At 43.9% G+C, this 48,329-nt stretch carries 38 protein-coding genes and 2 pseudogenes; 14 read left to right on the top strand and 26 right to left on the bottom strand.

Annotated elements, in window-relative coordinates; all coding sequences use genetic code 11:
- Positions 1–235 (top strand): annotated as a pseudogene (locus L5M37_RS21805) (IS4 family transposase); the annotation flags it as partial.
- Positions 236–254: 19 nt separating this feature from the next.
- On the opposite strand, the pseudogene L5M37_RS21800 reads toward L5M37_RS21805, so the two are convergent.
- From L5M37_RS21800 to murJ, 11 genes and pseudogenes are all read right to left on the bottom strand, one after another.
- Positions 255–470 (bottom strand): annotated as a pseudogene (locus L5M37_RS21800) (type IV pilin protein); the annotation flags it as partial.
- Positions 471–481: 11 nt separating this feature from the next.
- A complete protein-coding gene (locus tag L5M37_RS21795; RefSeq protein ID WP_263201827.1) occupies positions 482–3,988 on the bottom strand; it encodes a pilus assembly protein in 3,507 nt (1,168 codons plus the stop codon).
- Between the two features lie 2 nt (positions 3,989–3,990).
- Complete coding sequence (locus L5M37_RS21790) at positions 3,991–4,452, bottom strand: PilX N-terminal domain-containing pilus assembly protein (protein WP_105249936.1); 462 nt, start codon at positions 4,450–4,452, stop codon at positions 3,991–3,993.
- A 12-nt stretch (positions 4,453–4,464) separates the two neighbouring features.
- A complete protein-coding gene (locus L5M37_RS21785) occupies positions 4,465–5,433 on the bottom strand; it encodes a PilW family protein (protein ID WP_028760918.1) in 969 nt (322 codons plus the stop codon).
- Between the two features lie 11 nt (positions 5,434–5,444).
- A complete protein-coding gene (gene pilV, locus L5M37_RS21780) occupies positions 5,445–6,032 on the bottom strand; it encodes a type IV pilus modification protein PilV (RefSeq protein WP_263201828.1) in 588 nt (195 codons plus the stop codon).
- 183 nt (positions 6,033–6,215) lie between these two features.
- Complete coding sequence (gene ispH, locus L5M37_RS21775) at positions 6,216–7,172, bottom strand: 4-hydroxy-3-methylbut-2-enyl diphosphate reductase (RefSeq protein WP_263201826.1); 957 nt, start codon at positions 7,170–7,172, stop codon at positions 6,216–6,218.
- A gap of 1 nt (position 7,173) precedes the next feature.
- A complete protein-coding gene (gene fkpB, locus L5M37_RS21770; RefSeq protein WP_263191548.1) occupies positions 7,174–7,596 on the bottom strand; it encodes an FKBP-type peptidyl-prolyl cis-trans isomerase in 423 nt (140 codons plus the stop codon).
- The gene (gene lspA / locus L5M37_RS21765) at positions 7,593–8,108 is read right to left on the bottom strand and encodes a signal peptidase II (protein WP_173246249.1); all 516 of its coding nucleotides are present in this window, start codon (positions 8,106–8,108) and stop codon (positions 7,593–7,595) included. The genes fkpB and lspA overlap by 4 nt, the downstream gene beginning before the upstream one ends.
- A gap of 9 nt (positions 8,109–8,117) precedes the next feature.
- Positions 8,118–10,940, bottom strand: a complete 2,823-nt coding sequence (gene ileS / locus L5M37_RS21760) for an isoleucine--tRNA ligase (protein ID WP_263201825.1) — start codon at positions 10,938–10,940, stop codon at positions 8,118–8,120.
- A 32-nt stretch (positions 10,941–10,972) separates the two neighbouring features.
- Positions 10,973–11,908 (bottom strand): bifunctional riboflavin kinase/FAD synthetase, encoded by a 936-nt coding sequence (gene ribF / locus L5M37_RS21755; RefSeq protein ID WP_105249940.1) that lies wholly within the window; start codon positions 11,906–11,908, stop codon positions 10,973–10,975.
- Positions 11,909–11,973: 65 nt separating this feature from the next.
- Entirely contained in the window at positions 11,974–13,533 is a 1,560-nt protein-coding gene (murJ, locus tag L5M37_RS21750; RefSeq protein WP_263201824.1) for a murein biosynthesis integral membrane protein MurJ, read from the bottom strand.
- A gap of 252 nt (positions 13,534–13,785) precedes the next feature.
- Here murJ and rpsT point away from each other — a divergent pair, with 252 nt between their 5' ends.
- Positions 13,786–14,052 carry a 30S ribosomal protein S20 gene (gene rpsT, locus L5M37_RS21745; protein ID WP_011790375.1) on the top strand — a complete coding sequence of 89 codons (267 nt, stop codon included), beginning with the start codon at positions 13,786–13,788 and terminating at the stop codon, positions 14,050–14,052.
- Between the two features lie 63 nt (positions 14,053–14,115).
- Here the strand turns inward: rpsT and L5M37_RS21740 are convergent, their stop codons facing one another.
- Positions 14,116–14,412 carry an ArsR/SmtB family transcription factor gene (locus L5M37_RS21740; protein ID WP_006084975.1) on the bottom strand — a complete coding sequence of 99 codons (297 nt, stop codon included), beginning with the start codon at positions 14,410–14,412 and terminating at the stop codon, positions 14,116–14,118.
- Positions 14,413–14,548: 136 nt separating this feature from the next.
- Here L5M37_RS21740 and L5M37_RS21735 point away from each other — a divergent pair, with 136 nt between their 5' ends.
- On the top strand, positions 14,549–15,952 hold the full coding sequence (locus tag L5M37_RS21735) for a M28 family metallopeptidase (protein ID WP_263185995.1): 1,404 nt from the start codon (positions 14,549–14,551) through the stop codon (positions 15,950–15,952).
- A gap of 65 nt (positions 15,953–16,017) precedes the next feature.
- Here the strand turns inward: L5M37_RS21735 and yaaA are convergent, their stop codons facing one another.
- Positions 16,018–16,791 (bottom strand): peroxide stress protein YaaA, encoded by a 774-nt coding sequence (gene yaaA / locus L5M37_RS21730; protein WP_263201823.1) that lies wholly within the window; start codon positions 16,789–16,791, stop codon positions 16,018–16,020.
- 129 nt (positions 16,792–16,920) lie between these two features.
- The gene (locus tag L5M37_RS21725) at positions 16,921–18,363 is read right to left on the bottom strand and encodes an alanine/glycine:cation symporter family protein (protein WP_263201822.1); all 1,443 of its coding nucleotides are present in this window, start codon (positions 18,361–18,363) and stop codon (positions 16,921–16,923) included.
- Positions 18,364–18,791: 428 nt separating this feature from the next.
- Here L5M37_RS21725 and L5M37_RS21720 point away from each other — a divergent pair, with 428 nt between their 5' ends.
- The 5 genes from L5M37_RS21720 (at position 18,792) to L5M37_RS21700 (ending at position 25,772) form a co-directional block, all read left to right on the top strand.
- Complete coding sequence (locus tag L5M37_RS21720; protein ID WP_105249944.1) at positions 18,792–21,158, top strand: phosphoketolase family protein; 2,367 nt, start codon at positions 18,792–18,794, stop codon at positions 21,156–21,158.
- A gap of 238 nt (positions 21,159–21,396) precedes the next feature.
- Positions 21,397–22,506 carry an OmpA family protein gene (locus L5M37_RS21715; protein ID WP_028760930.1) on the top strand — a complete coding sequence of 370 codons (1,110 nt, stop codon included), beginning with the start codon at positions 21,397–21,399 and terminating at the stop codon, positions 22,504–22,506.
- 250 nt (positions 22,507–22,756) lie between these two features.
- The gene (gene tal / locus L5M37_RS21710; RefSeq protein ID WP_028760931.1) at positions 22,757–23,713 is read left to right on the top strand and encodes a transaldolase; all 957 of its coding nucleotides are present in this window, start codon (positions 22,757–22,759) and stop codon (positions 23,711–23,713) included.
- A 19-nt stretch (positions 23,714–23,732) separates the two neighbouring features.
- Positions 23,733–25,370 carry a glucose-6-phosphate isomerase gene (pgi, locus tag L5M37_RS21705; RefSeq protein WP_263191551.1) on the top strand — a complete coding sequence of 546 codons (1,638 nt, stop codon included), beginning with the start codon at positions 23,733–23,735 and terminating at the stop codon, positions 25,368–25,370.
- Positions 25,371–25,586: 216 nt separating this feature from the next.
- Entirely contained in the window at positions 25,587–25,772 is a 186-nt protein-coding gene (locus L5M37_RS21700; RefSeq protein ID WP_006080618.1) for a DUF3545 family protein, read from the top strand.
- 314 nt (positions 25,773–26,086) lie between these two features.
- Here L5M37_RS21700 and L5M37_RS21695 read toward each other — a convergent pair whose 3' ends face one another.
- From L5M37_RS21695 to L5M37_RS21680, 4 genes are all read right to left on the bottom strand, one after another.
- Positions 26,087–26,623, bottom strand: a complete 537-nt coding sequence (locus L5M37_RS21695; RefSeq protein WP_263201821.1) for a hemerythrin domain-containing protein — start codon at positions 26,621–26,623, stop codon at positions 26,087–26,089.
- Positions 26,624–26,858: 235 nt separating this feature from the next.
- Positions 26,859–27,593 (bottom strand): hypothetical protein, encoded by a 735-nt coding sequence (locus tag L5M37_RS21690; RefSeq protein ID WP_263201820.1) that lies wholly within the window; start codon positions 27,591–27,593, stop codon positions 26,859–26,861.
- Positions 27,586–28,191 carry a sigma-70 family RNA polymerase sigma factor gene (locus tag L5M37_RS21685; RefSeq protein ID WP_105249949.1) on the bottom strand — a complete coding sequence of 202 codons (606 nt, stop codon included), beginning with the start codon at positions 28,189–28,191 and terminating at the stop codon, positions 27,586–27,588. The genes L5M37_RS21690 and L5M37_RS21685 overlap by 8 nt, the downstream gene beginning before the upstream one ends.
- Positions 28,192–28,236: 45 nt before the next feature.
- Positions 28,237–30,102: a vWA domain-containing protein gene (locus L5M37_RS21680; RefSeq protein ID WP_263201819.1), complete on the bottom strand. Its 1,866-nt coding sequence runs from the start codon at positions 30,100–30,102 to the stop codon at positions 28,237–28,239.
- Positions 30,103–30,334: 232 nt separating this feature from the next.
- Between L5M37_RS21680 and dauA the strand changes: the two genes are divergently transcribed.
- From dauA to L5M37_RS21660, 4 genes are all read left to right on the top strand, one after another.
- The gene (dauA, locus tag L5M37_RS21675) at positions 30,335–32,098 is read left to right on the top strand and encodes a C4-dicarboxylic acid transporter DauA (protein WP_173496303.1); all 1,764 of its coding nucleotides are present in this window, start codon (positions 30,335–30,337) and stop codon (positions 32,096–32,098) included.
- A gap of 268 nt (positions 32,099–32,366) precedes the next feature.
- Entirely contained in the window at positions 32,367–32,858 is a 492-nt protein-coding gene (gene purE / locus L5M37_RS21670) for a 5-(carboxyamino)imidazole ribonucleotide mutase (RefSeq protein WP_168823554.1), read from the top strand.
- On the top strand, positions 32,858–33,961 hold the full coding sequence (purK, locus tag L5M37_RS21665) for a 5-(carboxyamino)imidazole ribonucleotide synthase (RefSeq protein ID WP_168823556.1): 1,104 nt from the start codon (positions 32,858–32,860) through the stop codon (positions 33,959–33,961). Before purE ends, purK begins: the two co-directional genes overlap by 1 nt.
- 163 nt (positions 33,962–34,124) lie before the next feature.
- Positions 34,125–35,378 carry a sensor domain-containing diguanylate cyclase gene (locus L5M37_RS21660; RefSeq protein WP_106649726.1) on the top strand — a complete coding sequence of 418 codons (1,254 nt, stop codon included), beginning with the start codon at positions 34,125–34,127 and terminating at the stop codon, positions 35,376–35,378.
- Positions 35,379–35,571: 193 nt separating this feature from the next.
- On the opposite strand, the gene L5M37_RS21655 is transcribed toward L5M37_RS21660, so the two are convergent.
- The 5 genes from L5M37_RS21655 to L5M37_RS21635 form a co-directional block, all read right to left on the bottom strand.
- Positions 35,572–36,189 carry a hypothetical protein gene (locus L5M37_RS21655; RefSeq protein ID WP_317630102.1) on the bottom strand — a complete coding sequence of 206 codons (618 nt, stop codon included), beginning with the start codon at positions 36,187–36,189 and terminating at the stop codon, positions 35,572–35,574.
- 165 nt (positions 36,190–36,354) lie between these two features.
- Positions 36,355–36,819, bottom strand: coding sequence for a hypothetical protein (locus tag L5M37_RS21650; RefSeq protein ID WP_263185987.1), 465 nt, complete (start codon positions 36,817–36,819; stop codon positions 36,355–36,357).
- A complete protein-coding gene (gene gshA, locus L5M37_RS21645; protein WP_219252925.1) occupies positions 36,816–38,465 on the bottom strand; it encodes a glutamate--cysteine ligase in 1,650 nt (549 codons plus the stop codon). Before gshA ends, L5M37_RS21650 begins: the two co-directional genes overlap by 4 nt.
- A 185-nt stretch (positions 38,466–38,650) precedes the next feature.
- Entirely contained in the window at positions 38,651–41,503 is a 2,853-nt protein-coding gene (locus L5M37_RS21640; protein WP_263201817.1) for a M16 family metallopeptidase, read from the bottom strand.
- Between the two features lie 180 nt (positions 41,504–41,683).
- Positions 41,684–42,109, bottom strand: a complete 426-nt coding sequence (locus tag L5M37_RS21635) for a YqaA family protein (RefSeq protein WP_263174626.1) — start codon at positions 42,107–42,109, stop codon at positions 41,684–41,686.
- A gap of 292 nt (positions 42,110–42,401) precedes the next feature.
- Between L5M37_RS21635 and L5M37_RS21630 the strand changes: the two genes are divergently transcribed.
- Entirely contained in the window at positions 42,402–43,655 is a 1,254-nt protein-coding gene (locus tag L5M37_RS21630; protein WP_263201816.1) for a dicarboxylate/amino acid:cation symporter, read from the top strand.
- A 232-nt stretch (positions 43,656–43,887) separates the two neighbouring features.
- Positions 43,888–44,055 carry a hypothetical protein gene (locus L5M37_RS21625; RefSeq protein WP_168823570.1) on the top strand — a complete coding sequence of 56 codons (168 nt, stop codon included), beginning with the start codon at positions 43,888–43,890 and terminating at the stop codon, positions 44,053–44,055.
- Positions 44,056–44,219: 164 nt separating this feature from the next.
- Here L5M37_RS21625 and L5M37_RS21620 read toward each other — a convergent pair whose 3' ends face one another.
- Genes L5M37_RS21620 through L5M37_RS21610 form a run of 3 tightly spaced genes read right to left on the bottom strand, consistent with a single transcriptional unit; the run spans position 44,220 to position 47,466 of the window.
- Positions 44,220–45,353 (bottom strand): sodium ion-translocating decarboxylase subunit beta, encoded by a 1,134-nt coding sequence (locus tag L5M37_RS21620; RefSeq protein ID WP_263201815.1) that lies wholly within the window; start codon positions 45,351–45,353, stop codon positions 44,220–44,222.
- An 8-nt stretch (positions 45,354–45,361) separates the two neighbouring features.
- Entirely contained in the window at positions 45,362–47,188 is a 1,827-nt protein-coding gene (gene oadA, locus L5M37_RS21615; protein ID WP_263201814.1) for a sodium-extruding oxaloacetate decarboxylase subunit alpha, read from the bottom strand.
- A gap of 11 nt (positions 47,189–47,199) precedes the next feature.
- A complete protein-coding gene (locus L5M37_RS21610) occupies positions 47,200–47,466 on the bottom strand; it encodes an OadG family protein (RefSeq protein WP_263160917.1) in 267 nt (88 codons plus the stop codon).
- Between the last annotated feature and the right edge of the window lie 863 nt (positions 47,467–48,329).

The raw sequence follows: 48,329 nt of genomic DNA, 5'->3' as shown, positions 1-48,329 counted from the left end.
GTTGATGGTTCAATGCCTGTTGTGGCTAGTTGGTTTACACGCACAGCAACAGGGCTGGGATAAGCATTTTCAGGCCAATACCATTGGGCATCGAACGGTACTCTCAACGATTCGCTTGGGATTGGAGGTACTCAGGCGGCCTGATTATCAAATCACGGAGAAAGAATTGCTGGCGGCCTGGGTATTATTCGCCAATCAGTTGCTCAAATATGGCTATGCTATGGCTGATTTATGAGGGGATCCTTCAGAGCAAAGCCTAACTCTGTCATCTTAGTAGTATAAGCACGGTTATCAAGATAATATTGCTCTTGCAAATTAGCCACTTTCATTACCGCAGCAACACCTTCCGAGCGTCCACTCTTAGTGATATAGTCGATATAAGATGGATAAGCAATCGATGCCAAAATACCAATGATCACGACGGCGATCATCACCTCTATCAGGGTAAAACCTTTAAGTTGAACCTTCATAAATTAATAACTCATTCATTTATATGATAATAAATTTTATTAACACCTAACCCAGAAGCAACGTTGATTGTACCTGTATAATCCCCATTTTCATTTTTCTCACCTTTACCAACTCCAATAATATAGATATAGGGATCTTTACCGGATTCAGGTGCAGGAATAACAATCTGCGGTGTATCCGGTACACGTTCACCCAGTTCATAATATAATTGAGAAAAGGATCTCGTTCCTTTGTGCAAATCGAACGGATATAACTTGCCAGAACCAGACACCAAACACACGTTATCGGCAACCGAGTCAGCAGGGGGAGAATAAGAAGTGAAATAAACTTTGCCTTGGACAATCAAGGCAGCTGTTAAACTCTTTTCACCTAGACCACTAAAATCATAGAACCAGCCGAGTTTTTTACCGAAACTTATGTTGTCGGCTTCAGACGCAGGTGCAGTAGAAGTCACATCATAGAGATCATTGATTGTGATCGCCTCGGGAACATCACCGCCAGTAAAACTCTTAGTCACCACATTACGATCTTGCAATGTAAAAAACATATCATTGATATCAGTAGATGATGGGTGGGGTCGCGTTCCACTTCCAATCACCACAGCATCATAGGGAACATTTTGATAAGTTTTAGTCGTAGTAGTACCACTCTCTGTTGTCACCTTAACTTCGGATAAATTAGTAAACATCGTTTGTGCTACAACAGGTTCTGCATAAAAACGGCGATTATTACTATCAGTACCACCTAAAGAAGCAAATTTAAATGCACTCCAACTCGACTTACTTGCACTTGGAAGATCAATACGCCAGACATTTGCACCGACATCGGAGGCATAAATTCTATCTGTATACCCATCATTATTACTATCAAGTACGGCGACTGAGTTTGGAATGCTATCCTGAATACCCGAAAGTGCTGTTGCACCCGATGCAGAGCCACCAAATGAATGAATCAAAGTTCCCTTCTCTGCATCGACAATATAAACCGCACGACCTACCGGAGAAGATGAAGGAGTTGCATCAAAACTAACATCGTAGCCACCACCAAAAATGAGTACAGGCTTTTCATAACCAACGATTTTCGTCACTATAGGCTCAGACCATGTTTGTCCAAGATCAGAAAAACCATCCGTTGATGGATTAATAGTCCACATTAGAGAAGGGCTATCAGGGTTTGTCACATTGAGGGCATAATAAGACGAGCCACCTCGACGCATCCCCATATAGACCCATGCTTTAATCACTTTACCCTCAGCATCAGTTTCTGTGTAAGCAACTGGAGATGAATCCATTCCGTATACTGTGTGTACACCAGAAGGATCATTACTTCTCAGTTCTGTTAAATTAGGCAATAACTCATAAGGAATAAAGCCCCAAGTCTCTGATACAGATTCGCCCGCATCTTTAAACATATGCACAACACCTTGATTAGTGCCAAGCATGATACGAATATCAGTCGCGCTTTTTGTGCCGAAATTGAGTGCAAGTGGCTTAGAATGAAGAGGATCACCCATAACATCATTACGTTTATCTGTCGTACTACCATCTTTATTATCGTCGTCGACATCTATCCCATTAAGCCAATTTAACGTATTAGCAAGCTCATCTACGCTAGTTCTCATATAGCTAGCTAGCGCAGCATCATCGCCTGCTGCAGTTTGTGCATTAGCAAGTGTTAAAGGCGTTAAACTGGAGGACCCATTTAAGTTACTTACAATATTCCTAACTTCTTGCTTTCTGATTTGTGCCGCGACTCCGCCGACTTCAACTTTATTCCCATCCTTTTGCGCAACACAATCCGACCATATAGTACAGGCACCATCTTTAATATTGCCGTTATCTGCTATAGCTGCATTCCCTTTACTATCAACCAATGTTCCATCTGCGGTTACTTTTAATTTTTTTAAATTACCGCTCCAACGAGGTCCTTTGCCTGGGAGAAACATAGCGTAATAAGCGGCATCAAATGTCTGAGTCCTATCAAAATTATTACTAGCAATACTTGGAGATGTAAAACTTGAATCAATATTCAAAATATTTGATAACGCATCATTAAGTGCATTCTGTAGTTCAAGACTGTTTTGAGCAGCAAAATATAAACCACCACCTCTTTTAGCCGTCTCAGCAAGTAAAGGTGCGGCATCTTCTGCACCTTTACTAAAACCAATAGTATAAGTACGAACATTCTGCATTTGTTCAGTATTCGAACTGTCCAACTTGTTAATTAAGTCGTTATTAAACATATAACTAGCTAATGCGGGCAAATAGCTTGCTGTATCTAGATTTTTAGAAAATGAAGAGTAATCCCCTTCTTTACTTCCTGTGGCAGTTAAACTAATAACGTCATTATTCGCATTTTTATCAACTGTTGGAGAGCCATCAGTGACATAGATAACATAAGCAATATCCGTACATACTTTAAATGGACTTGCGTAGTTACCACTCTTCTCCACTAAGCTGTCATACGGTGGTTTATTTCCAACATAAGAGCCATAATCTGTATCACTATGACCATATTTAACGCCCTTACCGGCAAAATAACGGTAAGCTTCATACATAGTCTCACATAGTGGTGTATTTGTTTTTGCCAGCAAATTATCAATAGTAGTTAATAAACTCGCACGCGTACTATCCGTCATCTGAGTAATGCCAGATACAATTCGACCACCGTCTCGATTACCTTCATTTGGATAATTATAATTAAATACAGCAAGTCCAAAATCCACTGTTGGAGTTGAACTAATAATATTAGAAATCGCTTTCTTCGCAATTTCTAGTCTTGAAACTTTTACCGTTGGTAATTTTCCCGCTTTAGATAATCCGTACCATCTTAGGTAATTATCAGTGTACAAGGTAATAGGTTGTCCAACACCAAAGTCAGTATTATTGGCTGCGGCTAAAGCATTGCTCCAAGTTGTTCCTGGTAGTGAGGAAGTAAAATATGGATACGCTTTCTTTTTACTACCTGACCCCGTTGTTACCCCGTTAGCAGGAAATCCATTAGGATATGATGATGAATTACTCGGATTTATTTGAGAAATATCTTCCCAACAATCAATTACTTTTATTGCTGTACCGTTTGTTTCAGGTAGTTCTTTCCAAACACCAGTAGTACCACTTGATGTGAACTCTCTTATATACCCAGTAAAACGACCAAACTCTGCTAATGCAGCTTTGCTTTGACTACATCCATTTAAACTAGCTTTAAAATTACGCTTATCAGAGCTAGTATCAGGGGTGGGTAATCCTCCACCACCAACAGCATAATAAATAAGAGTATCACTATACCCAGAACCACTTACGGCTGGGTAGTCATAGTTAGGGTCATAATCTACAACCTGAGTAATTTCTTCAGTCGACATACTTCCTGAGTTATCAAATATAACGAGCACTTTAGGTCTTGCGCCCGTTCGAGTTGTTGATTCTTTTACATATAACTCAGTATCGTCACTAAAGGAGAAAGCCGACACAAAAGTCAGCGCAAGTAGTATAGAACAAGCCAGCTTTTTAATAATCATATCTAACTCCCAGTTAAAACTTCTTGCTCCACACCTGCGACAACAGTGAGTTGGCCCAGTTTATCTCTACCAAATTCTGCTGTACTACTAATCTCAACACGCCGACAGCTGATTAAATTACCACTATTTGGCCTTGTACTCCGCTGGCATCCAACATCTTTTGCACTAATGACAACATTACCTGCAGCATCAACTTCATAAGGAATTGGCGTTAACGTTTGGTTAGAACCAAATTCAACCACAGATGAAATCTCAGATAGTTTGGCTAAGCTAGCACCTTTATTGGCTTCGATTGCCGCCTCTAAGCCACCATCAGCAACAGACTTAGCCTCTATACGTTCTGATCCTGCTCCAGACATACGCATAGATTGGGTCGAATTAACAGCCAAAGCGACACCAATAATAGTCATAAGCAACAATATGATAAGTGCAAAAAATAATACAATTCCTTTTTGCTTTTTCATCTTACCAACCTTCTAATTTCTAATTAACACTGGATTTGCAAGCACCATAGTCGTCGAAACTATCTTGCGTCGATAATGATCATTCAAATTTTTAATTTCCTTATCGCCCAGAGTGTAAGTAGTTTCATTGGTGTAACTTTTATCTTCATCAATAGCGCGAACCAACAAGAAAACCCTTAAGGCAACAAGTCTTTGAAATAATTCGTTGTCCCACATTAATGTGGTTACATTTTCTGCTGGCATAAAACTATCGGCGGTATCGTCTCCATTACTATCAAAACCATAAAGAATACGCATATTCTCAATGCCTTCAACTAACTGCTCTTCGTTATTCATGCCATTATTCTTGGTTAATGTTTTTCGGCGTAGAACAGGTACAGAACCATCATTTTTAATAAAATAAATATGATGCTGATATTCCCAAAAACGAGCATTTTCGAGTACTGGATTGGGAGGATTACCGCCTTTAAACATCACAGCTTCACTCGAAGTTGCAGCCATATAAAAACGCTCGCCATTGGGATTAGTCACTGGTGGGCCAACTAATCTTTTAATTTGAATGACATCCGTATTCTGATTCACACCTGATAAGCAACTTAATGTATCCCCACTCTCGCCCTCTTCATATCCCCATAGACGCCTAAAGTGTGCAGGTTCAGCATTAGGTAAAGTACCGTTATTTACACCTGCACCAATACAATCATTTGCAACACCATCCCTCAAGGTCATATTGGTTCCAAGTACAAAATCAGTTCCCGTTATGTCCCCCATAAAACCTAACTGACTAATGTCTCTTTCCATGAGCGACAAAGCTATTCGTCCATTTTCTTGCAATTGGTTAAACTGGCTCGTTGTGATCACATTGGAAGAAGACATACTAAACATGCCAAAAAGCCCAAGAGTGAGAAATAAGCCAATGACCATAGAGACCATTAGCTCAACCAGCGACATCCCTTTCTCACAGTTTTTTAAATTATCCATACATAGTTAACCTAAATAATCATTGTCGAAAGAATAAAAAGCCGCCTACGCGTACCAATATCTTCTCCACATTCACTCCCAGAATAACTTGTACCCGCGCCCTCTCGGATCCCTCTCCACGCAATTGCGACCGTTACAGTTGAACCATCTACATTAATGCAAGCTGTTGGAGAGTCTAACCCACCAACATTCTGGCTATCCATAACTTCGGCAGCCCCCATAAAACTCTGTTCCCACTGGTAAAGATCCCAAGCTTCAGTCTCTTCAGGAGTACATATACTCACTGCGCCAACAGCAACGTCACAAACATTGCCTGGTTTATTAAGAGAGCCAGTATACTCACCAGCGTAATTACCCAGCTGCGCTCTATTCAGCTTCATTCGATTAATTATATCGTTTGCATAATAGGAGGCTTGAGTTTGCTGAAAGGATTCAAAGCTGCCACGCTTTGCAACAATATGCAGATTAAAAATACCAATTAAGCCAATGACTAAGATCACTAACGCAACAAGCACTTCAATTAATGAGAAGCCCCGTTGAAATTCCCTTTGTGTCAACCTTTCGATTTTAGCCATATTTTTGACAAGCTTTTCAGCTATTTACCTTTTAAAATCTTAGTATTACGATAAAAATTACCAACAGTTAATAATAGATGAGTAAAATGTAAGTAGCCAGTAACATTAGCACATAAGCATTGACATCATTATGCTTTGAATGAATTTAAGACAATAAAAAAGAGGCTTATAGCCTCTTTTTTATTGTCGATTAAACAGTACGCAGATTTAACGTAATTCGGCTGGCACAGCAAAAACAGTGTCTTCTTTACGCCCTTCAACTTCAGTCACAACACTAGGGGCAAGTTTAGCGATTGCTTGAACCACTTGTTGGACTAAGACCTCGGGGGCTGAAGCTCCAGCGGTGACGGCTACACGTGTAACATTATTAAACCAACTAGACTCAACATCATCTGCAGTATCCACAAGATAAGACTGGGTTCCTGTTTTCAATGCTAGCTCGCGTAAACGATTAGAGTTAGAGCTGTTCTTTGAGCCAACAACAATCAACAAATCAACGTCTGCAGATAAATTGCGTACCGCATCTTGACGATTCTGCGTTGCATAACAAATATCGTCTTTTCGCGGACCTTCAATAGAGGGAAACCTTTTTTGTAACGCAACAATAATGTCCAAAGTATCATCTACAGACAAAGTAGTTTGTGTCACGAAGCAAAGATTATTGGGATCACGCACTTCCAAAGCTTCAACATCTGCAGGCGATTCAATCAGATAAACGCCACCATTAGGATTATCGTATTGACCCATAGTACCCTCGACTTCAGGGTGCCCTTCATGGCCAATCAGGATGCACTCAATACCTTTGCGGCTGGCACGCGTCACCTGAAGATGTACTTTAGTCACTAAGGGACACGTCGCATCAAAGACTCTCAGTCCTCTCGCCTTTGCTTCTTGTCTCACCGCTTGAGATACACCATGGGCACTGAAGATAACAATATTGTTATCCGGCACTTGATCTAACTCTTCGACAAAAACCGCACCGCGATCCTTCAGATTCTGCACGACATAGCGGTTATGCACGACTTCATGGCGAACATAGATAGGCGGCGAAAATAATTCCAACGCCCGTTCAACAATACTGATAGCACGATCAACACCCGCACAAAAACCGCGCGGGTTAGCGAGCATAATATTTAAACTTGGGCTAGTAGGATCGAGTTTCATCTTAAAATACCTTTACTACGTCCAGTTCAAAAGTGATCTTGTGTCCTGCCAGAGGATGATTAAGATCGACTGTGATGGAATCACCCGCGACATCACGGACAATACCAGGGATCTCACTACCACCAGGGCCTGCAAAACTCACAATCACGCCAGCCTCTAAACTCATGTCAGCCGGAAAACGGCTTCGATCTAGATAGTGAATAGCATCAGGATTGGATTCGCCAAAGGCATCAATCGCTTCAAGCGTGAAACTGTGCTTATCACCTTCAGCAAGCGTCGCCAGCTGCGCCTCAAATGCAGGACTTAAAGTACCATCACCCACATTTAATCGAGCTGGTTTACCCGAGGCTTTAGTGCTATCGGCAGTTGAGCCATCAGCAAGCACAATGTTCATGTGGCATAATAATGAACGTGTCACAGTCACTTTTTAACCCCTTCAGCGCTATCAGCTTCAGACTTTCCGCTGACAAATGCATCCCAAATAATCAGCACTGCACCGACGCAAATGGCAGCGTCGGCAATATTGAATGCTGGATAATGGCTCTTATTCCAGAAGAAATCGATAAAATCAACCACGAAACCATGCATCAATCGATCGACTAAATTACCTAAAGCACCACCAATCACTAAGGTGTAAGCTAGATTCAGTTTCCACAAAGAAGACGATTGCTTACGCAACCACACAGTCAATAACGTACTGAATCCAATCGCAACAATCGTAAACAGCCAGCGCTGCCAACCTCCTGCTTCACTTAAAAAACTAAAAGCTGCACCATAGTTACGCACATAAGTGAAATTAAAGAAGGGCAATAATTTCACTGATTCATACAAATCAAAATTGGCTAAGACCCATTGCTTAGATAGCTGATCGGCTAAAAACACCAATACAGCTACCCAATACCAACGTAAGCCACTGTCTTTCCAAGTTAATGGCATACAGATCCTTTACGCAAACTGACGAACTTCGCCGTCACCTTCAATATTGGTTACGCAGCGAATACAAAGTGTTGGGTGAGCCTCAATAGTGCCAACCTCTTCTCTGTGGTGCCAACAACGCTCACACTTCTCGGCAGTGCTTGAAGCAACCACTAATTTCAGTGATGCCAACTCAGTCTCAACCGCTTCCAATGTCGCATCAGCTAAAGGCAATACTTTGGCTTCAGAGGTCAACAACACAAATCTTAGCTCATCGCTGATATGGGTTAATTGCTCAGTCAAGGTAGCATCCGCAAACAAGGTCACTTCAGCTTCTAATGAGCCACCGATACGTTTGTCGCGGCGAGCTTGTTCAATCACTTTGTTGACTTCATTACGCACGGTTAGCAACTGCTGCCAATAGTCATCGCTCAAATCAGTCGCTAAGGTGACTGATTTCAAGCCTTGATACCATTCTTGGGTAAAGACATAAGCATCACGCTCGCCAGGCAGTAATTGCCATACTTCATCAGCAGTGAAGCTTAGAATTGGCGCAATCCAACGCACCATGGCCTCAGAGATCAGATACAGCGCCGATTGACAACTACGGCGCGCATGGCCTTCTTGCTTAGCCGTATATTGGCGATCTTTAATGATGTCCAGATAGAAACTGCCTAACTCAACCGAGCAGAACTGCATCAGTTTTTGAGTCACTATATGGAAGTTATATTGATCATAGGCTTCGATGATTTCCTGTTGTAGCGCAGCGGCACGGCGAACAACCCAACGATCTAACGCCACCATATCTTCAACGGCCACTAAATCCTTAGCGGGCTCGAAACCGTTTAAGTTGGCTAATAAGAAACGCGCAGTGTTGCGAATACGACGATAGGCATCGGCACTGCGATTTAAGATTTCGTCTGAAACCGTCATCTCACCGCTGTAATCAGTTGCCGCAACCCATAAACGCAGAATATCGGCGCCTAATTTGTTGGTTACCGTTTGTGGTGCAATCACGTTACCAATAGATTTTGACATCTTACGGCCTTTACCATCGACGGTAAAACCGTGGGTAAGCACTTGCTTATACGGTGCTTTGCCATTCATTGCGGTTGAAATCATCAAAGATGACATAAACCAACCGCGATGTTGATCGCTACCTTCAAGATACAAGTCAACACCGTGTCCGTGGAATTCAGGACGCGCCGCTACCACTGACGAGAAGGTTGAACCTGAGTCATACCAAACGTCCAAAGTATCAGTGACTTTACGGTATTGTTCCGCTTCATCACCCAGCAATTCTGCGGCATCAAGGTCCCACCAAGCTTGAATACCCTGCTGTTCGATACGATTCGCCACGCGTTCCATTAACGACACGCTATCAGGGTGTAACTCTTCGGTTTCTCGGTTCACAAACAGCGTGATAGGCACACCCCAAGTACGTTGGCGTGAGATACACCAGTCAGGGCGGTTTTCAACCATTTTTTCGATACGACTTTGGCCCCAATCAGGGATCCATTGAGTCTGCTCGATTTCTTTCAATGCTTGCGTACGCAGGCCATGGTTATCCATAGAAATGAACCACTGCGGTGTCGCGCGGAATATAATTGGTGTTTTGTGGCGCCAGCAATGTGGGTAGCTGTGACGGTAAGCCACATGATTCAGTAAGGCGCTCTTTTCTCTCAGCAAAGCTACGACGTTATCGTTGGCTTTAAAGACATGTTGGCCAGCAAAAAACTCAGTGTCAGGCTTATACACGCCGTTGTCGCCAACAGGGTTTGCCACTTCTAAACCGTACTTTTGACCGACAACAAAGTCGTCTTGACCATGACCCGGTGCAGTATGAACGATACCGGTACCCGCATCAGTAGTGACGTGATCGCCTAAAATTGCAGGCACATCAAAATCCAAGAACGGGTGATTAAAGCGGACAAGCTCAAGCGCAGCGCCTTTGGTTGTACCAAGCACTGTATGGCTTTCGATGTTATAGCGAGTCAGGCAAGATTCAACCAAGACTTCAGCTAAAATAAGCGCTTGCGTCACACCGTCTTTTTCGAATTCGACTAAGCTGTAATCCAGTTCAGGACTCAAAGACAAGGCGCGGTTCGCTGGTAGCGTCCATGGCGTGGTCGTCCAAATTACCATAGAGACAGGATGTGAGTAATCGCTTACCCCAAACTTAACCGCAACAGCTTTGCTATCGGCAGCCACAAACGCCACATCGATAGCAGGTGATGTTTTGTCTTCGTATTCCACTTCAGCTTCAGCTAAGGCAGAACCGCAATCAGTACACCAATGCACTGGTTTGACGCCTTTATGCAAGTGACCACTCTCAATCACTTTCGATAAAGAACGAACGATATTAGCTTCCGTTGAAAAATCCATCGTTAAGTACGGATTTTGCCAATCACCCAGCACACCTAAACGGATAAAGTCTTCACGTTGACCGTTAACTTGCTCTGCAGCGTATTTACGGCATTCTTCACGGAATTCTGCCGCAGAGATTTTTTGACCTGGCTTACCCACTTTTTGCTCAACTTTCAGCTCAATAGGCAAACCATGACAATCCCAACCTGGTACATAAGGTGCGTCAAAACCAGACATGGTTTTTGACTTAACAATAATGTCCTTGAGGATTTTATTAACTGAGTGACCAATATGAATACTGCCATTCGCATACGGTGGGCCGTCATGCAAAATGAAGGGAGTACGGCCAATTCGGCTATCACGGATCTGTTGATACAAACCGTCTTTTGTCCAGCGCTCTAACATCTCTGGCTCGCGATTTGCCAAATTACCACGCATCGGAAACTCTGTTTCCGGCAAATTCAAAGTAAATTTATAGTCGCTCATTGATCCTATACCGTTAATTAAACTGATAAATTTTAGCCTGCATCATTACCAAATAAAGCTCTGGCTTCATTTGCATCATTTAAAATCTGTTTTTTTAGCGCATCCAATGAGTCAAAAGGTTGCTCATCTCGGAGTTTAGCCACCAACTCGACTTCAACATGTTTGCCGTAAATGTCACCTTCAAAATCAAAAAGATGCACCTCAAGCTGACACACTTGACCGTTCACTGTCGGGCGAAACCCAATATTGGCTACGCCCTCATAAATATCGCTGTTATCCCAATAACATTTAACCGCAAACACACCGCGTACCGGCACAACATTGCGCTTTAAGGCGATATTCGCGGTGGGAAAACCAATTGTGCGGCCAATTTTTTGCCCATGCGCTACACGACCACTCAAGGTAAAAGGGTGTCCTAATAGGCGTCTCGCCTGTTCAAGATTGCCCTTCGCCAATTGTTCACGCACAGCAGTCGAGCTCACTCTTTGCGAGCCCAGCATAAAACTTTGAGTGCTGACCACAGTAAAGCCATATTGGATACCCGCCTGCACTAGCATCTCAAAATTGCCTTTACGGCCTTGGCCAAAACAAAAATCATCACCGACGACGAGGTATTTGACACCCAGTTTGCGGACCAACAATTCTTCAATAAAATGCTCAGCAGGTTGATTAGCAAAAGTGCGATTAAAGTTAACACACACTAACCGCTCAACCCCGAGTTCATCGAGTAAAATGACTTTATCACGTAATAAACTTAAACGAGCCGGCGCGTTGTCACCGCTAAACAATTCTTGCGGCTGAGGTTCAAACGTCATTAATGTCGATGGCAGCGATAACTGCTTCGCCTTCTGCACTAAGTTCGCAATCACCTGCGCATGACCACGATGGACGCCGTCAAAATTACCTATAGTCAATACACACCCGTGGTGGGATGACAAAATGTTATGTATACCGCGGATTAATTCCATAACGTTAGACAACTGCCAAGCGCAAATCGGCTGATTATATAACAGCTAGCGATGAGAATCAGCAATCAAGCTCCCCGTTTAATTGACCAAGGACGAATTCCGAGCAAAAGCAGACACAATAAGTAACTGACTGCCCCAACTAAAATTAAGCCTATCAAGGCTTTCGCACGATCGAACAAATGCCAATCTAACCAAATTTGTTGTGAAGGCAAAAAGTAATACAAGACTACCACCATCAAGGCTGTAGAGACCACGGCTTTAGCAAAAAACACCATAGTCGGCCTAGAAACACGATAAACGCCAGCTAAATGCAAGCCTCGGTATAGTAATGTGGCGTTAAGCAATGCTGACATCGAAGTCGCAATCGCCAGTCCAACATACCCAAAAGGAATAGCAAACAGCAAGTTAAAGCCCATGTTTGTGATCATGGCAATAATGCCATAACGCACAGGTGTTTTAGTATCTTGACGAGAGTAATAGCCAGGAGCAAGCACCTTTATCAGCATAAAGCTAAGCAAACCACTGCCATAAGCCATCAAACTATAGGAAGCCATTTCAACATCATGCAATGAAAAAGCGCCGCGCATAAATAATACCATCAGCATGGGCTTTGCGAGCACGATCAACCCCATCATAGCCGGTAGACCTAGCAGTAGAATCGCTTTAATCCCCCAATCCATCGTCTTGCCAAAGCCCGCACCTTCGTCATTCACATGGTTTCGTGACAGCGCAGGTAAAATTACAGTAGCAATCGCGATCCCAAACAATCCTAAGGGAAATTCGAGTAAACGGTCAGCATAATAGAGCCAACTTATTGAACCCGTCATCAAAAAACTGGCGATAAATGTATCAAATAGCAGGTTAATCTGTGAGACAGACACGCCAAACAATGCTGGGATCATCAAAGTTCTGATTTTCACCACGCCCGGGTGATGCCAGCCCCAAGAAGGCTTGACGAGCGCATTTTCACGCAATAAAAAGGGAATTTGAAATAGGAACTGAATCAAACCACCACAAAAAACGCCCCAAGCCAAGGTAATCTCAGGCTGGGTCGATGTAGGCGCATAGAAAATAGCCGCCGCAATAATTGCCACATTGAGAAATACGGGTGTAAAAGCCGATACCGCAAAACGGCCTCGGGTATTTAAAATTGAGCCCGCTAATGCCGTAAATGTGATAAACCACAGATAAGGAAAAGTAATTTTAAGCACAACGGTAGCGAGTTCAAATTTAGCACCATCTGGCTCGTTGTTAAGCCAAGCGATGAACCAACCACCACCGAATAAAGCTGACAACACAGGTGAGGCAACCACCCCCAAAAGGGTCACTATTGTCACTAGTAAACCTAATGTGCCCGCAACTTTACTCAATAAATCACGAGTATCTTCTGCAGTATGTTTCTCTTGGTACTCAGTTAAAACAGGTACAAACGCCTGTGCAAAAGCCCCTTCAGCAAACAAACGGCGTAAAAAATTAGGAATTTTATTTGCAAAGAAAAACACATCAGCACTTGTCCCTGCGCCCATCAAATTAGCAACAACCACATCCCTAACTAGACCTAAAACTCGGGATATCAATGTCATAGCACTAACAATCAGGCCAGATTTTAATAATTTTCTACTCAAACGTCCCCCAGACCCATATCGAATTGATTAGGTGATACATCTCAAAAAATCGATTCAGGCTCTGTCACACTGCGGTAATAGCTGCTAGAATTGCGCCACATATTACACGAGTTGGGTCGAAGATAGCCAAGGCAGGTTGGATTAATTTATCTTTATGATGAATATTCAATCATAGTCATTGACAAAGTGACTAAATGCAGGCATATTCCTCGGCCTTTAAAAGTATCAAATCCAGTTTTTAGGAGTTGCACCTTGGCTAATAGCAAGTCTGCAAAGAAGCGCGCGCTTCAATCTGAAAAGCGTCGTCAGCATAACGCCAGCCGTCGCTCAATGTTACGTACATACGTTAAAAAAGTAATCGCTGCAATTAAAGCAGGCGATCACAAAACAGCAACAGAAGCTTTTGCTGTTGCACAACCAATCGTTGACCGTATGGCGACTAAAGGTCTTATTCACAAGAATAAAGCCGCTCGTCAAAAGGCACGTTTGAACGCTAAGATCAAAGCAATCGCTGCTTAATCTATAAAATAGCAAATGAAAAAAACCGGCAATTGCCGGTTTTTTTATATCTGAAAAACACTATTAATGACAATAAATGTTGTTCAATAAGTGAATCATCTCCCGTACTTCATCACTCTTGAGTGAATAAAATACCGTTTGCGCTTCTTTGCGTGTGGTTACTAAATTATCTTTGCGTAACCAAGCAAGGTGTTGTGATAGTGCCGATTGACTTAAGCCTAATTTTTTATTCATTTCGCCAACGCACATTTCTCCTTCATTCAATAAATAACAAAGAATAAATAAACGGCGTTCGTTCGCGAGTGCCTTTAATAGCACTACGGCATGATCGGCTCGCTCCTGCATTAATTCAATATTCATTACGCACTTTCTCTCCTAAAACTAACCCCTGCGCTAATATAGCGTCGCCTTACGGATATAGTCGGGACATAAAGCACACTTTTTGCTAGATTGTTTTTAAAAATGGGACATGCTTAATAAAAATAAAGGAAATCTAATGAAGCCCTATCAAACTACACTTCTCTCGAGTCTTTTAATCGGGAGTTTAAGTGCGTGCCAAACTCAAGTAGAAACTGCTCCTAGTGAAGTCATTCAATTACAACAGGCAGCATTATCTTCGCAATTAAGCTATGACTTAGTCGAATCACTCACGGTTGAAGTGGGTCCAAGACTTGCAGGTAGTCCAAAGGATATCCTCGCCGTTAACTGGGCGATAAATAAACTGACCAGCCTTGGTTTTGACCGTGTTTATAAAGAAGCCGTACAAGTGCCAATTTGGGAGCGCGGTGAAGCCAAAGCCAAAATCACCGTCCCTGTAGAACAGCCGTTGGTCATTACTGCGCTTGGTGGCAGTATTGCGACTCCTGCTGGAGGTATACAAGCTAAAATCGCGCGCTTTGATAGCCTAGAGGCATTACAACAAGCCAAGCCTGAAGAGGTGCAAGGTAAGATTGTTTTTATTGACCAAAAAACAGAACGCCACATCACAGGTGAAGGTTATGGTAAAAGCGTTGGTGGCCGCTCGAAAGGGGCAGTCGCTGCAGCGCAAAAAGGGGCTGTTGCTATCGTGATCCGCTCTATTGGCACAGATCATGACCGCATGGCCCATACTGGCATCATGCGCTACCAAGATGGCGTGCCTAAAATCCCCGCGGCTGCCATGTCAAATCCCGATGCTGATTTGGTTGGTGCATTGCTAAAACGCGATCCTAATGCCCTGCTCGAATTGCATATGTCGCCAAAAAACTTAGGTTTTAATACTTCTTACAATGTCATTGCCGAAGTAACGGGCAGTAGTAAGCCCAATGAAATAGTGCTCATTGGTGCTCATTTAGATTCCTGGGATGAAGGTACTGGCGCGATTGATGATGGCGCTGGTGTCGCCATTGTGACGGCTGCAGCCAAGCATATTCAAGATCTCGTGATAAAACCCGCTCGCACAGTTAGAGTCGTGCTATATGCCGCTGAAGAAGTTGGGCTCGTTGGCGGTAAAGCGTATGCAGAGGCTCATAAAGCGGAATTACCGCTGCACTACATAGCTGCAGAGTCTGATTTTGGGGCCGGTAGAATTTATCAAATCGACACTAAAGTGAATGAGAACATATTCACAGAAGTGCAGCAGGCGCTCAGCCCTATGTCATTCAATGGCGTTGCACTGGGCAATAACCAAGCTTCTGGCGGGCCAGACGTATCTATGCTCCCCGCCTTAGGTGTTCCAGTTGCATCTTTGAGGCAAGATGGCCACGATTATTTCGATTACCATCACACACCGAATGATACCTTAGATAAAATCGACCCTGCCGCATTGGCTCAAAACGTCGCCGCCTACGCACAATTTGCTTATATCATGGCAAATTCAACGGTGACATTAACGCCTTTAGTCACTCAATCTGAAAAATAGGCCATCAATGATATAGAGAACAGCATTAGCTGTTCTCTATCAATTAACATCTTATCGATATTTCACTATTGCTCTTCACGTAAAAATGTTGGATTTATTGTGGAACTCTGCTCTTCACTATAATAATAACCAGCAACATTAAATGCTTTTAATTCATCTAAAGTGTTAATTTGATGCGTAATGAGATATCTCGCCATCATGCCTCTAGCACGCTTAGCAAAAAAACTGATCACTTTATATTGACCATTTTTACAATCTTTAAATATGGGTGAAATTAATTGCCCTTGAAGTTTTTTAGGCTTTATTGCTTTGAAATATTCATTAGATGCAAGATTGACAATAATATCACTACTCGTTTCAGCAAGCGTTTCATTTACCGCTTGAGTTAACGTCTCTCCCCAAAACTCATATAGGTTTTTACCTTTAGGATTAGAAAGTGCCGTGCCCATTTCTAAACGATAAGGCATAATTAAATCCAGCGGTCTGAGCAAACCGTAAAGTCCAGATAAAATACGTAGTTGTGACTGAGTTCGAGCAATTTCATCTTCAGACAATGTATCAGCATCAAAGCCAGTATACACATCGCCTCTAAAAGCAAAAATGGCCTGTTTTGCATTATCTAAACTAAAATCTGGCCGCCACTCCCCAAAACGTGCTGCATTTAAACCCGCAATTTTATCGCTCACCTTCATTAAAGTGGCGATGTCTGTAGGGGTCAATTGCCGACACACTTGGATCAACTCCTGACTATAAGTTAAAAAATCAGGTTGTGAATACACCTGCGTCAGTGGCGGCTGTTCAAAATCTAAGGTCTTCGCCGGCGAAACCAATATCAACATCAAAAACTCCCAACAGAAACAAAAACACATGCCTATGATACTGAACGAGCATAAAAAAACCACGCTTTAACAGCGTGGTCTTTTCGATTACAACAATCAGTAATGCCTATTGTCGATACGCTAGGCTAACTAAAGCTTTTTAGCCGGCACAAGACTGGTATCTTGCCAAATATCATCATCAAGCTGATCCATCAACTCAGGAAATTTACTACGATCAAATTCTGGAGTCTTACCCGCGTTGATCTGTTCGCGATAATCATTGATAACGCGAATTGCCAGACCCGATAATAGTAATAGAGCAACAATGTTTACCGTCGCCATCAACCCCATCGAAACGTCAGCCAAGTTCCACACTAAACTTATCTTAGCGACGGCACCAAACATGACCATGCCAAGCACGCACAAACGGAATAAAGGCAGTGCTTTGGTACTATTTCCCATTAAGTACATCACATTTGTTTCAGCGTATGAGTAATTGGCTATGATGGATGTAAAGCAGAATAAGAAAATAGCCACCGCAATAAATGCGCCACCCCAGTCGCCAACATGTGCAGACATGGCATTAATGGTTAATCGAATCCCATCATCACTCGATCCAATATCCCCTGATAGCAGGATTATCGCAGCCGTTGCAGTACAGATAACGATAGTATCCGCAAACACACCCATCATCTGCACAAAACCTTGGGATGCTGGATGATTAGGGTTAGGCGATGCACTTGCCGCGACATTCGCCGCACTGCCCATACCCGCTTCGTTCGAGAAAAGTCCGCGAGCAATACCCGCTTGCATTGCCTGCGCGACAGTATAAGCCACGCCGCCAGCGGCAGCCTCTTGCCAACCAAAAGCATTTTTCACAATTAAGCTAATAATCGCAGGTAATTGTTCTAAGTTGAAAATAACGATAATGAAGGCTACAAGAATGTAGGCTAAGGCCATAATGGGGACAAGAAATTCAGATACTCGCGCGACTTTACGTAGACCACCGACAATCACAAATCCACTGGCAATCACTAGCCCAATCCCTACATAGGTTGGATTAAAACCAAATACTCGCTCCATTGCACCGGTAATAGTGTTAGCTTGTACTGCATTGAATACTAAACCAAAAGCAATGATCAAAAAGACAGCAAATAAAATGCCCATCCATTTCTGACCCAATCCTTTTTCCATGTAGTAGGAAGGACCACCGCGGAACTGGCCATTATGATCTCGGACTTTATAAACCTGCGCTAAGGTTGATTCAACCATAGCGGTCGCCATACCTAAAATAGCGATAAGCCACATCCAAAATACTGCACCTGGACCCGCTGCACCAATAGCAACAGCAACACCGGCCATATTACCAGCACCGACACGGGCTGCCATACTCGTACAAAAGACTTGAAATGAAGAAAGACCGCTATCGCAACCTTGCCGACTCATGGTCATAACTTTGATGGAATGTTTAAAGTGGGTTAACTGAATAAAGGCAAGTCTAATGGTGAAATAGAGACCAGCTCCTACTAGTCCATATACTAACAACTTACCCCAAAGTAGCGCATTCAAAAAATTAACTATGGTTTCTAACATATTATTTTACTTCTTCCCGTAGCAAATGCTCCTCTAATTGCAATTAAAGGTACAACATCTGTGGTGAATGAATCCTTCCAAGTTAAAGGTAAGAATTTCGGTAGATTTATTTTTTCAAATTATCCTTCCGTGAATTTACAACATCACGGCTACCGAATTCAACGCAGCAAAATAGCACAGTATTCGAAATTGCTCATGTGATCAAGCTCGCGTTTGCACAGTTAAACGTCATTGACATCACGTCTTACAACACTAGCTAAGCTACTGTTAAAGCTAGATTAACAAAAGATCTAAGTTGAGCTATTATTTTTAACAGCAAAAACAACTTTTAAAATTTGGATGTAGGGCACATTTTTGTAATAAAACTACAAATATAGTAACCCCATAGAAACTTCAATCATCTCTTGTTTGTTTTAGTGAGGCTTAACATGACACAAATACATGAAATCAATGCTCTGAAAAAGTATGTCAGAGCGACAAACTTTCTTGCGACCTCGCAAATTTACCTCAAACAAAACGTCTTACATAAACGTCCACTTGCCCATACTGATATCAAGCCACGTTTACTTGGCCATTGGGGTACCTGCCCAGGTATTAACTTTGTCTATGCCAACATTAACCGCTTGATAGTGAAGCATAACCGCTCTTTTATCTATTTAGTCGGTCCAGGCCATGGTTTTCCTGCTGTACAAGCAAACTTATTCATTGAAGGCTCTTTAAGTCATTTCTACCCAGAAACTATTCCCTACAATGAAACTGGCATCGAAGATATTTGTAAGAAGTTTTCTGCCGCTTATGGTTATCCTTCACATGCAAACCCTGAAGCACCTGGACAAATTCTTGAAGGTGGCGAATTAGGCTACTCACTATCAGTAGGCTGGGGGGCAGTATTAGATAATCCAGATCTGATCGCAACCGTCTTAATTGGTGACGGCGAAGCAGAAACGGGACCATTAGCCGCATCTTGGTATGCAAACCGCTTAGTTTCACCTGCGACCAGCGGTGCAGTATTGCCAATTGTGCATATTAACGGCTATAAGATTTCCGGTCCTACCCGCATGGGACGTATGAGCCATGAAGAACTGGATCTTGAATTCCGTGGTCTTGGCTATTTCCCCATCATAGTTGATAACGAATTAGAAGAAGATATCTATGTGCAGATGACAAATGCCATGGATACCGCTTATACCATGATCAATGACATTCAACGTCGAGCACGCAGTGGCGAAGATGTAGTTAAACCAAAATGGCCAGTCATTTTAATGCGCACAGCCAAAGGTTGGACTGGTGTCAGTGAATATAAAGGTAAGAAATTAGAAGGTAACTGCGAATCGCATCAAGTAATCGTCAATAAATGTGCTACTGATAAGGGCCATTTAGATGCACTGGATAATTGGCTTGCCAGTTACGACTTCCAAGAACTCTATCAAATGAATGAAAAAGGCGAACTGATTTTTGATGCCGACATTTGTTCATTAATCCCACCCAAGCAACTTGCCTGTGGCCGTCAACATTTAACCTATGGCGGAGAAGTTGTTAGAGCATTAACCAATCCAGATCTTGAAAAACTCAGCTATGGCCCAGAAGTACCGCGTGGTCAACGTGGCTATTCAATGTTAAAAATGGGCGAATGGATGCGTGATGCATTCAAGTTAAACCGCGACCAACGTAATCTACGTATCTTTAGCCCTGACGAAACCTATTCAAATCAACTACAAGCTGTATTTGAAGAAACCGATCGTGCATGGCAGTGGCCAATTGAGAGTTGGGATGAAGATATGTCCCGTGAAGGTCGAGTCATTGAACTGCTTTCTGAAAACTTACTTTTTGGCATGCTACATGGTTACACAGTAACAGGCCGCCACGGCATGCTACCCACCTACGAAGCATTCTCACAAGTTATCTCATCGATGGCCGATCAGTACTGTAAATATGTCTACGCCAGCCAAGGCGTACATTTCCGTAAGCCACTGCCAGCCTGTAATGTCGTATTATCTTCATTACTTGAGCGCCAAGATCATAATGGCTATTCACATCAAAACCCATCTTTCCTTGGGGCTATGCTGGAGAAACATCCAAAAATAATCTCGGCTTACTTACCCGCAGATGCCAACAGCACATTGGTTTATACAGAGCGAGCCTTCGCTGACCGTGACAAACTTAATATTCTGGTTGCAGGTAAAAAAGAATTACCACAATGGCTAAGCTTGGAAGAAGCGCGTAAACAAACAAAAGACGGCGTAATGGTGTGGGATTTTGCCTCAGATGAGAATCCCGATATTGTGCTGGCAGGTTGTGGTGATTATGTCACTCAAGAATGTATGGCTTCTCTAGTATTAATCAGAGAACTCCTTCCAAGAGTGAAAATCCGCTTCGTTAGTGTCACTGAATTAAGTAGTGATGGCTTAGGTAGCCGTAAATTTAAAGAAAAACCTTGGTTAATGGACGAAATATTTACTCAAGATAAAGGCGTGGTATTCAACTACCATGGTTACCCAAATACAATCAAAAAGTTAATTTTTGATTACAAAGGCAGCCGTCGCTTCAGAATTAAAGGCTACGAAGAAGAAGGTTCAACAACAACGCCATTTGATATGGGTGTTCGTAACGGTACATCACGCTATCACCTTGTAATTGATATGGCTTACAAGCTGTTCCAACAGGGTGTTATTGATGAAACTATGCACGTCTCTATTACCACTGATATGCTGCAAAGATTAGTTGACCACCGCAACTATATTAAAGCGAATGGTGTAGACCCAGTGGAAATCGAAAATTGGGTATGGACACGCTAATAGAAACATCTAATTAACATTAGATTGTAATTTAAAGGCATTCTTCGGAGTGCCTTTTTTGCATTAAAAATACCAGTTACAGAATGACAACCTTTAAAAGGTTGATCTTAATACTGGAAAAAGTTAACAAACCAAGTGATAATTAACCGCTGGCTAAAATATCAAAGGATCCCCACACTAAGTGCTAGCAATGTTTTGCACAAAACCAGCAAAGCATATTGGTGGAGAATCATAATCAATGGACGTAAATAAAATGATGAAGAACACATTAAAAGTAGTATTACTGACATCTCTGCTTCCACTCGCAGCCAGCGCATCTCAGGAACTTACACCTTGGTATGTTGGTGCCGGTTTAGGCGTTAATAACTATGAGCACGTTGCCACTCAGAACGGTGAAGACAGTCCATACGCTTGGGATGTTTTCGCAGGCTACATGTTCAACGATTACTTCGGTGCTGAAATCGGCTTCCGTGATTTAGGTAATGCAGATTGGAACGCAGCGGGTATCAGCAATGATGCAAGCGTAAAAGGTTCTACACTTGGTCTAGTTGGTATTTGGCCACTAGCTAACCGCTGGAGCCTATCAGCTGAAGCTGGTGCAATGTACTATTCACTCGAAAACAGCCAAAACAATGGTGTAACGTCGAGCAAATACAGTACAAATGATTTTGCTCCATATTTAGGTGCTGGTGTTGGTTATAACTTCACTGACAACTTAAAATTACAAGCTAAATATCGTCGTTATGAAAACTTAAATGATGATTACAATATTGTTGAAGCTGATAGCAACTACTGGGGTCTAGAACTGAGCTACCGTTTCGGAACTCCAGTTGCAGCAGCTCCAGTTGCCGCAGCAGTCGTTGCAGCAGCACCGGTTGATTCTGACAACGATGGCGTTTACGACGACAAAGATCAATGTCCAGCAACACCAGCAACTCACAAAGTTGACTCTGTTGGCTGTACTATCTATGAAAACGTGAAGAACAAAGAAGACGTAGGTTCAATCCAGTTTGCTAACGATTCTGCTGTAGTTAAAAATGTTTACTACAAAGACATCGAAAGATTAGCTAACTATTTGAACAAAAACCCAGCTTTCACTGTTGAAATCGCAGGTCACGCCTCAAATGTAGGTAAACCAGAATACAACATGGAATTGTCTGACAAACGTGCTGACGCCGTTGCCAAGATTCTTGTAGAGAAATATGGTATCAGCGGAAGCCGCGTAACTTCTAACGGCTACGGTGTTACTCAGCCATTGGTTGCTGGTGATTCAAAAGAAGCTCACGCTGCGAACCGTCGCATCGAAGCTATCGTGACTACCACAACAAAACAACCTGTTCTGAAGTAATAGTACTTACTGAAGTAAAAAAGTCGCTGCTTGCAGCGACTTTTTGTTTTTGTGGGGTATACACTAGGACAAGCGACGCCCTCTATTGCAGCCAAGATGATAGCCCGTAGCTCGAACCATACCTTAATAGACATAAAATTGTCATTTTTGTAATTTTTTTACATTCAAGGTTGGAAAAGTTGGCAAAATCGCTTCTAATAGTCATCAGTGAATTCCGAGTTAAAACTGCTACCTGAGAAGGATGTTTTTCATGGCCAATACATTAGAGCAACTCAAGTTATATACCACTATCGTCGCTGACACAGGCGACATCGAAGCGATTAAACGCTACCAACCTGAAGATGCGACCACTAATCCATCACTCATCTTGAAAGCGGCTCAAATTCCTGAATATGAATCCCTTATAGATAACGCTATCGACTGGGCAAAATCACAAAGTACCGATCTCGTGCAGCAACTTGATGATGCCAGCGACAAACTAGCGGTCAATATCGGCGTAGAAATACTGAAACTCGTTCCTGGCCGTATTTCAACTGAAGTTGATGCCCGTTTATCATTCGATAAAGAAAAATCAATCGCTAAAGCCCATAAATTGGTTCGCCTATATAAAGAAGCGGGTGTAGATAAATCACGCATTCTGATCAAACTCGCTTCAACTTGGGAAGGCATTTGTGCCGCTAAAGAACTAGAGCAAGAAGGCATCAACTGCAACTTAACCCTACTATTTAGCTTTGCTCAAGCGCGTGCGTGTGCCGAAGCGGGTGCTTATCTCATTTCTCCTTTTGTAGGCCGCATACTTGATTGGTACAAAAAAGATACGGGTAAAGATTACAATGCCGTAAATGACCCTGGTGTCATTTCAGTTACTGAAATTTATAACTACTACAAACAACACGGTTTTGACACTGTTGTTATGGGTGCAAGTTTCCGTAATATCGGTGAAATTATTGAGCTAGCAGGTTGCGATCGTCTGACCATTGGCCCTTCTCTATTAGAAGAACTGGCTAATTCGCAAGTTGACATCACACCTAAACTGGTTGCAGCAACGACCACTGTCGCTGCAGAACCCCCATTGACTGAAGCACAATTCCGTTGGGACTTTAACCAAGATCCAATGGCGGTTGATAAGCTTGCCGAAGGCATTCGAAACTTTGCGATAGACCAAGGTAAGCTCGAAGTGATGCTCACGGCTAAGCTCGCGAACTAAGTACTCTGGAGACGGTGAAATGACACTCTTGACCCAAAGCTCAACATGGCAAGCTTTATCAGCACACAGTAAAAATGTTCCGCATATGCGGGAATTGTTTGCAACTGACGCGGCACGTTTCAATAAAATGTCGCTATCAGCCTGTGGTTTATTACTGGATTACTCTAAAAACAGAGCAACAGCGGAAACGCTGGATCTGTTATTTGCGTTGGCAAGCAATAGCCAACTTGAAGCAAAAATCAAAGCGATGTTTGCAGGTGAAATCATTAACACCACAGAGAAGCGCGCCGTACTGCACACAGCGCTTCGCAGTACTGCAGAACAATCGATTATTGCTGAGGGTCAAGACATAGTTCCTGAAGTTCAACAAACTCTAGATAAGATGCAAGGGTTTGTGAACTCAGTGACGTCAGGTCAATGGAAAGGTTACACAGGTAAAGCGATAACCGATATTGTAAGTATTGGTATTGGCGGCTCTTTCCTAGGCCCCAAAATCGTCTCTCAAGCGTTGCGCCCTTATTGGAACCCCGAATTAAATTGTCACTTTGTGGCAAACGTCGACGGGACTTCTATTAGTGAGAAGCTGAAGTTACTGGATCCTGAAACGACCTTGTTCATCATGTCATCCAAATCTTTCGGGACACAGGAAACCTTAACGAATACCCTCACCGCAAGAGACTGGTTCCTAGCGAAAGGCGGTTTGCAGTCTGATGTGGCAAAACACTTTGTCGCAGTCACTTCAAACGTGGCAAAAGCGACAGATTTTGGTATCGATGCAAACAATATTTTCCCTCTGTGGGATTGGGTTGGTGGCCGTTACTCTCTCTGGTCAGCGATTGGCTTGCCGATTGCACTTTTGATCGGTATGGATAACTTCAGAGCTCTACTCACGGGTGCGCATCAAATGGATGAGCACTTTGCTACAGCCCCACTGACTGAGAATATGCCAGTTATCATGGGATTACTCTCCCTATGGTACGGAAACTTCTTTAATGCTCAGTCCCATGTCGTATTAACCTACGATCATTATCTGCGAGGCCTACCCGCTTACTTCCAGCAGCTCGACATGGAAAGTAACGGTAAGTCAGTCACCTTAAATGGTACTGATGTTGACTACAGCACAGGTCCCGTCATTTGGGGGGGCGAAGGCACTAATGGCCAACATGCCTACCACCAGCTATTACATCAAGGTACCGCACTGATCCCTGCCGATTTCATTATGCCGCTGCAAAGCCATAATCCTATCGGTGAGCACCATGACCAATTAGCGTCAAACTGCTTCGGTCAAACCCAGGCCTTAATGCAAGGTCGTACTTTTGATGAAGCTTTAGCCGAACTTGCTAATAGCGCATTATCCGCCACAGAGAAGCAGCTGATCGCTCAACATAAAGTCATGCCTGGTAACAAGCCGAGCAATACCTTACTTATGGATAAGCTCACTCCAAGTACCCTAGGCGCTTTAATTGCCTTGTATGAACATAGAACCTTCGTTCAAGGTGCTATTTGGGATATCAACTCCTTCGATCAATGGGGTGTAGAACTCGGTAAGAATCTCGGTAACGATGTGTTAGCACGCATTGGCGCAGAGCAAGATTCCGATGCTTTAGATGCCTCAAGCAACGCATTGATTAACCTTTATCGACAAGGCAAAATCTAATCGAACAAAAAGCCAGCAATTGCTGGCTTTTTAATTCTACCCCGTTCTTTTTATTAAATTTTCCTGCTTAACTCCGCTCTACTTCTGCATATAACATCAATGACATATCACTCAAAGTTCATTTCAACTTAACACAAATGAAACATAATTCTTGCACCCTGTTTTAAAAATATGTTATTTAATCGCTGACAAAACATACAACAACAGGAGGTTGCCATGGATCGTTTAGATTATGGTTGTGCGCTAGATGAAGTCGTTGAAAGACCCGATCGTTCGCGAGGCTCCAATAAAAAGCGTAAATGGCGTGAGATCGAAGCGTTAAAAGATAAGCATCGTTTGCTCAAAGAACTCCAAGAAATCGATAATAACTTTAACTACGACATTGATGCTATCCAGTTGTAATTACATGTTTATATGAGCTAGTTATCATTTCAAACATGAATAGAAAAGCGCCCTTCGGCGCTTTTTTTATTTACAACTATTGGAGCAAACAGAATATAAACGGGGTATGGTCTTACGAGCAGGAGCTTTAAAAACACATCAAAAAAAACCAGTAAGTTACGATAAAAACCAACGTCATCGACACCGATAATACTTTACAAATCCCAACCAACTTTGGCTCACGAGACATCGCCGTCAGAATCAAAAATGTGCTCCTCAGCCTTATAAAAACACCAGCTTAAGCCCACAACATGGACCCAATAAACTAAAGAGTATTAGTCAGACGCTGTGAGATAAACCCGTAAATCTTCAAATTCTTTCTGCTCTCGATCCAGAAACAAAGGATCATCGATCAGCGATTTCTGACACTCTAACTCAATAACTTGCCAATCTTGCTCAGTTAAACTTTTGGCTAACAAAGGAAATATTTCCCGTTCCTCCATCTGCATATGTCGCTCTTGCAATGCGACATACTCTGCAAAATCAACAATCAGTTTCTCGCGGGCAACCACAATATCACTGAGGATCAAGTTTAAAGTCGCCATCAAGGTGGCCGAGGATAGGATCACCGACTCATGTTCGGCACTCAATTTATCGATAGTATCGTTCGTTTTATGGGCTAGGTAGTAGGCATAAATAATGTCTTCAATGGGATGATGGCAACGTTCAGCATATCCTTGCATATATTCAACAATATCGCGCACGACGCTGAAGTTGATTGACTCACCTTCGGATAGTTTCATCTGCTTGTTTTTTAAAACATTTAGCAATACAGCTATATGTTTATGATCATGCATGAGTCTTTTAAGCATAATGCCTCCTGAATATGGGTCTGACTATTGATACTAGCCAAGTCGTGAACTAACACCAATATAACAGGCTAAAACCTGTTCACTTTATGACGTTGATCAAGTAAATCACATACCAAACAGTAAACAGACCACAAACATTAGCACGTCTCGGCATATTTCAGGGAAATTTAGCTGTTTATCTCACCACTTTGCGATTTCTAATCACTTTTTATTCGTAAATACCACAACCACATAGTCATTTGGCAAGCTGATGTAATTGCTGTTGTAGCTTTTTAAACTCAAGTCTTAATACTTGCTGCGATTCGATTAACTGTGCTTCATCGACATCCTTAACTGCAAGATACGGGTAATCCTTGAGCAGTTTTTGTTCCAGCACGAATGCTTGCTCAGTCTCCTTCGCTTCGATGAGGACTTGTAACCGATGTAAATACTCAGTCAATGACACTTGGTTGATTTCAGCAGGCTCAGATAATTTTGGTGCATTCATAGACCTTGCAGCGATAGCGGGGCTAATTGCATCCTGCTGCTCAGTTGCTCCCAATGCGGCTTTAGCTTGCTGCATTTCCGTCTGTCTTTTATGTTCAGCCACGGCTTCTGTTTGCATGTTTAAAGATTGCATCGCTTCAGTATCAGCCATTCTTGCCATCGTTTGTGGCGCAGGGGCACTCATCACCATAGGACTTGGAGCAAGTGCATCTTCGACTTGAGGTCGATTCAGCACCAGCAGACCAACAACAAGCACTAACGATGCCGCGCTCGATAACGCCCAAGGATGGCGTCGCCAGACGGAACTTGGCGCTTCAACGGCGGTTATTTTGCTTTGATGCATTTCAGCTAAGTGAGTTTGCGCCAGCTGCAAGATATCTTGATCGAGTTGCTGCGGTGGAACCTCTAAAGCTTGTTGGCGATACCAAGCTAATACCTGCTGTTGCAGCGCAATCTCATCGGCATTTGAAGAAGAATTACTCATGACCCGCCTCCTGCCATTTCGCGCTGACACAATCTTTTAGGCTTTGGTAAGCATAACGAATACGGCTTTTAGTCGCTTCTAAGGTCACGCCCGCAATGTCGCTAATGATGGCAGCCGTAAAACCCATTTCAATATTCAGGATAAATGCCTCTTTCTGAACTTGGGGTAACAGTGCGATACAGGTCTTTAGCAATAAGCTCTTTTGCGCTTCTTGCCACTGCACATCGGGCTTATCTTGCTCACCCGCCACAAAAGTATCGAGTCCTGCATCATCTTCATCAGTAGCGACTAAATCCACGGGCTTAACCGCCCGAACATGATCAATCAATAAGTTATGAGCGATACGATACAACCAGGTAGTAAACTTAGCACTGGCTTCATAGTTAGCCGCAGCGCGGATCACCCGCCCCCAGGTTTCTTGATACAAATCTTCAGCTAACTGCTTATCACCTAACTGGCGTACAAAATAGCGATAGAGTGCACCTTTGTGCTTCAGGTATAACTGTTCAAATGCTTTTGAATCGCCCTTGGCATAGCACAACATCAATTGCTCATCTGAGTGCTCATGGTTTGATAATTGCGCTATTGCTAATGCCACGGGAAATTCCTCATCATTGGGGTTAGCCCCACGAATTTACTTTTACTATTGTAATCTCTCATTGCGCGTATTGCTCTTGTCTCTCACTGGCTCGCCATGAAGCTTATCTTGGGGAGGAAAAGGTTTATCCGTACCATCGAATACCTTCTTAATCGGCACATGATTAGATTGCTCTATGGCCGCGGCGGTTTCCATTAATTGCACAAACTCATGGCGATATCCAAAAGGATCGTCCCCTAATGCCGAACGTGCTAACTGGCTTAACTTAGTATAATCAAATTGATGTAGATAATGGCTGCCATTCAGTAATTGCCCTAATCCTGCAACCGCTGCTGCAAATCTAAAATCATCACTCGCTTGTTCTAACAGCTTAACATTTTGGTCTAACCTGATGGGATAGCTCAGTAACTGACTCTGTGTTTGCTCTGGCAGCTTGTATCTCAGTTTAAGGAAAGCGATTTCTTCACGGCTGTATTTTTCTTGCCCCGTTTGAGCATCAACGCCATATCTGAGTTTATCATTCGCCATCTGCCCTGCTTCAACATATCTTAATTCATATAAGGCAGTCACTGTATGACCCGCGCCAATTTCGCCCGCATCCACCTTATCGTTGTTGAAATCCTCCCGTGCTAAAGCACGATTCTCATAACCGATTAGACGATACTCAGACACTAAGGCCGGATTAAACTCCACTTGCACTTTGACGTCTTTAGCAATAGTGAACAAGCTTGAACTTAACTCGTCCACCAGCACTTTTCGAGCTTCATTCAGGGTATCGATATAGGCATAGTTGCCATTGCCCTTATCCGCTAATTGCTCCATGAGTTGATCGTTGTAATTTCCCAAACCGAACCCTAAGGTTGTCAGGCCAATACCATGATCTTTTTCCTTCTCAATCAAGGCAATCAAATCATCAAAATCTGTCATACCAACGTTGAAATCACCATCCGTCGCGAGGATGACTCGATTAATACCATGGGGGATAAAATGCTTTTTCGCCAATTGATAGGCTTGTGTGATTCCTTGCCCACCATTGGTTGAACCACCTGCGCTCAATTGCTCTAACGCATAGGTTAAAGTTTGAGTGTCATTCCCCGACGCGCCATCGAGCACCACACCAGCAGCCCCAGCATAAACAACAATAGAAACTTTATCCTGCGCGCTTAATTGCGCCGTCAGCAACTTGAGTGCTGTTTGCAGTAAAGGCAATTTATCGGCAGATGCCATAGAACCTGACACATCGAGCAAAAAGACTAAGTTACTGGCGCCTAACTGAGATTTAGGTAAGTCATACCCTTTAAGACCAATCCGTAACAACATCATGTCATCGTTATAAGGGGATGGCGCAAGCTCTGTCGTAACGCTAAACGGCGCGGCATTTTTAGCAGGTAAGGGATAGTCGTAGGAAAAATAATTGAGCATTTCCTCAACTCTGACTGTACCTTTCTCGGGCAAGCGCCCTTCCCTCAGCATTCGTCTTAAGGTGGCATAACTGCCAGTATCGACATCGATGGAAAACGTCGATACTGGGATTTCTCCGGCCACCATGATGCCATTTTGCACCAGCGGCTCGAATTTATTTTGTGCTAACGGAATCGCGGCATAGTCTGACGGCATTGGGGCTATGTTCATTCCCATCACTGCACCATGGGTAGACATTTGCATCGGCACCGCGACTCTGGCCATCTTAGTAGCATCAAGCATTTCAGCACGGCGCAGTGACACTTCTTTATGACTCTGCTCGGCTTGCAGCTCCGCTTGTCGTTGTTGAGCCTCAGAGCCTTTACCGCCACAGGCCGTTAAACTCAGCATCACTAAGAATAAAGCTGCGCTATTGCTCGCCGATATGCTGACGCTTCCCCAAGATAATAAGGAATGTGTAATGGTTTTCTGGGAGTATATTGTTTTCATGTTGAATGCCTTTGATGTTGACCTAAGGCTGTAAACGGCGCAAATGACTAAAAGGGTTAAAGTATCAAAATATTTTACAAACCACTCTTAAATGAGAATCAAACAGCCTCCAAGCACACTTTTTATACAAAACAAAGTATTTTCAATCGTTTTTGCAATCAAGCTCACACTGCGTCTTGTATCAGGTCACTAAAATAGAAGCTTGTTACTCGCCTCGCTATGGGACCCACTCGTGTCACACTCAGCTCATTTGTTTTCCCTAAGAATCGCCCACGCACTCACAGAAGCTTGCGTGAAGGATAAGTATTCGTTTAAACGTTTTGGGCAAGATCTTCTTGCAGGTCTCACTGTCGGCATTATTGCCATTCCGTTAGCAATGGCATTAGCCATTGCCAGTGGAGTTGCACCTCAATACGGTTTATACACTGCGATTGTCGGCGGTTTTATTATCGCCATATCTGGCGGCTCACGTTATAGCGTGTCAGGCCCGACAGCGGCATTCGTAGTATTGCTCTATCCAATAGCCCAACAATTTGGTTTAGCAGGATTATTAATCGCGACTGTGATGTCCGGAATGATACTCGTCGGCATGGCAATGCTGCGACTTGGCCGATTAATTTTGTATATCCCTGAATCTGTCACCTTAGGCTTTACCGCGGGGATAGGTGTCGTCATCGCTACCTTGCAGCTCAAAGATTTTTTCGGACTCGAGATAGCCCAGATGCCAGAGCAATATCTGGCTAAGTTGATGACATTAGCTCAAGCGCTACCCTCGGTGCATTTACCTAGCCTACTGGTAGCATCCGCGACCTTAGCGACTATGCTACTTTGGCCAAAACTCAAAACACCCGTGCCAGCGCACCTTCCGGCAATCATACTCGGCACTATGTTCGCCTTGGTTCTCAATGCCATGGGTGCAGATATAGAAACCATAGGAACCCGTTTTCACTATCAACTGAGTGATGGCACCACAGGCATGGGAATTCCTGCCGTATTACCCAGTTTCGAATGGCCTTGGCTGCAAGCTGGCGCGAATGGCCAAGCCTTTCAGTTTAATCTCGCGACCTTTCAAGCCTTATTACCTGCAGCCTTTGCCATTGCCATGTTAGGCGCAATTGAATCGCTACTTTGTGCAGTGGTGCTCGATGGCATGACAGGTAAACGTCACAGTGCCAACAGTGAATTACTAGGGCAAGGTATAGGTAATATCATCACGCCGTTTTTTGGTGGTATTCCGGCAACGGCAGCAATTGCCCGTAGCGCGGCAAACGTCAAAGCGGGCGCTCAGAGCCCGATAGCGGCCATGATCCACGCCATAGTAGTCTTAATTGGTTTAGTTGCCTTAGCGGGCGTATTAGCTTATTTGCCCATGTCAGCCATGGCAGCCCTGCTACTTGTTGTGGCTTGGAACATGAGTGAAGCCCACAAGGCACTACATTTAATTAAAACTGCGCCCACCAGCGATATCATGGTTTTTGTCAGTTGTTTTTCATTAACGGTTATTTTCGACATGGTGATCGCCATCAGTGTTGGAATTATCCTTGCTGCCTTGCTGTTTATGAAAGAAATTGCCGAGATGACAAAGCTTTACGATATCAGCACCAACAAGCGTTATGTGGATCAAGAGCTACCTGCCGATTGGGCTGTCCTTAAAATTAACGGGCCGCTATTCTTCGCTGCTGCTGACCGCATTTTCTCCGAAATCGCGAGTCTCACTGAAGATAAACAAGTGATAGTGCTTTATCTCGATGGAGTATCTATTCTGGATGCGGGAGGATTAGCCGCACTGACGAAGCTGATTGAAAAATGCAAAGCGAATAAGACTAAGCTCATTATCGCCGATCTGCAGTTCCAGCCCATCCGAACGCTGGCGAGAGCGAAGATCCAGCCAATTGAAGGTGTGTTGAAGTTTTACTCGACCCTACGTGAAGCCATGACAGAAGCGCCAGTTATCACTCAGCAAACTGAAATCACTGCGGATAAGCAGACACAGTAAACCAGTAGCACGATCTCAGGGCTTAATGTTGCTGACTTATCTCAAAGGCCAACCTCAGTGTTGGTCTTTTTTATAGCTCCATCACCTCACCTATTCATCGCCGCGAAAGACGTTTTTTCACACGCAAAAACGGGCAGAAATCGTTAGGATCATGGTATTATTCAGCGCCATGATGCTAGCTACCGATGACGGCTAGACAAGCATCAACTGTACCTAGACCTGAAACAAGGTCAAAATATAATTAAAATTAGTGAGTTAAGGAGTTATCATGCAAGCCCTTGTTGCTGTTGTTATGGGTTCTAAAAGTGATTGGCCCACGATGGAAGCCGCCGCTGAGATAATGGATAAACTGCAAGTGCCTTATCATGTTGAAGTGGTTTCCGCCCATAGAACGCCAGATAAACTCATGGAGTTTGCAGCCTCTGCCGCCGAACGTGGTTTTAAAATCATCATTGGTGGCGCCGGTGGTGCAGCGCACTTACCCGGTATGATTGCCTCTAAAACTCGCTTACCCGTATTAGGTGTACCAGTCCAAAGTAAAGCCCTGTCAGGTATGGATAGCTTATTGTCTATCGTTCAAATGCCAAAAGGCATCGCCGTCGGCACCTTAGCCATAGGTACAGCGGGCGCATTCAATGCGGGATTATTGGCCTGCCAAATCCTTGCGAATAACGATACAGAATTAGCGGCTCGTGTTGACGCTTTCAGAGAAGAACAGACCCGTGCGGTACTGGACAATCCAGACCCGAGGGAAGTCTAATGACCCAGACAAACACTAAACCTAAGGTTTGGGTATTAGGTAATGGTCAGCTGGGCGCCATGTTGACCCACGCTGGTGAGCCATTAGCGATTGAAGTTAACGCCGTCGATATCATGACGCCTACGGATGACATTCTACCACTCGCGCCCCACGACATTATTACCGCCGAGCGCGAACAGTGGCCAGAGTCCGCCCTGAGTTTACAACTCAGCTCACACCCCCATTTTGTTAATGGTCCGGTATTTAGCCGTTTAGCCGACCGTTTTAGCCAAAAAAGTCTACTCGACCAGCTCAGTGTTCCCACAGCGCCTTGGACCTTGGTCGACGATAACACCCAAGTCGATACCCTGTATCAGCACTATGGTCCTAGAGTCTTGATGAAACGCCGTACTGGGGGTTATGACGGTAAAGGTCAACATTGGCTAAAAGAAGCCGAAGCGGGTGATATTCCAAACGATTGGCGTAACCTTGCGATTGCTGAGCAAGCGATTAATTTTGATGAAGAAGTATCATTGGTTGGCGTGCGTACTCGCAAAGGCGAATGTGTGTTTTATCCGCTGACGCTGAACTTGCATCAGGACGGCATTTTAATGGCGTCGATTTCGCCACTGGCACGCTTAAGCCCTTTGCAAGCCCAAGCCGAAGCTATGCTCAGCGCCATTATGCACGAGCTTGAATACGTTGGCGTGATGGCGATGGAATGCTTCCGTGTTGGTGATGAGTTATTGGTGAATGAGCTGGCGCCGCGAGTGCACAACTCTGGCCATTGGACTCAAGCCGGAACCCATATGGATCAATTCCAGCTGCATCTTAGAGCACTTTGCGGAATTGCGATCCCACAGCCACAAGTGAATTTTCAGTGTGTTATGGTCAACCTTATCGGTATCGATAATGACCCTCGCTGGTTAAGTTTGCCCAATGCTGAGTTGTACTGGTACAACAAAGAAGTTCGCCCGGGTCGTAAAGTCGGACATTTAAACCTATCAGTGCCAAATCAAACTGTGCTCAACCAGAGCATAGCCGCACTGCAAACTTGGATGCCAATCCAATACCAAGCACCATTAGCTTGGATATTGGCCGAATACGCAGAAAATTCGCGTTAATTCAGTATTTAGTACCAAAATCACTGATATGAAATTGTTCACAGTTTCATATCAGTTTATATTTCAATTTTCGTTATATACTTAACTGAACTCAGTGTGAATACGTTAGTGATGTATAGCATTCAATGATTACTAGCAATGACACAGATAAAGGAATAGTCGAGTGAAATTAAGGGATAATTTCAAACGTAAGACCATAGATCGCTTAGATTATCGCTATCATCTGCTACTGCTTATAGTGCCGATATGTCTATTCATCCTGCTGTTTATCTTTAATGCACCCACAGAAAATTGGACTATCCTGCCCTTACTGTTTGTTTGCATCATTTATATTTTTGCCTACAGCCTAATTTACTATTTGCATCAGGGTCGTTTAACTCGACTATGGCAGCATTTAGAGCAAGTCGTCACCATCAACGATGCCATCTATGAACTCGCCCATCTCTCGAGCCATTATAAAAATGAGCATGCCTTTCTGGACGCCTTACTCAATAAAGCCGTGTACGTGATTAATGGTGCCGAAATGGGCAGCATCATTAAAATCAACGAGGTGAATAATAAACTGTATTTTGAATCTGTCGTGGGGCTCGATTTAGCAAAGCTCAGACAACTGGATTTTACCTTAGAGCAAACTTTTGAATATCGACTCACTGAAGGGAGATGCGATCAAGTGGTGGTCATCAATGATATGAAGAATATCAATGCGGCTAGCACCTTAACGGAAGATGATCAAAAAGTGTTACTCTCAGTGTCGAAGCAGCCGATACGCTCAACCCTGTCTAGCCCTATTCGTATTGATGGCAAACTGTATGCCATGCTCAATCTCGATAGCAGTAGCCTTGGCGCCTTTAGCGATTACGACCGCAATCTTGTCTCTATCCTAACTCACGAAGCTAGCAATGCCATTGCGCTCTATCAGAAGTCACTGCAGATCACTAAACTCGCCAATTTTGATCCATTAACAGGACTTTATAATCGAAAGAATTTTGAAGATGAACTGCACCACTGGCAGCACAAACCTCACTTAGGCAGTTTTTTAATTATTATCGATATGGACAATCTCAAGTCCATTAATGATGCCTATGGGCACCAGATGGGTGATGTTGCCATCAAGCGAACAGCCACCGCCATGCTCACCTATTGGCAAAATAAAGGCATTATTTCCCGTTTTGGTGGCGATGAGTTTGTCGCTTTATGCCATGGGCCGTTAGCTCAAATTGAACAGGACTTAGATGATATGCGCAAAACCTTGAATCAAGGTTCAGAGCTTAGCCTAGGTTTTAGTTTTGGTATTGCCCCCTTCGAAGCCGATTGGTATCAATCCTTTAAGACTGCAGATCATGCTATGTATGAGCAAAAGCGTGCGAAGAAAAAAGCCATTCAGGCATTAGAAACCTTCGCAGTGAAAGCGCAATAAATCAATTGAAGTCAGTTGCTGCAGCCGATGTCAAAAGGCTAATATCAACAATCAGTAAGCGTCGGAGTTGAATATCTGAGTTTAAGATTTGAGTTTACTATCTCGATTAGCTATCTCGATTAAATATCTAAATTGAACACCGACAGTCAGCCATTATCACTTAAGTGGCTGACAATGATATAAAAACGTAATCTTAACCAAAAAATAAACGCCACAGCCAAGATGAATCTAAATCTTCTTGGCAGGTTTTATATTGAGCCGCGTAGCGTTTCGACCTCGCATCCACCTTGTTCGCCACTTTCACTAACCACGCCTTAGATTTATAACTGCCACGGCGATAACCGCCCCAGCCTTCGTGATAATTAAGATACTGCGCCCGCGCATCCCATTTAGATACGCCATTTATCTTATGGGTTTTGCTAATAAACCAGCCCATAAAATCCAAGGCATCATCGAAATCACTGCGGCTCGACCAACTGTTTCCCGTCTCACGCACATAATCATCCCACGTCATGGTCTTAGCCTGCGCATAACCATAGGCATCGCTGGCACGGCCAATAGGGATAAAACCTAAAAAGTATTCCATCGGTGGCGCGGCGTTGTGCTTGAATGAACTCTCTTGATACATCATAGCTAACGGCACATGCACTGGCACACCCCATTTATTACGGACATCTTTAGCGGCATCGTACCAATCTCGGTGTTCTTGAAATATCTCACACAAATTTTCGGGAGACTTAGGCGGAGATGTCGCGCAACCTGACAAGATGCCGAGACTTGCGCAGAGTAAGATAGCGGAGGACTTATTCATTAATATCATGTTCTTTGGAGAGTTAGCTCGCGCCATGATGTCATAGACTCAGGCTGAGGCAAGCATAAAAAGCCTTTTTGCGCTTAGAAGATCTCAGCGCTAGGGGCTAAATCAATATGACTTAATCGTATGTTGCTGGCTTACCACTTGAACTTAACAATTTGGCTATTTCGTTTCGGGACTCAGCTCAAACTGACACTCATGATCTTCTTGCTGCCACACGCCGGGTTCCCAATACGCAGTGTCTTTACCCATATAGCGCTTATCGGTGTGAAATAACGCACCGATATGATAACGCTGATGACTTTCAACATTGAGCTTGAATACTTTGGGTGTCCGCGCGGCAAGCGTGACTGACAAACTTGGATCATCAATCAGCTCCGCAACGGTAAATTCATATTCGCCAGGCGCTAACTGATAATTAGGCTTAGAAACGACTGCCTGCCCGTTTAAATGGGTCACCACCACTCGATACCAGTGAGTACTGGTATCGGGCTGCAAATAACCCGACACAGTACCACAGCCCAGTGGGTCTTCAGGTGACGCGGCGCAGCCAGATAACAAGGCACTGAACCCAATCAAAGCTGCGCGGGCACGTAGGCCAGTGAAAGAGAATAACCCCTCTTTCACAACTTCACTCCAAAGTAATCTTCCAGATAATCATCGAATGAAACTGCACTCTGCGCCGCCTCTAGTTCAGCTTGCTTGTTAAGCGAACTGGATGCTTCAGCTTGATACTGCGCTATGGTCTCACTCGACAAGGGATAATCGATAAAGTATTGATAGTATTGCTGCGCTAACGTCATTACCCACTGACCATGATCTTGGCCCTTGTTGATCACGTTTTGCAGTACTTGTCCCGACAGGGTTAAATTCGGATCTTCAGCCGCTTTACGCCAATGGGCCAAAGCCACTTGATAATCCGTCCCCTCACCATCGAGCAATACTGCCAAAGGTTGCAAAGCATCAAACAACTCTTCTAACCAAGATTTAAGCGAACGTGAACCGTCTGCGGTTAATAACTCAAGCCCAGGTTTACGGCCTTCAAGCACCACAGCTTTAAGATTTGCGCTTAATCTCGCCTCTTCGCTCGCCTCAGACTTAGGCGACTGCGTTAATAAACAATAGAGTAGGAATAAATCGAGGAAACGCACTTGTGTCGCCTCAATGCCAACCGGGCTAAATGGATTAACATCCAACGCTCTCACTTCAATGTATTCCACCCCAGCACGGGCCAAAGCTTCAGACGGTTTCTCGCCACTACGTGTGACCCGTTTCGCACGGATTGGCGAGTAGAACTCGTTTTCAATCTGCAATACATTGGCATTAAGTTGACGATACTCACCATCGACTTTAACGCCGATATTAGCAAAGTTTGCTGAAGGCATTTTAGTGGCAGCATTCACGCCAGCCAGATACTCAGGCAAAGAGTTATAGCTGATATTTAGATCTTCTTGCTCTTTGTTGGTGTAGCCTAAATCACTCATACGCAACGAAGTGGCATAGGGCAGATACAGAGTTCCGTGGCCCGTTTTTTCAAACTTGAGGTCGGTTTTTTGATCTTTAATAAAGGAGCTACATAACGCTGGCGAGGCACCAAATAAATAAGGTAGTACCCACACTAAACGGCGATAGTTACGGATCAAGCCGAAATAGGATTCTGAAATAAAATCATCGTAAGTTAACTCTTTATCACTTAACTCATACAGGCTTTGCCATAATTCTTGCGATACCGAAAAGTTAAAGTGCACCCCAGAGATGATCTGCATCAGGGCACCATAACGATAGGTTAAGCCCTTACGATACAAGGTTTTCATCATGCCAGTATTCGATGAGCCATAGCGGGCAACGGGGATCTGTTGCTCATCTTTCACATAGCAAGGCATGCTCACGGGCCACAAACGCTGACCATTTAAGTGGCGCACGCTGAAGGCATGAGTCTCAGTTAACCCAGTGAGAAGTTGCTCAACATTGTGATTTACTGGCGTAATAAACTCGAGCAAGGCTTCACTGTAATCCGTCGTAATACGTGAATGCATTAACGCCGAGCCTAAGGCTTCGGGATGCGAGTCTGTAGCGAGATAACCAAACTCATCAATCCGCAACGCCTCACGTTCTATGCCACGTAACATACCCAAGAGTGCGGTGCGCCCATTGGCGTCCGAGAGATGTTGTACTAATTCATTGAATGACTTCAATTTGCGCTTCTCTAATTGGTGATTCGCTATCGCGACAAGGTTAACAGTCAGACCTTTATTTTGAGGCTTATCTTGCAAAATATGCCTCAAAATAAATCTAAACCTGTCTGTGGGGCAAGCCAAATTCACACCTTGTATGATTAAAAGCAGACGGTGACAGCTAATGCTGTCACCGTCTTTCGATGTAAATCCGGTAAATATGGGGCAAATAGTCGTTAACTAATGCACCCGTCTATCTACCTATATAAGGGCGAAATACTAATTTACAATACTAAAGTTTCAATTGGATAGCCCAATACCGCTAAATCAGCTTCAATTGTCGCTTTATCTCCCACCACCAGAATCACCATTTTATTGATATCTAGCTCGGAAGCCGCGAGGGCATTGAGTTCATCTTTTGTTACAGTATTAATGATCTTGTCCTGTTGAGTCGTAAAATCTTGACTCAATTGGTAACGTTGGATCATCCGCATAAAGCCCGCTTTTTGATACGGTGTTTCATAATCAAGAGCTTGCCCTTGAGAGACTGAATTACGCATAAAGGCAAGTTCAGTATCCGTCATGCCCTGCTGCTGATAAGCACTGATTTCTTTTACAAACTCAATGAGTGCTTTCGCCGTCACGTCACTGCGAACGTTACTTGATGCGACAAAATCGCCCACTTCAGCACCGCCTGTAAAACGAGTGCGAGCACCATAGGTATAACCTTTATCCTCACGTAAATTTAGGTTGATACGGCTATTGAATGCGCCGCCTAACGGATAATTCATCAGATAAGATTTAAAATAATCGCCTGTGGCATCGTAGGGTAATGCGCGCTTGGCAATATTGATTACCGATTGCGCCGCACCAGGTTTATCAATCACATAAATTGTGCCGCCTTTTAATGCAGGGAGTGGCTTAAGTGGCGGTACCACAGCTGCTTCTCCTTTCCACTGGTTTAATCCCGCTAATTTAGGCAGCAATGCAGATTCAGATAAATTAGCAACAGTGACAATTTTAGCGTTGCCGCCTTGATACTGCTGGGCATAAAACGCTTTTACATCGGCTAACGTAAGCGCCGCGACAGAATCGAGCGTGCCGAGATCATTCACACCTAACGCATTGTCTTTACCGTATAACAAAGACGACAACGCCGTATCAGCCAGATAGCTAGGATCGGACTGCATATGCTGGATCTGTTGTAATTGCTGCTGTTTCACTCGCGCAAAGTCAGCTTCGCTGAATGCTGGTTGAAACAGCTTTTCTTCCATAATCGCCAGCGTCTCATCTAAATGTGCTGTCAGAGCTGATACTTTGATCGAACTTTGATATTCAGACGCACTAAAGTCGACACTACTACCTAGCATTTCTAAGGCTTGTGATAGTGCTTCACTGCTGCGCTTCTGGCTCGATTCATTAAGCATTTCCGCAGTCAGCGTTGCTAAGCCTGCTTTTTCGACGGGTATGAGTCTGTGGCCACCATTGAGATAAACAATTAACTCAACTGTTGGCGTTTCTGTACTTTGAGTGCCCATGACTTCGATGCCATTGGCTAAGGTTTTTGTCCAAATTTTAGGTACTTTGAGCATAGGTGCAACGCCAGATGCAGGCATCTTAGTCCGATCAAAACTTGAAACAAGTTCAGGCTTGGGCAAATCCCCCTCTACCGCAGAGTGTGCAATCGGCAACGTTGCTGGCGTGAAGTTATCCGCATGAGCAATAAGTGACGTCATTCCCTGCGGCACCACACTCATAACCACCATAGGTTTATCTTTAATGTATTGCTTAAACACGCGCATCACATCGTCTTTGGTCACATTGGCATAACGATTCAGATCTGAGGCAATCATGTTCGGATTGCCCGACAGCGTTTGGTTCATCGCTAAGGTCGACACTTTGCCAGAAACACTCTGCAGGCTATAAATGGTATCAGCCTCAAACTGCACTTTGACTTTTTGCAGATCGTCATCGGTAACGCCACGTTGCTCAAACTCCTTAATCGAGTCGAGGATACGTTGCTCCAGATCCGCCAATTTGCCGCCCTTTTCAGGATTGGCTAAAGCATAAATCGACATCTGACACGCAAGCTCTTGACAAGGATGACTCACATTAGCCTGCACGGCATAACCGTCCTTAACCAAGTTTTTATATAATAAGGATGTTTTACCACCACCTAAAATATTAGCTAACAGATCGAGCGCGGCCTCATCTGAATGTCTAGCGTATACGGTTGGAAAACCAATACGGATCAAAGGCAAGTGCACTTGATCTTCCATGGAGAGGTAACGCGTCTTGTCTAAGTTAACCAGCGCCTTTTGCTCTAACGAGACTTCAGGACCGCGGGGGATTTCACCAAAATATTTATTGACCCAAGCTAAGGTTTGCATTTCATCGAAATCGCCACCTATGGTCAAGGTCGCATTGTTAGGACCATACCAACGTTGGAAAAAGTGTTTAACATCGTCAACCGTGGCGCGATTAAGATCGTCCGGCCAGCCAATTACAGGCCAAGAATAAGGATGACCGACAGGGTACATAGCTTGGCTAAAACGCTCACTCATGCGGCCATAGGGCTGATTATCGATACGTTGTGCGCGCTCGTTTTTGACGGTTTCGCGCTGCACTTCAAATTTTTCACTAGTGAGTGCGGGCAACAAAAAGCCCATACGGTCCGACTCAAGCCACAACATTTTTTCTAATTGATTGTTGGGTACTGTCTCAAAGTAATTGGTTCTGTCGGTATTGGTCGTGCCATTTAGGGTACCACCGGCTTCGGTAACCACTTCAAAATGCTGTTCATCGGCAACATGCTGCGAGCCTTGGAACATCATGTGTTCAAATAAATGCGCAAATCCCGAACGCCCAGCTAATTCGCGAGCAGAGCCCACATGATAAGTGACGTCGACATGCACTAAGGGATCTGAATCATCTTGATGTAAAATAACCGTTAACCCATTGGCTAATTGGTACTTTTTGTAGGGGATCCCTACTTGCGAATCGGCCAATTGCACATTTTCGATAAGTTTAACGCCTGCGGGCAAGTTCGCCGTAGTCGTTTCAGATGCACAACCCGCAAGTGCGGCAGAAATTGCGACCGCTAATATCCATTTCTTCAAAACATTCCCCTCATACATCAATGGGCCAAAATAAAGTGTTATAGCTAAAGTGCTGCGTAGCGTCATAGTGCGCTTAAATGATTAAGCATTGGGATTTATGACTCGCAAAATTGACACTAAGTTCCTATCTATACAGTAAATTCAGTCTAAACGGAAAAACACTCCCCGCCCTTGACCACTAAATGCATCCTAGCGCCATCATGCCATCCATTGCAGCACGGCAGCGGCAATAATTAAGTAACGAATTGTTTTACCAATTAAAATCATCACCAAAGAGGGTATTAGCGGTAGCCTCAACCAACCCGCCAATAAACAGAGAATATCGCCGACAACTGGTGCCCATGAGAGTAACAACGCCCATACGCCGTAGCGTTCAATCAAGGCGAGCCCCTTTGCGTGTTTACCTTTCGCTAACGCTTCTGGTGATTTTGCGAGGCGACCTAAGCGGCCTAAATAGAAACTGGTCATCGCGCCCAAGGTGTTACCAATACTGGCCACCACGACCAGCGCAACCCAAGCCTCTGGAGTTTTGTTTAATAACGCCACGAGTAAGACTTCAGATCCCCCCGGTAACAAAGTGGCCGCTAAAAAAGCGCCGGAGAACATAATACCTAACTCAGTCATAATGGCTTACTCAATGATAAATCTCTCTTTTTGTATTCAATGCGATGAGGTTTGCCATGGGTTAATTGAATGTTTCACTTAATCTTTTTACAACAAACTCACTTATCACAATAAGTTATAAGAAAAACGGTTTGTTATAACCCTAGCTCTGTCGATACAATAGGTTAACTATGGCAGGCAATAACCATGCGCATGACTGAGAGCGCGTTAACATCACGCTCAACTCGTTAAATACGAATCCTATCATCGCAGGCCTATTGGCTCACTCTTAATTTATTTTTCTGGAATATGCATGATCCTTCAAACCATTAGCCGCATTCCGTTTTGGCAAAAAGTCTTAGCAGGCTTTATCTTAGGTGCGCTCGTTGGCGTTATTTTAGGTGAAAGCGCCACAGTGCTAAAACCATTAGGTGATCTGTTCATTGGGGCCATTAAGATGTTGGTCGCACCTTTGGTATTTTGTGCCATTGTCGTGAGTATCACATCACTCAACTCGCAAACCAGCCTGAAACGCCTAAGCTTGAAAACTTTGGGTATGTTCATGCTGACAGGCACAATCGCCTCTCTGATCGGCTTAGCTGTAGGCTCAATGATCGACATGGGTGGCACCATGCAACTCACAACGACTGAAGTGCGCGAGCGTAATATTCCCGGTTTCGCACAAGTGTTGCTCGACATGATCCCTGTCAATCCTTTTGCTTCACTCGCTGAAGGCAATGTACTGCAAATTATCGTGTTTGCAGCTTTGGTGGGTATCGCTATCAATAAAGTCGGCGAGAAAGCAGAGCCATTAAAACGCACCATTGAAGCAGGTGCTGAAGTCATGTTCCAACTGACTCGCATGGTCCTAAAACTAACCCCTATCGGTGTGTTTGGTTTAATGGCATGGGTTGTAGGTGAATATGGTTTATCAACCTTACTGCCTTTAGGTAAGTTTATCGGGGCTATCTACATTGCCGCCTTTATCCACATCATCTTCGTTTATGGCGGGTTAGTGAAGTTTGTTGGTGGTTTAAGCCCACTGCAATTTTTCCGTAAAGCTATGCCAGCACAGTTAGTCGCATTTAGTACTTCCTCAAGTTTTGGTACTTTACCTGCGAGTACTCGCGCAGTCGAAACCATGGGCGTATCAAAGCGTTATAGTGCCTTTGTGATGCCATTAGGTGCGACCATGAACATGGACGGCTGTGGGGGTATTTACCCTGCGATAGCCGCTATCTTCATCGCTCAAATTTACAATATTCCGCTCGACACACTGGACTATGTGATGATCGCCGTGACTGCAACAGTGGCTTCTGTTGGTACCGCTGGCGTACCAGGAAGTGCGATGGTGATGTTAACTGTCACCTTAGGTGTGATTGGTCTGCCACTTGAAGGCATTGCCTTTATCGCCGCGATTGACCGTATTATCGATATGATCCGCACAGCAACTAACGTGACGGGCGATATGATGACTGCTGTTGTGATTGGTAAATCCGAAAATGAACTCGATGAAGCGCAGTTTTATTCGAACGACAATCAAGACGTTACACCAGTGAGTTCGTAGCAATAACAATACTGTATAAAAAGTATTAAGCTAAATCATCAGTACCATTGACCACAGTAAGAGACCGCTTCGGCGGTCTCTTTTATTATCCTGCAAACAGTCTTTAATCTATTGGCTTTAGAGACCACAATCGACTTCGACAGTCTCTATTAACTGCAAAATAGGTTACTCAAATAAGATCAAGCTGTTAGACTCTAAAACCACTCTAACTCACACTTTAGCAGAACAGACAATGACGAGACTCTTCCTTATCCCGCTGATCCTATGTTTGTTTTGGGCGTTATTTTTAAAAGCCAACAAACTCACGCTAAAACAAGGCAGACGAGGTTTTATCTACATTATCGGTATAGGTGGCGGGCTAATTTTAATCCTTATGGCATTACTCTGGTTAACAGCTTAGGTTAATACCAAGGATTTATACTATAAATTAGTAACTTAACAAAAAAGCCAACTCAATACTGAGTTGGCCTTAGTGATAAAACAGCGTTAACAACTAGAATAAATTCGAAGATAAACCCGCTTAATTTACCCACTCAGTCAAGCCCAATCAGTTAACCCAATCTGTCATCCCCCCAGCACGGCAAGTAAAATCCCCGCAGCCACAGCAGAACCTAGCACTCCCGCCACATTGGGACCCATGGCGTGCATTAACAAGAAGTTGTGTTGGTTGGCCTCTAATCCAACTTTGTTCACGACTCGTGCTGCCATAGGTACAGCCGACACCCCTGCGGCACCAATCAACGGATTAATCTTACCACCCGACAACTTACACATCAGTTTTGCCATCAATACACCTGCAGCAGTACCAATGCCAAATGCTAAAGCTCCCAATACCAAAATTCCTAAGGTTTCCAGTCGCAGGAATTGGTCGGCAGATAACTTAGAACCGACAGCTAGACCTAAGAAAATCGTAACGATATTGATAAGCTCGTTCTGCGCCGTTTTCGATAATCTATCCACTACGCCAGATTCGCGCATCAAGTTACCAAGACAAAACATACCCACTAACGGCGTAGCCGCAGGTAAAAAGAGAATCGTTAATCCCAGTACCATCAAAGGGAAAATGATCTTTTCCTTCTTACTGACTTCGCGCAGCTGCTCCATTTTAATTTCGCGCTCGGCTTGAGTTGTCAGTAAACGCATGATCGGCGGTTGAATAATAGGGACTAACGCCATGTAGGAATAGGCCGCGACCGCAATCGCACCTAATAACTCAGGCGCCAGTTTTGAGGCAAGGAAAATCGCCGTTGGTCCATCGGCACCGCCTATAATCGCAATGGCCGCTGCATCCTTCATGGTGAACTCAAATCCCGGCACTAAGTTCAGCGCTATTGCGCCAATCAGTGTCGCAAAAATCCCAAACTGCGCAGCCGCCCCTAATAACAGAGTTTTAGGATTGGCAATCAAGGCGCTAAAGTCGGTCAGCGCACCAACACCCATAAAGATCAACAGCGGGAACACCCCAGTCTCAATCCCCACATAATAGGCGTAATATAGCATACCGCCTTCTTCGGTAAATCCCGCATGGGGAATGTTCGCCAGCACTGCACCAAAACCAATGGGCAACAATAGCAAAGGCTCAAAACCACGTACGATGGCGAGATACAAGAGCAAAGCGCCCACTGCCATCATCAACACTTGCCCGCCAGTAAAGTGAGCGATTCCCGTCTCGGCCCCAAAAGCCATTAAACCTTCCATAATGACTCCTACGCCAAGGCCAGTAATTGAGAACCCACAGACACTGAGTCACCTTCTTTCACCCAGATCTTAGCGATAATGCCATCGCCCTGTGCACGAATTTCAGTTTCCATCTTCATCGCCTCAAGGATGATCACGACATCGCCTTCACACACTCTATCGCCTGGAGAAACACGCACTTTGAAGATGTTGCCCGACAAAGGCGCGCTCATTTCAAGCCTGATTTCACCATGGCTTGTTGATGGCGTTGTACTCTCAGTCACTGCTTGCACAGCATGAACACTTTGTCCCTGTGGCTGGATTTGCGAGATCTCACCGCCTGCGGCGACTTCAACTACGTACTCTTGCCCTTCGACTGTTACCGTGTAAGTTTCAGGGCCACGATCCGCAGCATTAGAAGCAGCAAGTACCGAAGTCAATTCAGGTTTAGGCTCAAAGGCGTTCGGATCGTCACGATTCTTTAAGAACTGCAATCCTATTTGTGGGAAAAGTGCATAGGTCAGCACATCATCGTCATGCTCTGAAGATAGGCGAATGCCTTGTTCCTGTGCTTTATCAGCTAACTCAAGCCGTAATTTAGCCAGCTCTGGCGTTAATAAATCAGCAGGGCGACATGTAATGGCTTCGGCTCCTTGTAAGACTCTCGCTTGCAATGCGGCATTGACTGGCGCAGGCGTCGCGCCATATTCGCCCTTAAGCACGCCTTCAGTCTCTTTAGTCAGTGACTTATAACGCTCCCCCATCAACACATTAATGACCGCCTGCGAGCCGACAATCTGCGATGTAGGTGTCACTAAGGGCAAAAAACCTAAGTCAGCACGCACGCGGGGAATTTCTTCCAAGACCAAGTCCATCTTATCGGCCGCGCCTTGTTCCTTAAGTTGGCTCTCCATATTGGTCAGCATGCCACCAGGCACTTGTGCACGTAAGATCCTCGAATCAATGCCTTTCAGCACGCCTTCAAACTTAGCGTACTTCTTGCGTACTTCACGGAAATAAGCGGCAATCTCCTCAAGCAATACCGTATCGTAACCAGTCGCACGCTCAGTATCTTCCACCATAGCGATAACGGTTTCAGTAGCAGTATGTCCATAGGTTTGGCTCATTGACGAAATTGCCGTATCGAGCCCATCGATACCCGCTTCAATGGCTTTCTGATAAGTGGCGGTACTTAATCCTGTCGTCGCATGACAGTGCATAGATAACACGAGTTGCGTTTGGGATTTTAGTCGACTGATAAGCTCAAACGCTTCCATAGGCTTAAGTAAGCCCGCCATATCTTTGATACACAAAGAATCACATCCCATATCTTCGAGACGTTTTGCCATATCAACCCAAGTCTCTATGGTATGCACAGGGCTAGTCGTGTATGAGATCGTTCCCTGCGCATGGCCGCCAACTTGGCGCACCGCTTTCACCGCAGTTTCGAGATTACGAACATCATTCATTGCGTCGAAAATACGAAATACATCGACGCCATTGGTATGGGCACGATCGACAAAACGCGTGACTAAATCATCGGCATAATGGCGATAACCTAATAAGTTTTGGCCACGCAGCAGCATTTGCTGCGGCGTATCAGGCATTGCCTTTTTCAACTCACGAATTCTGTCCCAGGGATCTTCACCAAGATAACGAATACAGGCATCAAAAGTCGCCCCGCCCCAAGATTCCAATGACCAGAAACCAATCTTATCGAGTAACGGCGCTATAGGTAACATGTCATCAATGCGTAAGCGCGTCGCTAAAATGGATTGATGTGCGTCCCGCAATACGACATCAGTTAAAAATAATGGCTTAGCCACTGCTGTCGTAGAATTAGATACAAAAGTCATACTGCTCCCCATTACTTAATCTGTGATCGATACTGCTTTACCGCTAGTGAAATCGCAGCGACCAAGCTTGGATCTAACGGTTTAGCATCAGATTGCGCTACCCTCTGCTGACTTTTAGCATGATTTTTAGCAAAACGTGCAGATGCAGTATCGACTGCACACCAACGCGCAACCAAATGAATCCCAAGGATTAGTACACTTAAAAATAAATAAACTAAGCCCATCCCCAAAAACATAATGCCAACGGCATCCAATAAAGATTGCGTTACATCCTCCATATCTCCCCTACCCCTTACTCTCTAGATCCCTATCAACAGCGCGATTGCCCCAAAATCATCGCTATCGCATTACAAGTTCAAAATTCATCAAATGAACTGCTCATAAACTATGGTTCTTCCGTAAACAGACACATAGCAATCACCAATCAGAAAAGAATCGAATAAAAAATCACATTTTAAAGCTAACTAATCACACAACAAGAAAGCCAGCTAAACTCAACCTGCTAAGAACATAACCAATTGATAACAAAAAAACCATATCAGTGTAAATTGGTCTTACCAATATCAAGTAAATCCACAGGCGACAAGTTATTAATCCTCATAAATCGAGTGATTAATTCAATATTCCATAATAAAATAAGCATAATATTGGATTTAAGCTGAAGTGATGTCTTATGCTAAAAAATGATTCCTAAATTGAAAACAACGAGCATAGGAATAAATCAAGTGAAAAAGTATGCAGATTTCACAATCCAAGTCACTGCTATTTGATTCTGAATGAATATAGAAAGGCATGTCGTTTTGAAGGAATTGATTGAAGAAGAGGAATGGGTTCAATCTAGACAAATTAAATCATCCATTTTGACAACTCAAGTATCCGCCTTGGTATCAACGCCGAGAAGTGCCCGACAATACGATCTGTGTATCGAACAGTTACCTTGAGAGATACGTAACAGTATTACCTCAGAAAACCTTAGCCTCTTAGTTATGCGCAGGATTAAGCAATAGGACTAGGGCAAGAACGAAATGAGGAAGCCTAAGAGCGACAAGGAACTCAGTAATTGAAATAGCAAGTAAGTTGGTGAGTTGGTGAGTTGGTGAGTTGGTGAGTTGGTGAGTTGGTGAGTTGGTGAGTTGGTGAG

This window comes from Shewanella sp. SM69, from assembly GCF_025653985.1.
GTDB classification, from domain to species: domain Bacteria; phylum Pseudomonadota; class Gammaproteobacteria; order Enterobacterales; family Shewanellaceae; genus Shewanella; species Shewanella oncorhynchi.
The sequence above is the reverse complement of the archived record's forward strand: the minus strand, read 5'-3'. Positions and strand labels throughout refer to the sequence as shown.

Bases quoted from the DNA above. Each gene is read 5' to 3' on its own strand.
- L5M37_RS21795 (WP_263201827.1), bottom strand. From the start codon at position 3,988: ATGATTATTAAAAAGCTGGCTTGTTCTATACTACTTGCGCTGACTTTT.
- L5M37_RS21790 (WP_105249936.1), bottom strand. From the start codon at position 4,452: ATGAAAAAGCAAAAAGGAATTGTATTATTTTTTGCACTTATCATATTG.
- L5M37_RS21785 (WP_028760918.1), bottom strand. From the start codon at position 5,433: ATGGATAATTTAAAAAACTGTGAGAAAGGGATGTCGCTGGTTGAGCTA.
- ispH (WP_263201826.1), bottom strand. From the start codon at position 7,172: ATGAAACTCGATCCTACTAGCCCAAGTTTAAATATTATGCTCGCTAAC.
- lspA (WP_173246249.1), bottom strand. From the start codon at position 8,108: ATGCCATTAACTTGGAAAGACAGTGGCTTACGTTGGTATTGGGTAGCT.
- ileS (WP_263201825.1), bottom strand. From the start codon at position 10,940: ATGAGCGACTATAAATTTACTTTGAATTTGCCGGAAACAGAGTTTCCG.
- ribF (WP_105249940.1), bottom strand. From the start codon at position 11,908: ATGGAATTAATCCGCGGTATACATAACATTTTGTCATCCCACCACGGG.
- L5M37_RS21740 (WP_006084975.1), bottom strand. From the start codon at position 14,412: ATGAATATTGAATTAATGCAGGAGCGAGCCGATCATGCCGTAGTGCTA.
- L5M37_RS21735 (WP_263185995.1), top strand. From the start codon at position 14,549: ATGAAGCCCTATCAAACTACACTTCTCTCGAGTCTTTTAATCGGGAGT.
- yaaA (WP_263201823.1), bottom strand. From the start codon at position 16,791: ATGTTGATATTGGTTTCGCCGGCGAAGACCTTAGATTTTGAACAGCCG.
- L5M37_RS21725 (WP_263201822.1), bottom strand. From the start codon at position 18,363: ATGTTAGAAACCATAGTTAATTTTTTGAATGCGCTACTTTGGGGTAAG.
- L5M37_RS21720 (WP_105249944.1), top strand. From the start codon at position 18,792: ATGACACAAATACATGAAATCAATGCTCTGAAAAAGTATGTCAGAGCG.
- L5M37_RS21715 (WP_028760930.1), top strand. From the start codon at position 21,397: ATGGACGTAAATAAAATGATGAAGAACACATTAAAAGTAGTATTACTG.
- tal (WP_028760931.1), top strand. From the start codon at position 22,757: ATGGCCAATACATTAGAGCAACTCAAGTTATATACCACTATCGTCGCT.
- pgi (WP_263191551.1), top strand. From the start codon at position 23,733: ATGACACTCTTGACCCAAAGCTCAACATGGCAAGCTTTATCAGCACAC.
- L5M37_RS21700 (WP_006080618.1), top strand. From the start codon at position 25,587: ATGGATCGTTTAGATTATGGTTGTGCGCTAGATGAAGTCGTTGAAAGA.
- L5M37_RS21695 (WP_263201821.1), bottom strand. From the start codon at position 26,623: ATGCTTAAAAGACTCATGCATGATCATAAACATATAGCTGTATTGCTA.
- L5M37_RS21690 (WP_263201820.1), bottom strand. From the start codon at position 27,593: ATGAGTAATTCTTCTTCAAATGCCGATGAGATTGCGCTGCAACAGCAG.
- L5M37_RS21680 (WP_263201819.1), bottom strand. From the start codon at position 30,102: ATGAAAACAATATACTCCCAGAAAACCATTACACATTCCTTATTATCT.
- purE (WP_168823554.1), top strand. From the start codon at position 32,367: ATGCAAGCCCTTGTTGCTGTTGTTATGGGTTCTAAAAGTGATTGGCCC.
- purK (WP_168823556.1), top strand. From the start codon at position 32,858: ATGACCCAGACAAACACTAAACCTAAGGTTTGGGTATTAGGTAATGGT.
- L5M37_RS21655 (WP_317630102.1), bottom strand. From the start codon at position 36,189: ATGAATAAGTCCTCCGCTATCTTACTCTGCGCAAGTCTCGGCATCTTG.
- L5M37_RS21640 (WP_263201817.1), bottom strand. From the start codon at position 41,503: ATGTATGAGGGGAATGTTTTGAAGAAATGGATATTAGCGGTCGCAATT.
- L5M37_RS21635 (WP_263174626.1), bottom strand. From the start codon at position 42,109: ATGACTGAGTTAGGTATTATGTTCTCCGGCGCTTTTTTAGCGGCCACT.
- L5M37_RS21630 (WP_263201816.1), top strand. From the start codon at position 42,402: ATGATCCTTCAAACCATTAGCCGCATTCCGTTTTGGCAAAAAGTCTTA.
- L5M37_RS21625 (WP_168823570.1), top strand. From the start codon at position 43,888: ATGACGAGACTCTTCCTTATCCCGCTGATCCTATGTTTGTTTTGGGCG.
- L5M37_RS21620 (WP_263201815.1), bottom strand. From the start codon at position 45,353: ATGGAAGGTTTAATGGCTTTTGGGGCCGAGACGGGAATCGCTCACTTT.
- oadA (WP_263201814.1), bottom strand. From the start codon at position 47,188: ATGACTTTTGTATCTAATTCTACGACAGCAGTGGCTAAGCCATTATTT.
- L5M37_RS21610 (WP_263160917.1), bottom strand. From the start codon at position 47,466: ATGGAGGATGTAACGCAATCTTTATTGGATGCCGTTGGCATTATGTTT.